54 protein-coding genes and 1 riboswitch (1 of these 55 cut by a window edge) are annotated in these 55,320 nt (G+C 68.2%); of the genes, 17 read left to right on the plus strand and 37 right to left on the minus strand.

Going from position 1 to position 55,320, the window contains the following annotated elements:
- The 3 genes from M2352_RS22785 to M2352_RS22795 all read right to left on the minus strand — a co-directional run.
- Window positions 1-792, minus strand: partial view of a TfuA-like protein gene (locus tag M2352_RS22785; protein ID WP_264666823.1) — the 5' portion only. 9 nt of this gene lie to the left of the window's left edge; 792 of the gene's 801 nt are visible here — the first part of the coding sequence; its start codon is at window positions 790-792; its stop codon lies off the left edge, out of view.
- 112 nt (window positions 793-904) lie between these two features.
- A complete protein-coding gene (locus M2352_RS22790) occupies window positions 905-2,179 on the minus strand; it encodes a YcaO-like family protein (RefSeq protein WP_264666824.1) in 1,275 nt (424 codons plus the stop codon).
- Window positions 2,180-2,319: 140 nt separating this feature from the next.
- A complete protein-coding gene (locus M2352_RS22795; protein WP_264666825.1) occupies window positions 2,320-2,517 on the minus strand; it encodes a hypothetical protein in 198 nt (65 codons plus the stop codon).
- Window positions 2,518-2,749: 232 nt separating this feature from the next.
- Between M2352_RS22795 and M2352_RS22800 the strand changes: the two genes are divergently transcribed.
- On the plus strand, window positions 2,750-3,052 hold the full coding sequence (locus M2352_RS22800; RefSeq protein ID WP_264666826.1) for a ribbon-helix-helix domain-containing protein: 303 nt from the start codon (window positions 2,750-2,752) through the stop codon (window positions 3,050-3,052).
- Between the two features lie 24 nt (window positions 3,053-3,076).
- Here M2352_RS22800 and M2352_RS22805 read toward each other — a convergent pair whose 3' ends face one another.
- The 7 genes from M2352_RS22805 to ilvD form a co-directional block, all read right to left on the minus strand.
- The gene (locus M2352_RS22805; RefSeq protein WP_264666827.1) at window positions 3,077-4,195 is read right to left on the minus strand and encodes a THUMP domain-containing class I SAM-dependent RNA methyltransferase; all 1,119 of its coding nucleotides are present in this window, start codon (window positions 4,193-4,195) and stop codon (window positions 3,077-3,079) included.
- A 9-nt stretch (window positions 4,196-4,204) separates the two neighbouring features.
- The gene (locus M2352_RS22810) at window positions 4,205-5,164 is read right to left on the minus strand and encodes a DMT family transporter (protein ID WP_264666828.1); all 960 of its coding nucleotides are present in this window, start codon (window positions 5,162-5,164) and stop codon (window positions 4,205-4,207) included.
- 31 nt (window positions 5,165-5,195) lie between these two features.
- Window positions 5,196-6,851, minus strand: a complete 1,656-nt coding sequence (locus tag M2352_RS22815; RefSeq protein ID WP_264666829.1) for a P-loop NTPase — start codon at window positions 6,849-6,851, stop codon at window positions 5,196-5,198.
- A 92-nt stretch (window positions 6,852-6,943) separates the two neighbouring features.
- Window positions 6,944-7,174, minus strand: a complete 231-nt coding sequence (locus M2352_RS22820) for a hypothetical protein (protein WP_264666830.1) — start codon at window positions 7,172-7,174, stop codon at window positions 6,944-6,946.
- Between the two features lie 35 nt (window positions 7,175-7,209).
- Entirely contained in the window at window positions 7,210-7,452 is a 243-nt protein-coding gene (locus M2352_RS22825) for a metallophosphoesterase family protein (RefSeq protein ID WP_264666831.1), read from the minus strand.
- Between the two features lie 96 nt (window positions 7,453-7,548).
- On the minus strand, window positions 7,549-10,626 hold the full coding sequence (locus M2352_RS22830; RefSeq protein WP_264666832.1) for an adenylate/guanylate cyclase domain-containing protein: 3,078 nt from the start codon (window positions 10,624-10,626) through the stop codon (window positions 7,549-7,551).
- A 239-nt stretch (window positions 10,627-10,865) separates the two neighbouring features.
- The gene (gene ilvD, locus M2352_RS22835; RefSeq protein ID WP_264666833.1) at window positions 10,866-12,731 is read right to left on the minus strand and encodes a dihydroxy-acid dehydratase; all 1,866 of its coding nucleotides are present in this window, start codon (window positions 12,729-12,731) and stop codon (window positions 10,866-10,868) included.
- 487 nt (window positions 12,732-13,218) lie between these two features.
- Here ilvD and M2352_RS22840 point away from each other — a divergent pair, with 487 nt between their 5' ends.
- Complete coding sequence (locus tag M2352_RS22840; protein ID WP_264666834.1) at window positions 13,219-13,635, plus strand: hypothetical protein; 417 nt, start codon at window positions 13,219-13,221, stop codon at window positions 13,633-13,635.
- Between the two features lie 188 nt (window positions 13,636-13,823).
- Here the strand turns inward: M2352_RS22840 and M2352_RS22845 are convergent, their stop codons facing one another.
- The 3 genes from M2352_RS22845 to apbC all read right to left on the minus strand — a co-directional run bounded on the left by M2352_RS22845 (window position 13,824) and on the right by apbC (window position 16,197).
- Window positions 13,824-13,997 carry a hypothetical protein gene (locus tag M2352_RS22845; RefSeq protein WP_264666835.1) on the minus strand — a complete coding sequence of 58 codons (174 nt, stop codon included), beginning with the start codon at window positions 13,995-13,997 and terminating at the stop codon, window positions 13,824-13,826.
- A gap of 184 nt (window positions 13,998-14,181) precedes the next feature.
- Entirely contained in the window at window positions 14,182-15,048 is an 867-nt protein-coding gene (gene folK / locus M2352_RS22850; protein WP_264667351.1) for a 2-amino-4-hydroxy-6-hydroxymethyldihydropteridine diphosphokinase, read from the minus strand.
- 12 nt (window positions 15,049-15,060) lie between these two features.
- Entirely contained in the window at window positions 15,061-16,197 is a 1,137-nt protein-coding gene (apbC, locus tag M2352_RS22855; protein WP_264666836.1) for an iron-sulfur cluster carrier protein ApbC, read from the minus strand.
- A gap of 184 nt (window positions 16,198-16,381) precedes the next feature.
- Here apbC and hflK point away from each other — a divergent pair, with 184 nt between their 5' ends.
- The 4 genes from hflK to M2352_RS22875 all read left to right on the plus strand — a co-directional run bounded on the left by hflK (window position 16,382) and on the right by M2352_RS22875 (window position 20,435).
- Window positions 16,382-17,527: an FtsH protease activity modulator HflK gene (hflK, locus tag M2352_RS22860; protein WP_264666837.1), complete on the plus strand. Its 1,146-nt coding sequence runs from the start codon at window positions 16,382-16,384 to the stop codon at window positions 17,525-17,527.
- Window positions 17,528-17,542: 15 nt separating this feature from the next.
- Window positions 17,543-18,454: a protease modulator HflC gene (gene hflC / locus M2352_RS22865; protein ID WP_264666838.1), complete on the plus strand. Its 912-nt coding sequence runs from the start codon at window positions 17,543-17,545 to the stop codon at window positions 18,452-18,454.
- A 66-nt stretch (window positions 18,455-18,520) separates the two neighbouring features.
- Window positions 18,521-18,706, plus strand: coding sequence for a DUF2065 domain-containing protein (locus M2352_RS22870; protein WP_264666839.1), 186 nt, complete (start codon window positions 18,521-18,523; stop codon window positions 18,704-18,706).
- 226 nt (window positions 18,707-18,932) lie between these two features.
- The gene (locus tag M2352_RS22875) at window positions 18,933-20,435 is read left to right on the plus strand and encodes a DegQ family serine endoprotease (protein ID WP_264666840.1); all 1,503 of its coding nucleotides are present in this window, start codon (window positions 18,933-18,935) and stop codon (window positions 20,433-20,435) included.
- Between the two features lie 13 nt (window positions 20,436-20,448).
- On the opposite strand, the gene M2352_RS22880 is transcribed toward M2352_RS22875, so the two are convergent.
- A complete protein-coding gene (locus M2352_RS22880) occupies window positions 20,449-21,855 on the minus strand; it encodes a hypothetical protein (protein WP_264666841.1) in 1,407 nt (468 codons plus the stop codon).
- A 298-nt stretch (window positions 21,856-22,153) separates the two neighbouring features.
- Between M2352_RS22880 and M2352_RS22885 the strand changes: the two genes are divergently transcribed.
- The 5 genes from M2352_RS22885 to M2352_RS22905 all read left to right on the plus strand — a co-directional run bounded on the left by M2352_RS22885 (window position 22,154) and on the right by M2352_RS22905 (window position 26,430).
- Window positions 22,154-23,032, plus strand: coding sequence for an NAD(+)--dinitrogen-reductase ADP-D-ribosyltransferase (locus M2352_RS22885; protein WP_264666842.1), 879 nt, complete (start codon window positions 22,154-22,156; stop codon window positions 23,030-23,032).
- Between the two features lie 34 nt (window positions 23,033-23,066).
- A complete protein-coding gene (draG, locus tag M2352_RS22890) occupies window positions 23,067-23,957 on the plus strand; it encodes an ADP-ribosyl-[dinitrogen reductase] hydrolase (protein ID WP_264667352.1) in 891 nt (296 codons plus the stop codon).
- 15 nt (window positions 23,958-23,972) lie between these two features.
- Window positions 23,973-24,407: an ArsC/Spx/MgsR family protein gene (locus tag M2352_RS22895; protein WP_264666843.1), complete on the plus strand. Its 435-nt coding sequence runs from the start codon at window positions 23,973-23,975 to the stop codon at window positions 24,405-24,407.
- A 131-nt stretch (window positions 24,408-24,538) separates the two neighbouring features.
- Window positions 24,539-25,015 carry a MarR family winged helix-turn-helix transcriptional regulator gene (locus M2352_RS22900; RefSeq protein WP_264666844.1) on the plus strand — a complete coding sequence of 159 codons (477 nt, stop codon included), beginning with the start codon at window positions 24,539-24,541 and terminating at the stop codon, window positions 25,013-25,015.
- Window positions 25,012-26,430, plus strand: coding sequence for a DHA2 family efflux MFS transporter permease subunit (locus M2352_RS22905; RefSeq protein WP_264666845.1), 1,419 nt, complete (start codon window positions 25,012-25,014; stop codon window positions 26,428-26,430). The genes M2352_RS22900 and M2352_RS22905 overlap by 4 nt, the downstream gene beginning before the upstream one ends.
- Before the next feature lie 120 nt (window positions 26,431-26,550).
- Here M2352_RS22905 and M2352_RS22910 read toward each other — a convergent pair whose 3' ends face one another.
- The 4 genes from M2352_RS22910 to M2352_RS22925 form a co-directional block, all read right to left on the minus strand.
- The gene (locus M2352_RS22910) at window positions 26,551-27,630 is read right to left on the minus strand and encodes a ribonucleotide-diphosphate reductase subunit beta (RefSeq protein WP_264666846.1); all 1,080 of its coding nucleotides are present in this window, start codon (window positions 27,628-27,630) and stop codon (window positions 26,551-26,553) included.
- Window positions 27,631-27,653: 23 nt separating this feature from the next.
- Window positions 27,654-29,582 carry a ribonucleoside-diphosphate reductase subunit alpha gene (locus tag M2352_RS22915; protein ID WP_264666847.1) on the minus strand — a complete coding sequence of 643 codons (1,929 nt, stop codon included), beginning with the start codon at window positions 29,580-29,582 and terminating at the stop codon, window positions 27,654-27,656.
- A gap of 113 nt (window positions 29,583-29,695) precedes the next feature.
- A riboswitch (cobalamin riboswitch) is annotated at window positions 29,696-29,918 on the minus strand.
- A 99-nt stretch (window positions 29,919-30,017) separates the two neighbouring features.
- Window positions 30,018-30,842 (minus strand): aldo/keto reductase, encoded by an 825-nt coding sequence (locus M2352_RS22920; protein WP_264666848.1) that lies wholly within the window; start codon window positions 30,840-30,842, stop codon window positions 30,018-30,020.
- A 28-nt stretch (window positions 30,843-30,870) separates the two neighbouring features.
- Window positions 30,871-32,055, minus strand: a complete 1,185-nt coding sequence (locus M2352_RS22925) for an MFS transporter (RefSeq protein ID WP_264666849.1) — start codon at window positions 32,053-32,055, stop codon at window positions 30,871-30,873.
- A gap of 152 nt (window positions 32,056-32,207) precedes the next feature.
- Here M2352_RS22925 and M2352_RS22930 point away from each other — a divergent pair, with 152 nt between their 5' ends.
- Window positions 32,208-33,155 carry a LysR family transcriptional regulator gene (locus tag M2352_RS22930; protein WP_264666850.1) on the plus strand — a complete coding sequence of 316 codons (948 nt, stop codon included), beginning with the start codon at window positions 32,208-32,210 and terminating at the stop codon, window positions 33,153-33,155.
- Window positions 33,156-33,195: 40 nt separating this feature from the next.
- Window positions 33,196-33,732 (plus strand): GNAT family N-acetyltransferase, encoded by a 537-nt coding sequence (locus M2352_RS22935; protein ID WP_406567308.1) that lies wholly within the window; start codon window positions 33,196-33,198, stop codon window positions 33,730-33,732.
- Here M2352_RS22935 and M2352_RS22940 read toward each other — a convergent pair.
- From M2352_RS22940 to M2352_RS22950, 3 genes are read right to left on the minus strand one after another with little or no spacing between them, the layout of a single operon-like run.
- Window positions 33,729-34,556 carry a metallophosphoesterase family protein gene (locus M2352_RS22940; RefSeq protein WP_264666851.1) on the minus strand — a complete coding sequence of 276 codons (828 nt, stop codon included), beginning with the start codon at window positions 34,554-34,556 and terminating at the stop codon, window positions 33,729-33,731. The two genes, M2352_RS22935 and M2352_RS22940, sit on opposite strands and share 4 nt — an antisense overlap.
- Before the next feature lie 5 nt (window positions 34,557-34,561).
- Complete coding sequence (locus M2352_RS22945; RefSeq protein WP_264666852.1) at window positions 34,562-35,737, minus strand: carboxylate--amine ligase; 1,176 nt, start codon at window positions 35,735-35,737, stop codon at window positions 34,562-34,564.
- Window positions 35,734-36,948: a GNAT family N-acetyltransferase gene (locus M2352_RS22950; protein WP_264666853.1), complete on the minus strand. Its 1,215-nt coding sequence runs from the start codon at window positions 36,946-36,948 to the stop codon at window positions 35,734-35,736. The genes M2352_RS22945 and M2352_RS22950 overlap by 4 nt, the downstream gene beginning before the upstream one ends.
- Before the next feature lie 223 nt (window positions 36,949-37,171).
- On the opposite strand from M2352_RS22950, the gene M2352_RS22955 reads away from it, so the two are divergent.
- A complete protein-coding gene (locus M2352_RS22955; protein ID WP_264666854.1) occupies window positions 37,172-37,504 on the plus strand; it encodes a hypothetical protein in 333 nt (110 codons plus the stop codon).
- A 111-nt stretch (window positions 37,505-37,615) separates the two neighbouring features.
- The gene (locus M2352_RS22960) at window positions 37,616-39,016 is read left to right on the plus strand and encodes an FAD-binding oxidoreductase (protein WP_264666855.1); all 1,401 of its coding nucleotides are present in this window, start codon (window positions 37,616-37,618) and stop codon (window positions 39,014-39,016) included.
- A gap of 52 nt (window positions 39,017-39,068) precedes the next feature.
- Here M2352_RS22960 and M2352_RS22965 read toward each other — a convergent pair whose 3' ends face one another.
- A complete protein-coding gene (locus M2352_RS22965; protein ID WP_264666856.1) occupies window positions 39,069-39,668 on the minus strand; it encodes a LysE/ArgO family amino acid transporter in 600 nt (199 codons plus the stop codon).
- A 115-nt stretch (window positions 39,669-39,783) separates the two neighbouring features.
- On the opposite strand from M2352_RS22965, the gene M2352_RS22970 reads away from it, so the two are divergent.
- On the plus strand, window positions 39,784-40,692 hold the full coding sequence (locus M2352_RS22970; RefSeq protein ID WP_264666857.1) for a LysR family transcriptional regulator ArgP: 909 nt from the start codon (window positions 39,784-39,786) through the stop codon (window positions 40,690-40,692).
- A gap of 136 nt (window positions 40,693-40,828) precedes the next feature.
- Here M2352_RS22970 and M2352_RS22975 read toward each other — a convergent pair whose 3' ends face one another.
- The 4 genes from M2352_RS22975 to M2352_RS22990 form a co-directional block, all read right to left on the minus strand.
- Complete coding sequence (locus tag M2352_RS22975; protein ID WP_264666858.1) at window positions 40,829-41,191, minus strand: hypothetical protein; 363 nt, start codon at window positions 41,189-41,191, stop codon at window positions 40,829-40,831.
- Window positions 41,192-41,593: 402 nt separating this feature from the next.
- Complete coding sequence (gene cysE / locus M2352_RS22980) at window positions 41,594-42,451, minus strand: serine O-acetyltransferase (RefSeq protein ID WP_264666859.1); 858 nt, start codon at window positions 42,449-42,451, stop codon at window positions 41,594-41,596.
- Between the two features lie 17 nt (window positions 42,452-42,468).
- The gene (locus M2352_RS22985; RefSeq protein WP_264666860.1) at window positions 42,469-44,397 is read right to left on the minus strand and encodes a family 2A encapsulin nanocompartment cargo protein cysteine desulfurase; all 1,929 of its coding nucleotides are present in this window, start codon (window positions 44,395-44,397) and stop codon (window positions 42,469-42,471) included.
- Entirely contained in the window at window positions 44,390-45,319 is a 930-nt protein-coding gene (locus tag M2352_RS22990; protein WP_264666861.1) for a family 2A encapsulin nanocompartment shell protein, read from the minus strand. Before M2352_RS22990 ends, M2352_RS22985 begins: the two co-directional genes overlap by 8 nt.
- A 574-nt stretch (window positions 45,320-45,893) precedes the next feature.
- Here M2352_RS22990 and M2352_RS22995 point away from each other — a divergent pair.
- Window positions 45,894-46,508, plus strand: a complete 615-nt coding sequence (locus M2352_RS22995) for a helix-turn-helix domain-containing protein (protein ID WP_264666862.1) — start codon at window positions 45,894-45,896, stop codon at window positions 46,506-46,508.
- Window positions 46,509-46,534: 26 nt separating this feature from the next.
- On the opposite strand, the gene M2352_RS23000 is transcribed toward M2352_RS22995, so the two are convergent.
- From M2352_RS23000 to M2352_RS23050, 11 genes are all read right to left on the minus strand, one after another.
- Entirely contained in the window at window positions 46,535-46,873 is a 339-nt protein-coding gene (locus M2352_RS23000) for a type II toxin-antitoxin system HicB family antitoxin (RefSeq protein ID WP_264666863.1), read from the minus strand.
- A gap of 129 nt (window positions 46,874-47,002) precedes the next feature.
- Window positions 47,003-47,770 (minus strand): class II glutamine amidotransferase, encoded by a 768-nt coding sequence (locus M2352_RS23005; protein ID WP_264666864.1) that lies wholly within the window; start codon window positions 47,768-47,770, stop codon window positions 47,003-47,005.
- An 89-nt stretch (window positions 47,771-47,859) separates the two neighbouring features.
- Window positions 47,860-48,588 carry a GntR family transcriptional regulator gene (locus M2352_RS23010; RefSeq protein ID WP_264666865.1) on the minus strand — a complete coding sequence of 243 codons (729 nt, stop codon included), beginning with the start codon at window positions 48,586-48,588 and terminating at the stop codon, window positions 47,860-47,862.
- 185 nt (window positions 48,589-48,773) lie between these two features.
- A complete protein-coding gene (locus M2352_RS23015; protein WP_264666866.1) occupies window positions 48,774-48,953 on the minus strand; it encodes a 2-hydroxymuconate tautomerase in 180 nt (59 codons plus the stop codon).
- Between the two features lie 4 nt (window positions 48,954-48,957).
- Complete coding sequence (locus M2352_RS23020) at window positions 48,958-49,737, minus strand: 2-keto-4-pentenoate hydratase (protein ID WP_264666867.1); 780 nt, start codon at window positions 49,735-49,737, stop codon at window positions 48,958-48,960.
- Window positions 49,734-50,762 (minus strand): 4-hydroxy-2-oxovalerate aldolase, encoded by a 1,029-nt coding sequence (dmpG, locus tag M2352_RS23025; protein ID WP_264666868.1) that lies wholly within the window; start codon window positions 50,760-50,762, stop codon window positions 49,734-49,736. The genes M2352_RS23020 and dmpG overlap by 4 nt, the downstream gene beginning before the upstream one ends.
- A gap of 17 nt (window positions 50,763-50,779) precedes the next feature.
- Window positions 50,780-51,712, minus strand: coding sequence for an acetaldehyde dehydrogenase (acetylating) (locus M2352_RS23030; protein ID WP_264666869.1), 933 nt, complete (start codon window positions 51,710-51,712; stop codon window positions 50,780-50,782).
- A gap of 5 nt (window positions 51,713-51,717) precedes the next feature.
- Complete coding sequence (locus M2352_RS23035; RefSeq protein ID WP_264666870.1) at window positions 51,718-52,509, minus strand: 2-keto-4-pentenoate hydratase; 792 nt, start codon at window positions 52,507-52,509, stop codon at window positions 51,718-51,720.
- Window positions 52,510-52,520: 11 nt separating this feature from the next.
- Window positions 52,521-53,984 carry a 2-hydroxymuconic semialdehyde dehydrogenase gene (locus tag M2352_RS23040; protein ID WP_264666871.1) on the minus strand — a complete coding sequence of 488 codons (1,464 nt, stop codon included), beginning with the start codon at window positions 53,982-53,984 and terminating at the stop codon, window positions 52,521-52,523.
- Complete coding sequence (locus tag M2352_RS23045; protein ID WP_264666872.1) at window positions 53,981-54,439, minus strand: GlcG/HbpS family heme-binding protein; 459 nt, start codon at window positions 54,437-54,439, stop codon at window positions 53,981-53,983. Before M2352_RS23045 ends, M2352_RS23040 begins: the two co-directional genes overlap by 4 nt.
- Window positions 54,436-55,278 (minus strand): alpha/beta fold hydrolase, encoded by an 843-nt coding sequence (locus tag M2352_RS23050; RefSeq protein WP_264666873.1) that lies wholly within the window; start codon window positions 55,276-55,278, stop codon window positions 54,436-54,438. Before M2352_RS23050 ends, M2352_RS23045 begins: the two co-directional genes overlap by 4 nt.
- Window positions 55,279-55,320: the final 42 nt, after the last annotated feature.

The raw sequence follows: 55,320 nt of genomic DNA on the forward strand, positions 1-55,320 counted from the left end.
TTGCGACACCCGGTCCCATAGGGTGGTATGCTCGAAATGGAAACGGATATCGCCGGCCCGGTTTTCCTGGTTCAGCCAGCGGCGGATGGTCCGCAGCATCAGGCGGGCGTCCTCTTCCTTCTGGTCGTGCCGTCCGGTGGGAAGCCAGGATTTGAAGCGGGCCAGTTCCGCCGGATCCTCGCCCACCTCGGCGGCGATGGCCAGCAGCCGGCCATAGGTGCGTTCCCGGTACGGCAGTTCCTTGGCCAGGGCTTCCAGACGGATGGAGGTGCCGGGGCTGATGCAGCGGTCGGCGGCGGCGTCGGCGATGGTGCGGCGCATGTTGACCATGGCCTCCGACAGCACGGGATAGCCCAGTTCCGCCGGGCCGTGGGTGACGGCCACCTCATCGTCGTCTTCCAGCCGGCCGTCGCGGTAGGCTTCGAACACGGCGCCGACGCCGGTCATACCGAATGGGTGCAGCTCGGCGGCGCGCAGGGCGCCCATGCTGGCGGCCCCGAACACGGCCACTCCCTGGCTCAGCGCGTGCAGGATCTCCTTGTGCCAGACCGCGGGTACGCATTCGAAATAGCCGTCGATGATGCCGATGGCCCGCGGGCGCAGGGCAAGCGCGCGGGTCACGTCCCCCTGGGCCACGGGCGGCCGGTAGATGGCGTCCAATTCCCGTTCGGCTTTTGACCGCGCCAGCGAGGGACCGAGGAAGATCACGGCTTCGGTGCCGGCTGCGGCGTCCAGGCCGGCGGGGAGCGCGGCGGGGGTGGGGACGGCGTGGAACAGGGATGGCATGATCATCGGGGCGGTTCCTGAGCGCGTGACCGGTTCGTTGGGGTGTGATCGGTTCACACGGAATTGTTTGAAGCGTGAATCACACGGAAAACCAAAACCTCAAAAGCCTTCAGGCGCTTCAATAAGCACCCGAAGGATTCGGGAGGACGGCGGCGTCCGTGACGACGGCACGGGCGCGGGCGCCCAGCAGGTAGTCGGGGGAATGGTCCACCCCTTCCAGCCCCGGTACGATGACCCGCACCACGGGAATGCCGAATTCCGGTTTGGTGAGATCGACGGCCACCGCTTCAGCGATGCCCACGGCCTGCAGACGGGCGATCTGGTGGTTCAGGTCGGCGTCCAGGGTATCGGCGGGAGCGCTGGGGACGTGGGCGAAATCCAGCGTCCCAGGTGCCGCCGCCTCCCGCCGCCAGCGCTCACGCAGGTCCGGGGACAGGTGGGCTGCGTATTCGTCGCGCGCCATGTCGTCCCGCGCGCCGGAAATGAAGGTCAGCCGGCTCTGTGCCGCTTCGGTCAGGGCGCGGGACAGGGCCACCTCGCGCGCCGTGTGGGTGCCTGAGCCTGTGGCCGGGCGGATGGTGTTGGCCAGCCCCGCATCTCCCTCGACCACCCGCACCAGAAAGGTGGGCAGGCCGGTGTCGGTGGTCAGATCCCACGCCGCCACCTCCACGCCAGCGGCTTCGAAGCGCAGGAGCAGCCCACGGCACAGGGGATCGGTGACGGTGGACAGATCCAGCCGGCGGGCGGACCGCGCCTCGGGACCACGCTGATGCCACAGGGTCAGGGCATCGCGCTCCACCACCTCGTTCAGGGCGTGGGTGATGGCTTCCAGCCGGTGATTGCCCGAAGCAAGGCCGTTGGAACTGGCGATGAAGGCGCCGCTGCCGGGGGGAAGCGGCAGGGTATAGTTCATCGACACCATTTCATAGGGGACCAGCGCCGGCTCACCGCTCATCAGATCGGTGCCCTCGATCCACAGCATGGGTGTGTGGGGAGAAAAGCGGCTGCCGGCCAGCCGGGGCAGGCGGGTGACGTCCACCACCCGGTGGCTCCACCGCAGATCCTCGTAGCTGGCGAATTTGACGGGCAGGGTGATCCGTTCGGCGTGGTAGGATTCCACCGATTCCATCACACCCGACGCCTTGGCCGCTTCCAGCGTGGCGCCTTTTCCCTGGGACACGGCCACCGAACGGGCGTTGGGCCGTGTGACCATCACCACCGGAATCCCCACCTTGTCCAGCCCGGTCACGTTGGCGACCCGTGTGATCCCCATCACCGGAAACAGCGGTGCCACGCGGGCCAGCGTAGCATCGGGGCTGGTGGTGCGGTGGGTGCCGCTGACATGGATTTTGGGCGCACGGACGTCGGGTGCGGACAGATGGTCGAAAGGCATTCCGGCTCACTCCGGTATGGGCAGGTCCGTCATGGGGAATCCGAAAGGGAGGTCCAAAAGCATGCAGGGCCACGGGTGGGTGGGGTGGGGTAGGGGGGTATGCAGCCCGCCCGCAGCCCTGCATCCGGTGCGGCCGCCCGTCACGCCCCCGGCGTGATGAACGAACGGCTGGCAGCGTGATCGGCGGTGTCGAAGGTGCCGCGGTCGCCGGCACGCATGATGGCCGGCGTCCCGCCCGAGGCCGACTCCGGCACCTCCACCACACCTTGGGTGGTGACCGCGAACAGGCGGCCATCGGCGCCACGGATCAGGGAGGCATGGGAAATCATCGTGGTCATCGGTACACCTTTGTTTTCAAACGTAAGGGGCAGGGTTTTCAAACGTAAGGGGCAGGGCGGGGAGCGTTGAGACGGGGCGGCCCGTTTCTGGTGGGGCGCTTCATGGCTACATACCCTGGCATGAATGTTCCGGTCGCGCAGTGAAGTTCTTCACTGCCCTGTACGGCTGAAAAAGGGCGTAATGGCACCAAGACGGCGCGACGGGCGCGTCCATTCCGGGAGGTTTTCAGCGATGCCCATCCAGCAGAGAATAAAGCCGGCCACCGACGTGCCGCCGGATTCTCCGCAGCCGGAATCCGCGGTCATCATCCCCTGGCCCATGGTGATTTCCCGCACGGTCCGTTGCGGCAGCCGGCGCCTGCGGGTGACGCTGGAAACCGCGGTGTGGGAAGGGCTGGCCGATATCGCCCGCCGCGAACGGATGACGGTGGAGGAACTGTGCGCCGAGGTGGACGGCCGCCGGGGTTCGGCGTCGCTGGCCGGTGCCCTGCGCGTCCTGGTGCTGCACTATTTCAAGGCGGCGGACGGGAAATAATCCGCCGCCCTTTTCCGCCATTCCTCACCCCGGAAGCGGGCCGGTCTGGAACAGCGTCACGCGCAGCCCCCCGTGGGACACCGGCGCGGACGGCGGTGCAAAGGGCAAGCCCGTGGCCTTGGCCAGCGGGGCTTCGTTGGTGATCAACCCGGCGCGCCATCCGGCGAACCGGGCCGACAGCGTTTGGCCCAGGGCATGGTACAGCGGGAACAGGCTCTTCTTGTCCCCGATGCGGTCGCCATAGGGCGGGTTGACGATGACCAGACCCGGCGGCCCGTCGGGCGGGGTCAGATCGCTGACCGCGTGCTGCTGGAAATCGGTCAGATCGGCGATGCCGGCCCGCACGGCGTTGGCCCGGCTCATGGCCACGGCCCCGGCATCGCGGTCGCTGCCGTAAAAACGCACGGCGGGCCGGGGGCCGGGCTCCACCCCGCGCAGGGCCGCCCACGCCGCCGGGTCGAAGGTGGCGAGCGTTTCAAAGGCAAAGGCACGGGTGCGGCCCGGATGGAGGCCGGCGGCCATCTCCGCCGCTTCGATGACGAAGGTTCCCGACCCGCACATGGGATCGACCACCGGCTCGCGCCCGTCGTACCCGCACTGGCGCAGGAACAGGGCGGCCATGGTCTCGCGCATGGGGGCCTTGTTCACCCCCTCCTTGTGGCCGCGCTTGTGCAGGGATTCGCCCGAGGTATCGACGCTGAGGGTGCACAGGTCGTCGTCGATGCGGGCCTTGACCACGATGCTGGCCTCGGCGCTGATGGGGGCGCCCAGCTCCTCGGCGATGGCCCGCTCGATGCGCTGCGCCGCCGCCCCGGCGTGATAGATGCGCGAGCCCTTGCACGCCGCCTCCACCTTCACCGGCACGTCCGGGCGCAGCACCTCGCCCCACGCCACCTTGCGCGCCCGCTTGTCGAGCTGGGCCAGATGGAAGGCGCGGAAGGCGCCGATGCGGGCCAGCACCCGCACAGCACCGCGCAGCTCCAGATTGGCCCGCCACACCTCCGGCCAGCCGCCGGTGACGGTCACGCCGCCCTTGCCGGCGGTGGGGTTGGCGAAGCCGCGGGCGGCGGCCTCCGCGCACAGCACGGATTCCAAACCGGGGGCGGTGACGAGATAGATGTCGAAGGCGCTGTCGGTGTCCATGGGCCTTACTTAACGCGAAGCGTGGCCCTCAGCGACATCTTTCTGCCCAGCACCCCTTGATCCCGCCGTGGCGCGGCGGGCCAGGGTGATGCCGGCCAGCGCCAGCCCGCCGCCCAACCATTGCACCGCGCCCAGCGCTTCCCCCAGCAGCAGCCACGCCAGCGCCGCCGCCCCCACCGGCTGCACCAGCAGCCCAATGGACGAAAAGGTCACCGGCAGATGGGCCAGGGCCGAGGTGATCAGGCTCTGCCCCACCACATGGCACACGATGCCCAACGCCAGCACCACGCCCCAGCCGTGCAGCCCGGCGGGCACCAGCGGGCCGCCCTCCACCGCCGCCGCCCCCAGCAGCAGCACGGCGGCGGCGGCGGTGGTGCCGGCCATGATGCGGGTGGTGGACAGGGATTGGCGCAGCCGGGTCAGCACCATCAGATAGACGGCGTAGAACGCCCCGGTGCTGATGGCCAGGGCATCGCCGCGCCAATCTCCCGCCGCCCCCGCCGCCCCGTCCTGCACCGCGTTGCCGCCGATCAGCAGCCCCATGCCGGCCAGCGCCACCGCCAGCGCGGCCACCAGCCCGCCGCTCACCCGTTCGCGGAACAGCAGCCAGCCGAACAGGGCGACGAACACCGGGGCGCAATTGTTGAACAGCGTGGCGTTGGCGACCGAGGTCATGGTGATGGACAGGTGCCACAGCGCCAGATCCCCGGCCAGCATGGCGCCGGCCAGCACCATCAGCGCCACCTCCCGCCCGGTGACCGGCGGTGCCCCCGCCCGCCGTTCGGCGTGCAGCCCGGCCCAGAAGAAGGGCAGGGCGATGATCAGCCGGTAAAAGGCGGTTGCCACCGGGTGCAGGTCGCTGAGCCTGACCAGGATCGGCCCCAGCGCAATGGCCAGCGCCCCGGCCACGAGACAGGCCAGCGCGGCACCATCCCGCGGGCGCGGGGCGGCGGTGGGGGAGGGGGGCATGGGGAAAAAAGGCTCCGCTGGGTGGTGACGCTCAGCGCCGTGGGCGGGACGGCGGTGCCGGCCCGGTGAGCGCCCTGGTCAGCCCAGTGTACGACAGCTTCCACGCATCGCCCAAGCGATCCGACAACTCTTCGGCGATGGGATCGTCACAGAGGTCGTGCGCCTTCGCCACCGCCTTTTTGATGGCGGCCACCGCCAGCGCCGGCGTCATGTCCTTCACATCGGCGGCGGCGGATTCGGTGCGGTGCTTTTGGAAATAGCCATTCGTGCGGTCATCGGCGTGCAACAGCAGCCCCATTTGCCCGCAGGCCCCACGGGCGGTGAGAAAATCCCGATCCTGCGTGTCTGCGTACACCGCCTGACAAGCCACCCCAAGCCCGGCCAGAGCCAGAATGGCATCTTTGTTGGTCGGCGGTGGCAGGGCAGACCGATCGGCCAGCGACAGGCCGGCAAGCCAGACGTCCAGGGCGTGATCACCGGCAGACCCCGCGGCGGCGCTCCATTCGTACAGATAGCCGCGGAAATCCCTGTGGTTGGTGAAGTCTTCCCGCCGACGGGCCAGAAACGCCGCCCCGTCCCCGGCCCGCTCGGCATGCCGCAGGGTTTGGGCGAGGTTGGTAACGGACTGCATGTTCCCCGGTTCGGCCTCCGCCACGGCCTGCGCGACACGCACGGCAAGGGCGGGGGCGTGGGGCAGAAGTGTCTTTGCCATGCCGAACGTCCAAGCCTGGATATCAGGGACGGTAAAACGCCTGTCTTTGAACGCCCGTATTGCCGTCGCCGCCAGCCGGGGGAAGATGCCGTCGGGGTCGTCGATCCACCGTTCCTCACGCAGAATTGCCATGGCCGTCTCGGCGATGGCGCGGTGGCGGGTGAAGACGTAACGGCCCCCCTGGTCGGCCATGGCTTCCATGACCAGCGGGCGGATGACCTCCCGGTCCAAGGTCTGCTCGTCACAGCCCAGCGTTGCCGCCAGCACGGGTTTGGACAGGAACAGCAGGTTTTCCGCGTGCATCCCGGCAATGCAGGCATAGGCATCGAGCAGGGTGCCCCCCGGTGCCGGGCGGTTGCGCAGCGGCAGCATCAAACGGCGGACGTATTCCTTCAACCCTTCACCGAAACGCACCCGCAGCATGGCGCCGAGAAAGGCACCGTTGCGCGGATCTCTGGCTTCCCGCACCGCCTCGTTCACCAGCCTTCTCGCCGCCGTATCGTCGTCCAGCCCGGCCAGCGCGGCACCAAGCCCATCTTCCCCGAACGCCCGCCATGTCCGCACGATATCGGTGGCATCGGCGGGGGTCAGCCCGTTCATCACCTCCCTGCGGAATTCGGTGACGGTCCGCCACGGGGTATCATTGGGGAAATACGCCGACCAGTCGGTGGCCCGTGCCGCCAGCAGGAAATGCACGTCCGTGCGCTGCGCCTCGTACAGCGCCTTGGCGGCGGCGAGGAATGTTTCCGCCCGTATGTCGGCATCGTCCACCGCAATCAGCCAGGGGCGTCCCTCCTCGCGGGGCAGGGCAAGCGCCTGTTCCGGCGTGATGCCCGCCGCCTCGGCTTGCCGCCACAGCACCCGCCACCCGCGCTCCCGCACAAGCCGTTCGATGACCTGGAAAAAGACCGTGCTTTTCCCTTCACCCCCAGCCCCCTGCAGCAGCACCGCATAGGGCTTCGGCGCCGTATCCACCGCCCCAGATGCTGAACGATGCCGCCCACCACCTTGCGCCGGGCCACGTGGGGAGAAAGAGCCGTCGAGAAGACGGGCATCGTACCGTTGAATTAATTCAGCACGGTATCCCGTGAAGACTCGCCGGCCTGGGCATCGAGGAACGCCGTGTCGATGATTTTATAACCATCCGGGACCGTCGGAGTGGGCGGAATGTTACGACCCTTTTCCAGCCAGGACGGCACTTGGCTTGGCTTCTTTGCCGTCTCCCGGCCCGGCAGGGGGAACCAGAACCAATCGCTGGCAGCAACGCGCGCCGATTGATGGAGGTGGTCCGGCTGCATTTCCTCGTTATCGGGGGACCATTTGTACGGTGACGTCAGGTGAGCGTCCCGCCCAATGCCTCGTCCAGCGGAGCCAACAACTCCGCCTTGGCTTGCTCGTACTGGTCGGCCTGTCCGCTGTAGGCGATATCGCCGGTCAGGAAAACCAGATCCGGTTCCCACCCGGTTGTTTCCCGCCGCTGCCGCACGAAGGCGGCGGTTTCCTTGAAAAGTTTATGTGCGCCGTACTCTTGCGACCCCACATGGCAATCGGACAGATGCAGCCAACGGATGGGCACGGTGCCGGCTCCTGAACAAGACGAAAAGCCCGACATGATACACGCGATGATTTTCCGCCCAAAGGGATACGCGTCTTTTTGTCCGCGTGGCCTTTTTCAGCGCCGCGCGCCCACCCGCACGGCCTTCGGCTCCCCGCTCTCCGCCGGCTGTTCGGCGGCACGGGCGATGGTGGTGTCGCACAAGGCGGACAGCAGGGTCATGCCGCACGAATCCGCCATGGTCCGCGCCCGGCGGGCGTGGCGGCGGGTGGTGCCGGGGTCGCGGGTCAGGGCCAGGGAGGATTCGGCCACCAGCCACGTCGCCCACGCCTCGTACCCCCGCTGGCGGGTGTCGCGGGCGTCGGCCAGGGCGGTGCGGGCCTCCGACAGGGCGGTGGCCGGCTGACCGGCCAGCAGCAGGGCGCGGGCCTGCCACAATTGCACCTGACGGGTGTACAGCCGCAGCCCGTTGCTGCGGTAGATCTCCAGGCTGCGCTTCAGCAGCGGCAGGCCGGTGTCGGTATCGCCCAGCAGGGCGTGGGCATAGCCGGAACTGCCCAGCAGCTTGGGAACGTGCAGGGGCGAGCGGATGGCGGCACAGATGCCCAGCGTGTCTTCCAGAATCGGCAAGGCCGGGCGCGGCTGGCCCAGAATCAGCAGGGTCCAGCCGAAATAGACCCCGGCGATCACCTTGGAGAACACATGCCGGCTGTCCTCGGCGATGGCATAGGCCTGCTCGGCGGTGCGCAGCGCCCCGGCCTCGTCCCCCAGTTCGGCCAGCACACGGCCCAGCAGCGCCTTCGCCCCCACCGATCCGGCGATGGCCATGCCGAAATGATCGTACAGCCGTTCGGGGGGGATCATGGAGTCCGCCGCCATCAGCGCGTCGCGCGCCTCGCGGAATTCGCCCTGGTCGGTCAGGAATCCGGCCATGCGGATCAGAAGCTGGATGCGCGTCTCCGCGCAATCCCGCGTCCCCAGCGCCGCCAGCCCGGAGCGGCTGAGGCGCACCGCCTCGTCGAGGTCGCCGTGGGACCACAGATAGGACGCGTGGACCGACGCCGCCCGCGCCACCCGCACCGGGTCGCCGGCCTGGGCCGCCAGTTCGCCGGCCTGGCGCAGATGCTCCTCTCCCTGGCGGATACCGCGGGGCAGCATGGCGCGGGTCAGGGCGATGGACAGGTCGATGCGGCGCAGCAGCACCCGCCGCGACGGCTCCAGGTGCTCCAGGGCGGCCAGGGCATCGGTGTAGAACCGGCTGGCGGCGTCGGGTTTCGAGCGCCGCTCGGCCCGCCGCCCGGCTCTCAGCCCATAGGCATAGGCCATCGGCCAGTTGCCGGCCTGGAACGCATGGTGGGCCAGCAGGTCGAGCCGTCCCGGCAGGTCGTGGTCGCGCCGCCGCCGCAGCGCCTGGACGATGCGGCTGTGCCAGTCCCGCCGCTGCTCGCGGGTCAATTGGCTGTACGCCACCTCCTGCACCAGCGCGTGGCGGAAGCCGTACTCCAGGTTGGGAATCAGGCGGGTGCGGTGGACGAAACCCGCCTCCTCAAGATCCGTCAGGGCGGTGGTGACCGCATCGGCGGGGATGTCCGCCAGATCGCGCAGAAGATCCACATCGACGGTCGGGCCGATGGCCGCCGCCTTCAGCAGCAGGTGCTGAAGCGCGCCGGGCAATGCCTCGATCCGGCTGGACAGCAGGCCGCGGACCGACGGCGGCAGCTCGATGCGCTCCACCCGCCCCGACCGGCGGTAACGCCCGCTGTGCCCTTCGATGGCGCCGCTGTCCACCAGCACGCGCAGGGATTCGATCAGATAGAGCGGAATGCCCTGGCCGCGGCTGGCGACCATGGCCTTCAATTCCGCCAGCGACGGGTCGGTGCCCAGCGTCCGGTCGAGATAGGTCTGAACCGCCGTTTCCCCCAGCGTGTCCAGCCGGATGCGGCGGGTTTCCGGGGCCGGACGCCACGGCCCCGGTTCCGGGCGGGAGGTGACGGTCACATGGATGGGCGCCCGTCCGGTCACCGGCGTCAGCGCGTCCAGCAGACGGGCAATGCCGGTGCCGGCCCAATGCACGTCCTCGACCAGAATCAGCAAGGGCCGCGTCTCGGCCAGCGCCTCCAGCGTTCCCACCAGCCCATCGACGGCCAGCGACAGCCGTTCCGCCGGGGGCAGGCCGGACCACACCGGGTCGGCGGCCGCCATCCCCAGCAAATCCTGAACCGCCACACCCGCCAGATCCCCGGCCCGCCGGGCGGCGGCGGCGGCCAGCCACACCCGCCCGGCCTCTTCCGTCCGGCCGTCGGTCAGGGCGATCAGGCCACGGGCCACCCGCTCCAGATCATCGGGTTCCCCCATGGAGCGGATGGGTTGCTGGGGCCAATGCAGCACATGGCGGCGCGCCATGTCGCCGGTGCGCAGCATCTCGCTGACCAGCCGGGATTTGCCGATGCCGGCTTCCCCCTCGATCAGGGTGACGGCGCCGCGGCCCTGCTCGGCGGATGCCAGACCCGCGATCAGGCTGTTCAGCTCCCGCTGCCGCCCCACGAAGGGGCCGGGGCGCGACCACAGCAGGTCCATGGCCGTCCGCCGCCCGGCCTGCACCGCCTGCAGGGCATAGACCGGCTGGGGCCGTGCCGCGCCGGCCAGCGCGAACCGCCCCGCCGGCACCACCCGCAGACCGACGGGCACCAGATCCACCACGTCGCGGCTCAGCAGGATCTGGCCGGGAATCGCCCGCTGCTGAAGCTTGGCGGCCAAGTGAACGGTTTCGCCGACGGTGCGGTAATCGGTCCACATGCCGGTTTCCACCACCTGGGCAACCACCTCGCCCGACGCCACGCCGACTCGCATGGAGAACCGTAACGCAGGCCCGCCGCCCGGCGTGATGAGGCTGTTGGCGGCGATGTCCTGGGCGGCCAGACAGGCGCGCAGCGCGTGATCCTCCAGCGCCACCGGGGCGCCGAACACGGCCATAACCCCGTCGCCCAGCATCTGGGCCACGGTGCCGCCGTAACGGTGAATCGAATCGACGACTGGGGCCAGGATGGCGCGAAGGGTCTGATCGGCGTCTTCGGGGTCGCGGCCCGACACCAGACGGGTGGATTCAACGATGTCGGCGAACAGCACCGTCAGCAGCTTGCGGCTGGCCGTCTGCTTGTGGATCGCTCCGTTTGGTCCTGCCCCTGCCAGTGTCATCGGACACTCCATACCCGCCCGCCCGAAGCGGTCTCAATGCATATTAGGGCATGTAATGGATTTTTTATAGCGTTCGAGACATCGGACCGGTGCATTGCCGGTAGAAAGTCGCGGAATCGCATGCGAAAGTATGAAGGGTGCAGCCTTACTTTTTGCCCGGCCCCAGACACGGCAACGTCCGGCGGTGAGAACCGCCGGACGCCGTGTGCACCGATTCTGCCGTTATTGCGCCGGAAGGCTCAACGGCGGAGCGCCAGATTTTCCACCTGCGACACGTCGCGCACCGCGCCGCGGTCGGCGCTGGTGGTCAGTGCGGCATAAGCGCGCAGGGCCGGGGACACCACCCGGTTGCGGCCCGCAGGCTTCCACGCATCCGCCCCCCTGGCGTTCATGGCATCGCGGCGGCGCTGCAGCTCCTCGTCGCCGACGGCGACGCGGATGACGCGGTTGGGGATGTCGATCTCGATGCGGTCCCCCTCCTCGACCAGCCCGATGGCCCCGCCGTCCGCCGCTTCCGGCGAGGCGTGCCCGATGGACAGGCCCGCCGTGCCGCCCGAAAAGCGCCCGTCGGTGATCAGCGCGCACTGCTTGCCCAGCCCCTTGGACTTCAAATAGCTGGTGGGGTAGAGCATTTCCTGCATGCCCGGCCCGCCGCGCGGCCCTTCGTAGCGGATGACCACCACGTCGCCGGCCTGAACCTTGTCGCCCAGAATGGCGGCCACCGCTGCGTCCTGGCTTTCGAACACGCGGGCCGGTCCGGCGAAGGTGAGGATGGAGGCATCGACGCCCGCCGTCTTCACGATGCAGCCGTTTTCCGCCAGATTGCCGAACAGCACCGCCAGACCGCCGTCCTTGCTGAAGGCGTTCTCCACACGGCGGATCACGCCCTTTTCACGGTCGAGATCCAGATCGTCCCACCGCATGCCCTGGGAGAAGGGCTCGATGGTCGGCACGCCGCCGGGGGCGGCCTTGTACAGGGTGTGGACGCTCTCGTCCGCGGTGCGGGTCACGTCCCAGCGGTCGAGCGCATCGCCCAGGGTGGGGGCGTGGACGGTGGGCACGGTGCGGTTCAGCAGCCCGGCGCGGTCCAGTTCGCCCAGGATGCCGAAGATGCCGCCGGCCCGGTGCACGTCCTCGATGTGCACGTCGGAGACGGCGGGGGCCACCTTGCACACGTTGGGCACGCGGCGCGACAGCCGGTCGATGTCCTTCATGGTGAAGTCCACCCCGCCTTCCTGGGCGGCGGCCAGCAGGTGCAGCACGGTGTTGGTGGACCCGCCCATGGCGATGTCCAGGGTCATGGCGTTCTCGAACGCCTCGAACGTGGCGATGCCGCGGGGCAGGGCGGTGGCGTCCTCCTGCTCGTACCAGCGGCGGCAGAGGTCCACCGCCACGCGGCCCGCGGCCAGGAACAGCTCCTTGCGGTCGGCGTGGGTGGCGACGATGGTGCCGTTCCCCGGCAGCGACAGGCCCAAAGCCTCGGTCAGGCAGTTCATGGAATTGGCGGTGAACATGCCCGAGCACGAGCCGCAGGTGGGGCAGGCGCTGCGCTCCATCCGCGCCGTCTCTTCATCGCTGACCGTGGGGTCGGCGGCGGCGACCATGGCGTCGATCAGATCCACCGCACGGGTCTTGCCGCGCCAGTCCACCTTGCCGGCTTCCATCGGGCCGCCGGACACGAACACGGTGGGGATGTTGAGGCGCAGGGCGGCCATCAGCATGCCGGGGGTGATCTTGTCGCAGTTGGAGATGCACACCAGCGCGTCGGCGCAGTGGGCATTGACCATGTATTCCACCGCGTCGGCGATCAGTTCGCGCGACGGCAGGCTGTAGAGCATGCCGTCATGGCCCATGGCGATGCCGTCGTCGATGGCGATGGTGTTGAATTCCTTGGCGACACCGCCGGCCTTCTCGATCTCGCGGGCGACGAGCTGGCCCAGATCCTTCAGGTGGACGTGGCCGGGGACGAACTGCGTGAAGGAATTGGCGACGGCGATGATCGGCTTGCCGAAATCGCCGTCCTTCATGCCCGTTGCGCGCCACAGGCCGCGGGCGCCCGCCATGTTGCGGCCGTGCGTGGAAGTGCGGGAACGGTAATGCGGCATGGGTCTACCTCAAAAGACGAAGGATCGGACTGACACGGGGGCCAAAGGGTAACGATATGACCGTTTGCCCGGCAACGGCGGCAAGGTTAGCAATCCCGCCGTGCGGATTCCAGCACCGATGCGGTGGGGGCGCTATGCGTTCTGGTATGTGGAAAGCAGGGAGTCTTAAGGAAAGCCGATGAGGATGTGCTGCCTGCATAACACAGATCAATACGCGCAAATGTATGCAAGTTGGCGATGCCCGTATCCTCAATAAATTCTCATAACCAACCATGCTGAAAGGATATTTATAGCAATATTGCTTGAAAGAAGTTTTCCATAATTATTCCTTTAGAAAAAGGCCGCAATCATGATATGATCAGGAAATAGAGTATTTTCTTGCAAACGTTGAATTTTTCTATCTTCGATTGAATTTTGTTAATTAAAATGCAATATCACTCAAAATTGCTTGTTTATTTCTTTGCAATGTAATGAGAAAGGGAAAAAAATGCTTAGATTGAAATTTTTTGCATCGTTAATTTTTGCTTTTGCCAGCGTGGCATCAACAGCCCATGCGGCTCCAAATGAGAACAGCCTCAAGCAATTTGTTAGTTATACTGGCGATAAATTGCTGACCATTGGGTGCCCATTGTCGGACTATAAAGATATGGAAATTGAAAAATTTTCTCCTGAAAGTCAAGGCTGGGTGGCAACCATTAAGCTGGGCGGAACAAGAAAAATTATTGGAACAAAAGTATGGGTGAGGGAGTTTATTCATTTCAATAAATCTTTTATTCCAACATCGGTCAACATAGACAGAGCAGACAAAGGGTGCTCCTTCGTTCCTCCAGAGAAAGTGGAGAAGAAATTCAATGAATATATTCATTACTTTGTAGATGCCGCAAAAGCCACCCTGGCAAAGTGATAAATTAAGATCAGCGTGGCTGGCCCATGGTGCGTCTCCGCAGCCATGCCCCAGACAAGAAGGGAATGCTGGAGCAAAAAAGAGCGGAAAAGGCCGGCGCCTTATCCGCTCTTCCCTGTACCTGTTGGAGTTGTCATGCCTGCATGTGCCGTTTCCGGCACCGCTCCCTTGAATTTGCGCCATGTCCTTCAGGCGGCGATCGCCTCGGCCTCCGGCTTTTGCTGCTGCAGAGTCATGTTATGGCGCACCTCACGGAAAAGCTGCAGAACGCCATCGGGGTCATAGCCGTCACGGTGCATCACGATCATGACCATCGGGTCGCTCAGCAATTCGGCCAACGTCGGTTCAAACCTGTGTTCCATCGTACCCTCCCGGCGTTGTGAGGTGTGTCAGTATCGGCGGTTTTTGATGCCAGTCCTCGTATGCGGTGTGATGGGGGCAATGTAAATCAAAGACAGATGCCGTGTCACTTATCCTTTCGTGGGTAAATCATCGGCTATAACCTCTGGCAGGAAGCTGAAAAGTGACCATGATGTGAACAAGGAATTACGTGCTGCGCTGCCGCATAAACACGATGTCACTTCCACCGTTCTTCTCCGCGCCCTCGGGCGTCAGCCGGGCCTGGACCTGCACCCGGCGCACACGCGGGTAATCGCAGCACAGATCCAGCGTGCGGTCGGCCAGCAGCCGCCCGGCGTCGGCGGCCGCCGCCGGGAAGGGCAGGCCGGCGCACAGACGGCGCAGCCCGACCACGATGTCCTCGTACGACATGACCGCGCCGATGTCGTCGGCGAAGCCCGGGCCCGGATGCAGCACGTCCAGCGTCAGGCTGATCCGGGCGCTTCCCGGCACCTCGCCCAGCCGGATGGGGGCGGTGAAATCCTTGATGATGATGGTGTAGGTCTCGGCCGCACAGGCCGGGAGCCGGGGATTGTACAGCGCCACCCCGCCGCCGTCGGGCAGGTGCCCCAACAGTTCCTCCACCGTCAGGCCCAATCCCGGGTGAACCTTCTTGCCCGCCCCCATGTCGGCCAGCGGGCGCAGGACGAAGGCGCGCTCGGTCAGCCGCGGGTGGGGGATCTCCAGATCGGGGGTGTGAAGGCACAGGTTGCCGTAGAACAGGATGTCCACGTCGATGGGCCGCGGCCCGAACCGCGGCCCGCCGTCCCGCCGTCCCAGGTCCGCCTCCACCCGCTTGGCCAGTTCCAGCAGGGCGGGGGGCGGCAGGGCCGTTTCCCCCTTGATGACCATGTTGAGGAAGGCGGGCTGGTCCGTGACGTACATGGGCGCCGTCTCGTACACCGGGGACAGGGTGGCGATGCGCACGCCGGGCTGCAGCCGCTCGATGGCGGCGCGCAGGTAAGCGGCCCGGTCACCCATGTTGCTGCCCAGAGCCAGATAGACGACGCTCATGTCCACGGGGGGTCACTCCACCACGATGCGGGGGGCGGCGGGGGTGCTGCGGGCCGGGCCGACCTTTTCCCAGACCTTTTCGGCGATGGCGCGGTACTGGCGGGCGTGCTCGGAGTCCGGCTGCGACACCACGATGGGCTGGCCTTCGTCGGAGGTGGTGCGGATGGCGATGTCCAGCGGGATTTCACCCAGGAAATCGGCGCCGAACGCCTCCGCCTCCTTCCGCGCCCCGCCGTGGCTGAAGATGTCGGTGCGGTGGCCACAGTTGGGACAGCAGAAATAGCTCATGTTCTCGATGACGCCCAGAACCGGCACGTCCACCTTGCGGAACATGTTGATGCCCTTGCGGGCGTCCAGCAACGCGATGTCCTGGGGGGTGGAGACGATGACGGCTCCGGCCAGCGGCACCTGCTGCGCCATGGTGAGCTGGGCATCGCCGGTGCCCGGCGGCATGTCCACCACCAGCACGTCCAGCTCGCCCCAGTTCACCTCGCCCAGCATCTGCTGGAGCGCGCCCATGACCATCGGCCCGCGCCAGATCATCGGCGTGGCCTCGTCCACCATGAAGCCCATGGACATGACCTTGACGCCGTAGTTCTCCATCGGCTCCAGGGTGCGGCCGTCGCGGCTGGTGGGGCGGCCCTGGATGCCCAGCATGCGCGGCATGGACGGGCCGTAGATGTCGGCGTCCAGCAGCCCGACGGTGCGGCCATTGGCCGCCAGCGCCAGCGCCAGGTTGGCCGCGGTGGTGGATTTGCCCACCCCGCCCTTGCCCGAGGCGACGGCGACGATGGCCTTCACCCCCGGCACCAGCGCCTTCTGCGGCTGGCCGTGGCCATGCCCATGGCCGTGATGATGGCCGTGGCCCGGCTGCGGGGCGGGCTGTTGCGGCGGGGCGGTCCGGTGGGCGGTCAGCACCGCGGTGACCGAGGTGACGCCGGGAACGGCGTCCACCGCCTTTTCCGCGGCATGGCGGATGGGTTCGGCCTGGGCGCCGCGGCGGGGGTCCACCTCGATGGCGAAGGCGACGTTGCCTTCGCGCACCACCAGCCCCGACAGCATGTTCAGGCTGATGATGTCCGCTCCGCGTTCCGGGTCCACAACGGTCTTCAGGGCCTCGATAACTTGAGCTTCAGTGACCTTCGCCATGGTTGAAAACTCCGCTCCCTTCCCGATATTGGCGGATAGCTGCCGGTATGGTGCCTCGCCGTGGGGATATGCACTATAGGGCGGACGACGGTGTTGGCAAACATATCCGGCACCGGCGTGACCATCCGTCCGGGTGGGTAAAGCACTGATCTGTTGGGTTCTAAGAGTAAGGGGGACAAGCGGAATGCCGTGGACGAATCAAGGTGGCGGTGGCGGGGGCGGCCCATGGGGACCGCCGCCGGGCGGCGGTGGCGGCGGCCAGAATCCCTGGGGCCGGCCATCGGGCGGCGGCGGCGGCGGGGGCGGCCCGCAGCCCCCCGACCTTGAAGAGCTTCTGCGCCGCAGCCAGAACCGGCTGAAACGAGTCATGCCCGGCGGCTTCGGCAGCGGGCGGGGGATCGGGCTGGTGGTGCTGGTGATCGGCCTGATCTGGCTGGCCAGCGGCATCTACCGCGTGGGTGCGGACGAACAGGGCGTGGTGCTGCGCTTCGGCCAGTGGGTCCGCACGGAAGAACCCGGCCTGCGCTATCACCTGCCCGCGCCGATCGAGGCGGTGTACCTGCCCAAGGTCACCAACGTGAACCGCATCGAGATCGGGTACCGCTCGGCGGGCGAAGGGCGGCGCGGCGACCGCGACGTCGCCGACGAATCGCTGATGCTGACCGGCGACGAGAACATCATCGACATCGATTTCACGGTGTTCTGGCAGATCAAGGACGCGGGCGAGTTCCTGTTCAAGATCCGCGACCCCGAAGCGACCGTGAAGAAGGCCGCCGAAAGCGCCATGCGCGAGGTCATCGGCCGCACCGAGCTGCAGCCCGCCCTGACCGAGGCCCGCCAGCAGACCGAGCAGGCCACCAAGCAGTTGCTGCAGGCCATGCTGGACGAATACCAGTCGGGCGTGCTGATCACCCAGGTGCAGTTGCAAAAGGCCGACCCGCCGTCGCCGGTCATCGACGCCTTCAACGACGTGCAGCGCGCCCGCTCCGACCGCGAACGCCTGCGCAACGAGGCCGAAGCCTACCGCAACGACATCATTCCCCGCGCCCGCGGCGAGGCGGAACGGCTGATCCAGGAAGCCTCGGCCTACCGCGAGCAGGTGGTGAGCCTGGCCCAGGGCGACGCCGACCGCTACACCAAGATCCACGAAGCCTATAACCTGTCCAAGGACGTCACCAGCCAGCGCATGTATCTGGAAACCATGGAAAGCGTTCTGGAAGGGGCGCGCAAGATCATCATCGACGGCAAGGCCGCCGCCGGGCAGGGCGTGGTGCCCTATCTGCCGCTGAACCAGCTGGCGCCGCCGGCGTCCGCTCCGGCGGCCAAGTAAGGGAGGGAACCTGACATGAGCCGCTCCCTTTTCGCCGCCGGCATCGGGCTGATCGCCGTGGCCGTGCTGGCCTCCGCCTCCCTCTTCACCGTGAACGAGACCCAGCAGGCGCTGGTGCTGCAGTTCGGCGAGCCGCGCCGGGTCATCAAGGAACCGGGGCTGAAGGCCAAGATCCCCTTCATCCAGAACGTGGTGATCCTGGACCGCCGGGTGCTGGACCTGGACCCGCCGGTGGAACAGGTCATCCTGGCCGACCAGAAGCGTCTGGACGTGGACGCCTTCGCCCGCTACCGCATCCACAACCCGTTGCGCTTCTACCAGACGGTCAGCAACGAGGTGCGGGCGGAAAACCGCATGAACAGCATTGTCAACTCGGCGCTCCGCCGGGTGCTGGGCAGCGTGACGCTGCTGGCCGTGCTGTCGGAGGAACGCGCCCGCGTGATGAACGACATCCGCGCCCAGGTGAACGCCGAGGCGCAGGATCTGGGTATCGAGATCGTGGACGTGCGCATCCGCCGCGCCGACCTGCCGGAAGAGACCAGCCAGTCGATCTTCGCCCGCATGCGCTCCGAACGCGAACGCGAAGCCGCCGAGGCCCGCGCCCAGGGCCAGGAACAGTCGCAGCAGATCCGCTCGCGCGCCGAGCGCGAACGCACCGTGCTGCTGGCCGAGGCCCAGCGCGACGCCCAGAAGCTGCGCGGCGAGGGCGACAACCAGGCGCTGCGCATCATCGCCGATGCCACGGCCTCCGACACGCAGTTCTACACCTACTACCGTTCGCTGGAAGCGTACCGGAAGACCATGGGCAAGGGCGACACCACCTATGTCCTGTCGCCCGACAGCCCGTTCTTCCGCTTCTTCCGCGATTCACCCGTGCCCACGGGCGGGGCGGCTCCCGCCGCGCCGGCCCCGGCTCCGGCCCCCTGACGTGACGAAACGATGCCGCCGCCGTGGGAAACCACGGCGGCGGTGCCGTTATGAGACCGGATTGCCATGGAAGATCTTATGACCGGGCTGGCGCTGGTCCTGGTGGTCGAGGGTGTGCTCTACGCCCTGTTCCCCGGACCGATGCAACGCATGATCGTGCAGGCGCTGACCATGACCGAATCACAATTGCGGGCTGCCGGGCTGGCCGCTGCGGTCCTGGGGGTGGCGGCGGTGTGGCTGGTGCGCGGATAGGGCGTATGGCGGGCCGCCTTCGGCCCATATGCCATCTTTGCACCACACTCGTTTCCGCATAATGTTCCGATCACGTTCCGGCCCCAGACCCGCGGGGCCGGGGCTTTCCTCCGAAGACAGGGCGGGACCGGCGGCGCCGGATAAGAGCGTGAACAGGGAGACAGCCTCAGTGAATCGCCTCAATCCCAATGAGATTCGTCGGTGCCTCGGCGCCGGGCGCCGCACGGTGTCGCTCCTGGCCGCGTCCGTCACCACAGCCTTGGTGCTGACCGTCGCCCCCGCCGGGCTGGTCCCCGCCGCGGCCCAGGCCCGCACCGCCCCCGCCAGCTTCGCCGACCTGTCGGAAAAGCTGCTGCCGGCGGTGGTCAACATCTCCAGCACCCAGGCGGCCCCCCAGCGCCAGCAGGGCCAGCGCCCGGAACTGCCGCAGTTCCCGCCCGGCTCGCCGTTCGAGGAGTTTTTCAAGGACTTCTTCGACCGCCACGGCGGGGGGGGCGGTGGCCAGCCGCAGGACCAGCAGCAGCAGCGCAAGTCCACCTCGCTGGGGTCGGGCTTCATCATCGACGCCGTGAACGGCTATGTGGTCACCAACAACCACGTGATCCAGGACGCCGACGAGATCACGGTGATCCTGCATGACGACACCAACATCAAGGCCGAGCTGGTCGGGCGCGACAACAAGACCGATCTGGCGCTGCTGAAGATCAAGACCAGCCACCCGCTGACCGCCGTCGGCTTCGGCGACAGCGACGCCATGCGCGTGGGCGACTGGGTTCTGGCCATCGGCAACCCGTTCGGGCTGGGCGGCACGGTGACCGCGGGCATCATTTCCGCCCGCGCCCGCGACATCAACGCCGGCCCCTATGACGACTTCCTCCAGACCGACGCCGCCATCAACCGCGGCAATTCCGGCGGCCCCATGTTCAACATGAACGGGGAAGTCATCGGCATCAACACCGCCATCTTCTCGCCCTCCGGCGGGTCGGTGGGCATCGGCTTCGCCATCCCGGCCAACATCGCCCGCACGGTGGTGGCCCAGCTCAAGGAATTCGGCCACACCCGCCGAGGCTGGCTGGGTGTGCGCATCCAGAGCGTGACCCCGGAAATCGCCGAGAGCCTGGGGCTGGAAGGCAACAAGGGCGCGCTGGTCGCCTCCGTCACCCCCGGCGGGCCGGCGGCGGAATCGGGCATCCTGGCCGGCGACGTGGTGCTGAAGTTCGACGGCAAGGAGATCGGCGAGATGCGCCGCCTGCCGCGCGTGGTGGCCGAAACCCCCATCGGCAAGGCCGCCCCCGTCGAGGTGTGGCGCAAGGGCAAGCTCCAGACCGTGCAGGTCAAGGTGGGCGAGCTGGAAGCGGCGGAGGAATCCGGCCTGCTGACCAACCAGCCCGACGACAAGAAGCAGACCCCGGCCCAGCCGCCCAAGACCACCGACCTGCTGGGTCTGAAGCTGACCGGCATCACCCCCGACCTGCGCCAGCAGTACGAGCTGAAGCCGGAGCAGAAGGGCGTGCTGGTGACCGACGTGCAGAGCGGCACGCCCGCGGCGGAAAAGGGCATCCGCCCCGGCGACGTCATCATCGAGCTGAGCCAGGAAGAGGTGAAGGCCCCCGCCGACGTGGCCGCCAAGGTCCAGAAGGCCCGTGAGCAGAACCGCAAGTCGGTGCTGCTGCTGATCGAGCGCCAGGGCGACCTGCGCTTCGTCGCCCTGCCGCTGAACCAGGGCTGAGAACCGGGGCTGATTACGGACCCGCCTTCCCCCCGTCCGGTACGGGGGGAAGCGACCGGGCCAGGGTCGATTCCAGGGTTTCCCGCGCCGCCTGCAGCCGCACCAGCAGCGCATCGCGCACGTGGGTGCGGTTCATGTCGGGCAGCAGGTCGGCGATCTCCGCCGCCCGTTCCACCAGCAGCGCCGCCTGCACCCGGTCGGGCGGGTGGCGCAGCAGGGAATCCGCCAGCGAATCCCCCACGCGCCGGGCCAGCATGGCGCTTTGCAGCACCAGGAAATCGGCCAGCTCGTCCAGGGCCGGCGGGCGGCGGGCGTGGCCCAGCCGGGTGCAGAACCGGTGCAGCCACTTGATCTTGCGCACCAGCGCCGCAAACAGCAGCGTGTCAAAATCGGCGGAGGTCAGGGTTTCGCGCACCAGAACCACCAGCGCCTGGGCCAGCCGGGTGGCCGCATCCAGGTAATCGTCCAGCACCGCTTCGTCGGAGACCTTGACGAAGGGGGTCGGCTCCTCCTCCCGGTCCTGCAGGGCATCGAGGATGCGCAGGGCCAGAACCAGCAGATTGTCGATGGCCGCCAGCACCGTCAGGCTGTCGCGCAGCCGGATCAGGTCGCGGTTGTCCACATAGGCGTTGATGGTCTCGGCGGCATGGCGCAACGCCCGCCGCGCCACCCGGCGGGATTCGTACGCCACCCCGTTCAGCACCGACGGCTTGGCCCCCATGGTTTCCAGCACCAGCCGCAGCGCCTCCAGCCGCATCAGCGCCTGGGACAGCACCGTGACGTAATGGGTGGGGCCGGGGTTCGATTCCACATCGTGCAGGGCATTGGCCACCAGCGTGCGGCTTTCCAGTTCCACCGCGTTCGCCACCGCCAGCAGATGCGGGCGCCCGGCCCCGCGCAAGCACCGGGCGATGGTGCGCATGGCGTCCACCACATCCATCACGCTGGCCAGGCTGGCGTCGTCCGCTGGCACCTCCACGGCGCCGACGCTGGCCAGGCGGTCGATCACGTGGTCGCGGCAGGCCGGCAGGAACACGTCCAGCAGCACCGGGGCCGCCTGCCGCAGAGTGATGTCGTAGAGCCGGGCCGGCGACTGCCCGGCCAGACCCTGGCGCGGGTCGCCGGCCGCCGGCAGCAGCACCCGGCGGCGGTAGGGGTGCAGCAGCACCAGCAGGTCGCCCGCCCGCTCAGGGTTGAGCGTGCCGCGCAGCAGCCGGGCCGCCCGCACGGCATCCCCCGCTTCCATGATGCCGCGCAGCCGGCGGGGCCCGGTGCCGTGGGCCTTTGCCGCGGGCTGGAACGCCGTCCCGGCCCTGGCCGCCGCATCCGCCGCCGCGGGGACGGCGGGGGGAGGGGGCTGGGCCACCATGTCGCGCAGAACCTGCCACATGCTGTCGTGCCCTGCCTTGGGGGTGATCATTTGTTGGCCGCCCTGACGATCCTGCCTTCGCGGCTCTTATCACTATGTAACCTGGGAAAGCAGCGATGCAATATGAGGAAATCTATAGTCGCCACGAGCCATCCCCGTCTTCCCCTGTGACATCCGTTGTCACAGAAGAATTCCCCTGCTTTTTTCAATGTTTTTCCCGGAGCGCACACCCTTTTGAATTTGGCGCGGTTTTGAGCAGGTGCTGCCGTTTTTTGCATTTGCAGCAAACACTTGGCGTGAACCCGTATTTTCGTTATGGGTATCGGCAGGACGGCAGGGGTTCCCGGTGATGGCCGACGGCGGTGAGATCAGGGATGTGCATGGGCGCGTGGTGGACCCGGATTCACCGCTGGCCCTGCGCGGACACCGCACCAACCGGGTCGGCATCCCGGCCCAGATCCTGTGCACCACCGATTTCAACGACCAGCCGCGCACGCTGCGCATCCACGGCACCCGCTTCACCCACGCCTCCCTGTTCGACGGGCTGGACGCGGTGCCCGACGCCGATTTCGCCGCCGATCTCTTCATGAGCTACATGGAAGAGACGTTCGATCTGCACGCCGATTTCTCAGGCTCGCAAGGAGCCGACGGCAAGCGGCGGTTCCGCGCCAGCTACCTGCGCCTGCTCAAAGGGTGGATGTTCGATTCCAACGCGGCCGAGGGGGCGGTGCTGAAAGGCTGGGTGGAAAGCCGTTTCGGCCTGTTGCCCACCTATCACGGCGAACTGATCCGCCGCTTCGCGTCGGAAGCGTGGCAGCACTATGCGGAGCAGAAGCACTCCACCCGCTTCCACAACAACCACATCCACCTGCAGCTCGACCTGCTCTACGAATATTGCCAGTGGTGGATCCGGCGGGGGTGGCCGTGCGCGCCCATGCCGGCGCGGGCCCAGACCATCCGCCTTTACCGCGGCGTCAACAATTTCGAGGAACACCACATCGTCGCGCGCCCCGACAAGCGCACGGCGGTGCTGCGCCTGAACAACCTCAGCTCCTTTTCCATCGACCGCGACATAGCCGGCCAGTTCGGGGACTACATCCTTGAAGCGCAGGTTCCCGTTGTGAAAATAGTCTTCTTCCGCGACATCATCCCCCGCTACCCCTTCCAGGGGGAAGGGGAGTATCTGGTGGTCGGCGGCGATTACCGTGTGACGGTATCGCTGCTGTGACCGCGCTTATGGAAAGTCAGAGCCCGTGACCACGATCGACCCCGCCATCCGTTCCCGTGCGCTCGGCGCCTATCTCGGTCTTGCCTGCGGCGATGCCCTGGGCGCCACGGTGGAATTCCTGACCAAGGGCGAGATCGCGCACCAGCACGGCGTTCACAAGCACATCAAGGGCGGCGGCTGGCTGCGGCTGGCGGCGGGGCAGGTGACCGACGACACCGAGATGTCCATCCACCTGGGCCGCGCCATCCTCAAGGCCCCGGCGTGGGACGTGCGCAACGCCGCTGACGAATTCGCCATATGGTTGAAAGGTGTGCCGGTGGACGTGGGCGACACCACCCGCCGCGGCATCCGCCGCTACATCATGAACGGCACGCTGGAGGAGCCGCCGGGCGAGCATCTGGGCGGCAACGGGGCGGCTATGCGCAACCTGCCCGTGGTGTTGGCAACACTGGGCGACGAGGCGGCATGCCGGTCCTGGAGCATCGAGCAGGGTCACATCACCCACAACAACCCGCTGGCCGACGCCGCTCTGCTGGCGCTGGCGGCCATGGTGCAGCGGCTGATCCTGGGCGGCGGCGTGCGCGACGTGCGCGAGGAGGTCAATGCGCTGGTCGCCAAACATCGGGCGTTCAAGTTCGAACCCTACCGCGGCCTGTCCACCGCCTTCATCGTCGATACCATGCAGACGGTGATGCATTATTACTTCCAGACCGATTCGGTGGAAAGCTGCGTGGTGGAGACGGTGAACCAGGGCGGCGACGCTGACACCACCGGGGCGCTGGCCGGCATGCTGGCCGGGGCCACCTATGGCCTGGAGAGCATCCCCACCCGCTGGCTGAAGAAGCTGGACCCCAAGGTGAAGGCGGAAATCACCCAGCAGACCGACGATCTTCTGGCCCGCGCGCCGCTCTTTTCATCACCGTAACCCGAGGATGCTTTCATGGCCGACGTGATCTTCTATGAAAAGCCCGGCTGCGCCGGCAACGCCCGCCAGCGCCGCCTGTTGGAAGACGCCGGGCACCGGCTGGAGGTGCGCGATCTGCTGACCGCACCGTGGACGGCGGACAGCCTGCGTCCCTTCTTCGGCACCGCCCCGGTGGCCGACTGGTTCAACCGCGCCGCCCCGGCGGTAAAGGCGGGAGAGGTGGTGCCGGAAACCCTGGACGCCGATGCCGCACTGGCCATCCTGACCGAACGCCCGCTGCTGATCCGCCGCCCGCTGATGCAGGTGGGGGAGGAGCGCCGCTGCGGCTTCGACGCCGATGCGGTCAACGCCTGGATCGGGCTGGCCCCCGGTTCCGCCTCCGGCAATCTGGAGGGCTGCGCGCGGTCCGGCATGCCGCCGTGCCCGGCCCCGGCCAAGGCCGAGGCGTAACCGAACCGGAACCATGCCGCACGGCGCGTCAATCCGCGCGCCGTGCCGGACGCAAAGGCGCACGCCTTGCCTGTTCCGGCCGATATTGATAGCGTGCTATTCAATAGGAAGCTTTCAATATCGGACACACCATGAGCGGCGATTTACGGGCACGACGGGTCGGGACCATCGGCATCCTGCTTCAGGACACCGCGCGGGCGTGGCGGCTGGCGCTCGACCGCCGGCTGCATCCGCTGGGTCTGAGCCAGGCGAAATGGCGCGCTCTGGTGCTGGTGAAGCGGCTGGGTGAGGGCATCGCGCAAAAGGAACTGGCCGAGCATCTGGGGGTGGAGGGGCCGACGCTCGTCCGCCTGCTCGACCGGCTGGAGGCGGACGGGTGGGTGGAGCGGCGGCTGTGCCCCGACGACCGCCGGGGCCGCCGCATCCACCTGCTTCCCCGCGCACACGCCGTGCTGGCGCGGATCGAAGCCATCGCCATGGGCCTGCGTCACGAACTGCTGGCCGACGTCACCGACACGGATCTGGAGGCCATGGAACGGGCGCTGCTGTCCATCCGCCGCCGGGTGGACCATGCCGCGCACGGCCAGACCGGGGAGGGTCAGCCGTGAGCGCCGCCAACGAACACGCCACCCGCCAGCACCCGGATTGGAAGGCCACCGCCGCCGCCATCGTCGGCACCGCGTCGGTGGTGATGGCGGCCACCATCCTGAACGTGGCGCTGGCGCCGCTGATGGGGGTGTTCGCGGTGGACCAGCCGACCATCCAATGGCTGGTCACCGGATTCCTGGCCGCCATGACCACCGCCATGCTGGTCAGCGCCTGGAGCGTGGAGCGGTTCGGCATCCGCGCCACCTACATCGCCGCCATGGCGGTGTTCGTCGTGGGATCGGTGATAGGGGCTGTGGCGCCGGGCATGGGCTGGCTGATCGCCGCGCGGGTGCTGCAGGGGGCGGCGGCGGGGATCGTGCAGCCGCTGGGCATGCTGGTGGTGTTCCACGCCTTTCCGCCGGGGCAGCAGGGGCGGGGCTTCGGCCTCTATGGGCTGGGGGTGATCCTGTCGCCCGCCGCCGCCCCGGTGCTGGGGGGATTGCTGGTGGATCTGGTGTCGTGGCGGGCCACGTTCCTGGCCGCGGTGCCGTTCTGCCTGATGGGCATGGCGCTGGCCCGGGCCCATCTGCCGGGGCGGCACCCGTCGGAAACCCCGCCCCGCCCGCTGGACGTGGCGGGGCTGGTGCTGCTGGCCGGCACGCTGGCGGTGCTGCTGTGGGCGCTGTCCCGCGGCCTGCAGATCGGCTGGACCATCCCGGCGGTGCAGGGCGGGCTGGTGACCGGGGCCGTGGGGCTGGCCGCCTTCCTGGGGTGGGAGATGCGGTGCAAGGCGCCGCTGCTGAAACTGGCGGTGTTCCGCTCCGCCCCCTTCGTCGGCGGCTTTCTGCTGACGGTGGCGGTGGGGGGCGGGCTGTACGCCTCCACCTACCTCATCCCGCTCTATCTGCAGCAGGTGCTGGGGATGACGCCCAGCGGGGCGGGGCTGGTGCTGATGCCGGCGGGGCTGGCCATGGCCGCCACCTTCCCCTTTGCCGGGCGCATGGCCGACCGCCTGCCGCCGGCGGTGCCGGTGGTGCTGGGGGCGGCGCTGTTCGCCCTGTCCTGCGGGCTGCTGGCCATGGCCGGCGCCGGGCCGGCGGTGCCGTGGCTGGTGGTGTGGATTCTGCTGGGCCGGGTGGGGCTGGGCCTCATCATGCCTTCGGCCACCGCCGGATCGCTGGCCCGGCTGGACCGCGCCGACGTGCCACAGGCGTCGGGGGCGATGAATTTCGGGCGGCAGTTGGGCGGGTCGCTGTGCGTCAGCCTGATTTCCATCGTCTTCACCGCCGCCGCCGGCACCCACGCCGACGGCTTCGCCCTGCTGGACGCCGCCGGCCAGCGGCTGGCGCTGGCTCACGGGTATCAGGTGGCGTTCGCGGTGCTGGCCGTGGTGCAGGTGGTGGCGTTGGCGGCGCTGGGGCTGACGCGGCGGTAAAGCGGTGCTGCCGCCCCGGCCCCGCTTGGAGGCTGACGCCTCCAAACCTCCCCCTTTTTTATTGATAAAAAGAAAGGGGGTTTGGGGGACACCCCCAAACAGGTTTGGGCGGTAGCCCAATCACCCCCCGCGCCGCTTGTCGAAAGAGGCCCACACCCCGTCCGGACCGTCCCACTGGCCGCGGCTGGCGCCCTTGGAATATTCGGTGGCGCGCTGTTCGAAGAAGTTGGCGTGCTCCACCCCGTTCAGGATCTCCACCAGCCAGGGCAGGGGATGGGGCTTCACCGCCTCGTACCCGCCGTCCACCGGCTTGAAATAGCCGTAGAGTGTGGGCAGGCGAAGCTGGGTCAGGCGCCAGTCGGCGATGTAGTGGACGTACGCGCGGATATCCTCCGCCCGCATCCCCGCCACGGGGCCGAGCGCGAAGGCCAGCTCGATGAAGCGTTCCTCCAGCCCCACCATGGTGCGGCAAACGTCCAGGATGTCGTCGCGCACCGCGGGCGTCAGGGCGCCGGTTTCGCGGTTCCATTCGTGAAACAGGCGGATGATGCCCTCGCAATGCAGGCTCTCGTCGCGCACCGACCACGTGACGATCTGGCCCATCCCCTTCATCTTGTTGTGGCGGGGGAAGTTCAGCAGCATGGCGAAGCTGGCGAACAGGGCCATGCCCTCGGTGAAGGCGCCGAACATGGCCAGCGTGCGCGACACGTCGGCCACCGTGCCGGTGCCGAAACTGTGCATGTAATCGGCCTTGGCCCGCATCTCGGCATAGTCGCGGAAGGCGGCGAATTCCGTCTGCGGCATGCCCAGCGTGGTCAGCAGCAGGGCATAGGCGTCGATGTGCACCGTCTCCATGTTGGTGAAGGCGGCCATCATCATCTGCACTTCCAGCGGCTGGAAGATCGGCATGTAGCGTTTCAGGTAATTGTCGCTCACTTCCACGTCGCTCTGGGTGAAGAAGCGGAAGATCTGCGTCAGCAGGTTCCGTTCCCCGTCGCTGACGCGGGCGGAGGCCCAGTCCTTGATGTCCTCGCCCAGCGGCACTTCCTCGCCCATCCAATGGACCTGCTGCTGCTTTTTCCAATAGGCATAAGCCCACGGGTAGCGGTCCACATTGTAGGCGCCGGAGGCGTCGAGAAGCCCGACACGGCCCGTGCCGATCAGGGCGCGCGGATCCATGTGCGCAAGGGATGCGGTCATGATGGGGTGTCCGTTGCCGGTGCTCACTGGCAGGCCAGGCATTCTTCGTAATCGGTGCGGGCGGGGGCGGCATCGGCGCCGCGGTCCCGGTTGCCGCCGGCAAAGGCCGCGCGCTGCACCGATTTGGACCGGCAGTAATACAGGCTTTTCAGCCCCCGCTCCCACGCGGTCCAATGCAGCATGTGCAGATCCCATTTGTCGATGTCGCCCGGCAGGTAGAGGTTGATCGACTGGCTCTGGCAGACAAAGGGGGTGCGGTCGGCGGCGAAATCCACGATCCACCGCTGGTCGATTTCGAACGCGGTGCGGAACACCGCCTTTTCATCGTCGCTCAGCACGTCCAGATGCTGCACCGATCCTTCGTGCTCGATGATCGACTGCCACACCGCGGGCGTGTCGGCGCCGCGCCCGGCCAGCAGCCGTTCCAGATGCGGGTTGCGCACCGAGATCGACCCTGACAGGGTTTTGTGGGTGTAGATGTTGGCCGGGATCGGTTCGATGCAGGCGCTGGTGCCGCCGCAGATGATGCTGATGGACGCGGTGGGGGCGATGGCCAGCTTGTGGCTGAAGCGGGCGCGGATGTTGCGGTCGGCGGCGTCGGGGCAGGGGCCGCGCTCGTCGGCCAGCCGCACCGACGCGGCGTCGGCGGCCCGCCGGATGGTGCGGAAGAAGCGCAGGTTCCACGATTTCGCCAAAGCGCTTTCAAAGGGAATGCCGCGCGCCTGCAGGAACGAATGGAACCCCATCACCCCCAGCCCGACCGAGCGTTCACGCATGGCCGAGTAAACCGCACTCTCCATCCCCTCCGGTGCGTCTTCGATGAAGCGGGTCAGCACGTTGTCGAGGAAGCGCAGCACATCCTCCACCAGCGCGCCGTCGCCGCTCCACTGATCCCAGGTTTCCAGATTGAGGGAGGCGAGGCAGCACACCGCCGTGCGCTCGTTGCCCAGATGGTCGGTGCCGGTGGGCAGGGTGATTTCGCTGCACAGGTTGCTGGTGGTGACGCGCAGCCCCAGATCCCGCTGGTGCCGGGGCAGCGCCCGGTTCACCGTGTCGCCGAACAGCAGATAGGGTTCGCCGGTCTGCAGCCGGGTTTCCAGGATCTTCTGCCACAGTTGGCGGGCGCTCAGCGATTTCAGCACCTCCCCCGTCTTGGGGCTTTTCAGGAGGAAGGGGGTGTCGCCGCGCACCGCCTCCATGAACGCATCGGTGATGACCACGGCGTGGTGCAGGTTCAGGCTCTTGCGGTTGAAATCGCCCGAGGACTTGCGGATCTCCAGAAACTCCTCGATTTCCGGGTGGTGGATGTCGAGATAGACCGCCGCCGACCCGCGGCGCAGCGACCCCTGGCTGATGGCCAGCGTCAGGCTGTCCATCACCCGGATGAACGGGATGATGCCCGAGGTGGTGCCGCAGCCCTTCACCGGCTCGCCGATGGACCGCACCCCGCCCCAATAGGTGCCGATGCCGCCGCCGTTGGACGCCAGCCGCACGTTCTCGTTCCACACGCCGACGATGCCGTCCAGCGAATCCGGCACCGCGTTGAGGAAGCATGAAATGGGCAGGCCGCGGGAGGTGCCGCCGTTGCTGAGAACCGGTGTCGCCGGCATGAACCACAGCCGCGACATGGCGTCATAGATCCGCTGGGCGTGGGCGGCATCGTCGGCATAGGCCGCGGCCACGCGGGCGAACAGATCCTGATAGCTTTCACCGGGGAGCAGATAGCGGTCGTCCAGCGTCGCCTTGCCGAACGCGGTCAGGAGCGCGTCGCGGCTGCGGTCGATGCCCACCACCGTGGGGGACGGCGGCGTCCAGCGTTCCAGCGGCGCGCGGGTGACCGCCCGGTCCAGCGGGCGCGGGGGCAGGGCCACCAGATTGCCGTGATCGTCGAAATCCCGGCCAAAGCTGTACGGGGTGGCCGTCTGGGCGGTGGGCAAGGCAAGCGCCGGCATCGGTGGTCATCCTGTCGTGGGGTTGGACGGGACGCACGGCAAGCACGGCTGCGGATGTGGGCCACGGGGATGGCGCACAGGCGCAAGCGCACCACCGGGACACCCCGCCCGTGGACGTTCGTTCGGTTACGGCAGGTCTCCTGGCTTGCGGGTCACAGCACGTCCGTCCGGCCTTCCCAGCGCCCGAGGGGCGCCAGTGACACGAAAACGGCGGACACGCTCTCCGCTTACAGTTGCGGGGGCAGCGCCGGCATCGTTCCCGGACGGGGACTCACCGGCTTCCCTCTTAGCCCTGTATCTTGTTGGATGCAGGGAACCATAACGCTAAATATGGTATGTCATGGAAACGGGGGCGTCAAGATCTTCTCTTGAGCGCCCCCGTTTCACACCGCGTGTGTTGCCTCAATGGCGGCGGAATGTCAATTCCGCGTCATCTCAATCCCACACCGGCGCCAGCCCGGCGGGGCTGACCAGCCGCCCGTCCGGCGTGGCAAGGGCGTGGATGGCGGCCATATCCTCCGGCGGCAGGGTAAAATCGAAAATGGCGGCGTTTTCCGCCGCGCGCGCAGCACTCACCGTCTTGGACAGGGCGACGACGCCGGGCTGCTGCACCAGCCAGCGCAGCACCACCTGGGCCACCGTCCGGCCGTGGCGGGCGGCGACGGCCCGAAGCCGTTCGTCGGCCAGGACTTTGCCGTCGGCCATGGCGTAATAGGCGGTGACGGCCATGCCCGCCGCGCGCGCCGCGCCGATCACCGCCGTCTGGTCGAGATAGGGGTGGTATTCGATCTGGTTGGTCACCAGCGGGGCGGCGGACAGGCGCCCGGCCTCGGCCATCAGGGCGGTGGAGAAGTTGGACACGCCGATGTGGCGCACCTTGCCCGCCTGCCGCACGGCGTTCAGCGCGCCGATCTGCTCGGCCAGCGGCACATCCGCGTTGGGCCAGTGGAGCAGCAGCAGGTCCACGTAATCGGTGCCCAGCTTGCGCAGGCTCTCATCGACCGAGGCGTGGAAGGCGCTGTCCCGGTAATTCTTCACCCACACCTTGGTGGTCAGGAAGATGTCGCCGCGGGGAACGCCGGACGCCGCGATGCCGGCGCCCACCGCATCCTCGTTGCCGTAGATCTGGGCGGTGTCGATGTGGCGGTAGCCGAGAGCGAGGACGGCGGGCACCATGCGGGCGGTGTCGGGCCCCGGCATGCGGAAGGTGCCGAAGCCCAGGGCCGGAATGGCGGCGCCGTTGGCGGTGACGGTGTGCATGGACGAAATTCCTTCTTCGCGTCTTTGATCAGGCGGTACGGAGAATGGGCCGGGCCGCCCGGCTGTCGAGGGCACCGCTCCACAGGGTCAGCACCAGCGCACCGGCCACCATGATCCCGCCGACCCACGGTGTGGACCCCAGCCCCAGGGGGGATGCGGCCACCAGACCGCCGATCCACGCCCCCAGCGCGATGCCCAGGTTGAAGGCGGCGATGTTGAGGGCGGACGCCGTGTCCACCGCACCGGGGCGGTGCCGCTGGGCCAGTTGCACCACATAGAGCTGCAGCCCCGGCACGTTGGCGAACGACAGGAAGCCCAGGGCCGTCAGCGTGACAAGCGCCGGCACCGCCGACACCTGCGTCACCGTGAACAGCACCAGCACGGCGGCCTGCGCCAGGAACAGCCCGGCCAGCGCCTTCACCGGGTTGCGGTCGGCGATGCGCCCGCCCAGCAGGTTGCCCGCGGCGATGGCCGCGCCATAGAGGATGAGGATCAGGCTGACGTGGGACGCGGCGAAGCCGGTGATCGTCTCCAGGGTCGTCGCCAGATAGGTGAAGGTGACGAAGGTGCCGCCGTAGCCCAGCGCCGTCATGCCGAACACCAGCAGGAGCCGCCCCGACCCCAGCACCCGAACCTGATCGAGGAGGGAGGCCGGCGGCGCCTTGCGCAGCCCGGCGGGCAGCAGCACGGCGATGCCGGCGAAGGCGATCAGGCCCAGACCGGCCACCGCCCAGAAGGTGGCCCGCCACCCCAGCGTCTGGCCGATGAAGGTGCCGAGCGGCACGCCGGTGACGATGGCCACCGTCAGCCCCATGAACATCAGCGCGATGGCCGACGCGCGGCGGTCCGCCGGCACCAGCCCGGCGGCGATGGTGGCCCCGACGGAGAAAAACACCCCGTGGGCAAAGGCCGACAGCACGCGGGCCACCAGCAGCGTCTCGTACGATGCGCTGAGGGCCGCCAGGCTGTTGCCGGCGATGAACAGCAGCATCAGACCCAGCAGCAGCGGCTTGCGCTCCACCCGGCCGGTCAATGCGGTGAGCACCGGCGCGCCGACGGTGACGCCCAGGGCATAGACCGACACGATCAGCCCGGCCAGCGGCAGGGTGATGGCAAGATCCGCTGCCACGGACGGCAGCAGGCCGACCACGACGAATTCCGTCGTTCCGATCGCATAGGCCGCGATGGTCAAGGCATAGAGTGCGAGAGGCATGAGAGACATCCTTGCGGGACTGAGGGTGCCCCTCAAGATGCCCTCCACCCCACCGCGGCAGTAGCCGGGCCGGATTCACAAGACCTGTGAATTGAATTCTGCAATCCGGCAGCTATAGTGGAATACAGTTTTCATCACCAGGGGCGGCCCCCATGGATACCCGCAGCGGCGAGATGGGCGTGTTCATCGCCGTGGCCGAAGCCGGCAGCTTTTCCGCCGCCGGGCGCAAGGTGGGGCTGACCCCCTCGGCGGTGGGCAAGCTGGTGGGGCGGATCGAGGACCGGCTGGGGGCCGCACTGTTCGTGCGCTCCACCCGCACCCTGCACCTGACGGCGGAAGGGGCGCTGTATCTGGAGCGGGCGCGCCGCATCCTGGCCGACATGGACGACACGGAACGGCTGATCGCCACCGGCGCGGGGGCACAGCCGCGCGGGCGGCTGCGGGTCAGCGCGTCGGTGGGGTTCGGCGAATGCTGCCTGCTGCCGCGGGTGCCGGATTTCCTGGCGCTTTATCCCCAGGTCGAGCTGGATGTGTCGCTGACCGACGCGGTGATTGATCTGGTGGACGGCACCACCGACGTGGCGCTGCGCTCCGGCCCCTTGCGGGATTCGGCGCTGAAGGCGCGCAAGCTGCTGGAATCCCGGCGGGTGATCGTGGCCGCCCCCGATTACCTGCAGCGCCGCGGCGTGCCGGTCCACCCGCCGGATCTGCGGCATCACAACTGCCTGCGCTTCAACTTCCGCCGCAGCCTGGACGAATGGCCGTTCCGCGATCCCGGCAGCGGCGAGCCGTACACCCTGGCCGTCACCGGCAACGCCCACGGCAGCAACGGCGTGATCCTGCGCCATCTGGCGCTGCGCGGGCTGGGTCTGGTGCGGCTGGGCGCCTTTCACGTGGCGGCGGACGTGGCCGCCGGGCGGCTGATACCGGTGCTGGAGGACCACAACGCCGGAGACATCGAGATGGTCCATGCCGTCTATGTGGGCCACGACCATCTGGCCGTGCGCATCCGCGCCTTCGTCGATTTCCTGGCCGGCGCCATTGGACGGGAGCGGGCGGACAGGAGCGGGCTTGAGTCCCCCCGCGCCACTGGGTCATGATCGGAGACCTTCCGCCGATTCCGCAAGGACAGCCCGCCCGATGACCGCTTCCCCCGCCGTGCGCGTCCGCCCGTCCCATGACGGCGACGTGGCCGCCATCACCGCCATCTACGCCCATCACGTGCTGAACGGCACCGCCTCGTTCGAAGAGGTGGCCCCCGACGCCGCCGAGATCGCCCGCCGCCGGGCGGGGATGCTGGCACAGGGCTTCCCCTATCTGGTGGCCGAGATCGGGGGGGAGGTGGTGGGCTATGCCTACGCCGGCCTGTACCGCACCCGCAGCGCCTACCGCTTCACGGCGGAGGATTCCATCTACATCCACCCGGACCGGGCGCGGCAGGGGATCGGACGGGCGCTGCTGCCGGAGTTGCTGGACCGCTGCACAGCACTGGGATACCGGCAGATGGTGGCGGTGATCGGCGGCACCGACAATCTGGGGTCCATCGGCCTGCACGCCGCCTTCGGCTTCACCCATGCGGGGCGCCTGCCGGCGGTGGGGTTCAAGTTCGGGCGCTGGATCGATTCCGTGCTGATGCAGCGGCCTTTGGGGGATGGGGACGGCACGCCGGCCGCCTAATCCGGGCGCGCATACAGGCACCGGCGCACCGCATCGGTCAGACCCAGCGCCGTCACTCCCTGCACCAGCGCCGCCCGCACCCCCGGCGGCAGGCCGGACAGGCGGGGGCCGAGGCCGGCGCGCCGGGTCAGATCCTGCGTCGCGTCACGGTCATAGGCCACGCGGTGGACGGTGGCCGCGCGGGCGCCGGTGTCCAGGATCATGAAACTGGCCCGCGCATCGCCCCCCCGCGGTTCGCCCACGCTGCCGGGGTTCAGCAGACACAGACTCTCCCCGTCCAGCGGCACCCGCCCGCCGTTCCCTTCGCTCAGGGTGCCGTCGCGGGACCGCTGGAACACCCCGGCGCGGTGGGTGTGGCCGAAGGCGGCCATGCGCACCCCCGAGGGGTGGGCGGCCAGGGCGTCGAAGCTGAGCGCCCGCCGCTCCGGCGTGTCCAGCCGCACCAGTTCGCACCCCGCGTCCGGGTGCAGGGCGCCGTGGACCATCGCCACCTGATCCGCCGCCACCCGCTTGACCGGCAGGGCGGCCAGCAGTGCCTTGGACTCCGCGTCCAGGGTACGGCGGGTCCATTCCACCGCCCGTGCCGCGATGGGGCTGAAGCCGCGGGTGGTGATCTGGCCGGTCACGGCGCGGTCGTGGTTGCCGGCCACGCACACGGCATCGGCCTGCCGCAGCAGGGCGATGCAGGCCGCCGGCTCGGCGTTGTAGCCCACGATGTCGCCCAGACACAGGATGCGCTCGGCCCCCTGCCGCCGGGCGGTGTCGAGCACCGCGCGCAGGGCGGCGGCGTTGGCGTGGATGTCGGACAAAATGGCAAGGCGCATGGGCGTCATCCCTTGGCCGGAACGGGAGCGGGGCGGCGGGACAGGCGCGCCAGCGCCCGCCCGCCGAAGGACTGGAGGAAGGGCAGGGGGTCGTGCAGGGCGGCGGCCTTGGCGTCGCACGCCGCCACCCAGGCCAGCCACGCGGCCAGCGGCACGCTGGACTCCCGCGCCGCCAGCCGGTCCTTGGTCACATGGCACCATGTGGCCCCGGCCCGCGCCCGGCCTGCCGCCGGGCGCCGCCGCCCGGTCAGGTCGGCCCAGATCAGCGCCGGCAGGTTCACCCCCGCCCTGGCCCCCAGATGGTGCCACAGGGTGAAGCGCGGGTTGACCTCCAGCAGATGCAGCCGCCCGTCGGGGCCGCGCTTGAAATCGAACTTGGCGGTGCCGGTCAGGCCCAGCGTCTCCACCAGCCGCCGGCCCAGCCCCAGCACGTCGGGGGCGTCGGTGATGGTCAGCGCCGTGCTGTGGCCGTAGTCGAGCGGGTAGGTGCGGATCTTCGCCCCGGTGAAATCCCCGGCGATGCCGCCCCGGCCGTCCACATAGACGTGATAGCTCTCGATGGCCGATTCCGGGCCGGGGATCATCTCCTGAGCCAGCACGGGGATGCCCAGAGCCTGCAGGCGGGGCCACAGGGCGTCCAGCTCGTCCTGCGAGCGGACGGGGATGGCCTTGCCCACCCCCTCCACCGCGTCCCACGGCCCGGTGCGGGTCAGCGGCTTGACGATCACGGGATAGCGCAGGTCCAGCCGCGGCGGGGTTTCCTGCGTGGGATCGAGCCGGCGGGTGGGCGGCACCGGCAGCCCCAGCCGCTCGGCCAGGGCCTGGAACCGCGCCTTGTCCACCAGATCCTCCACCAGCTCCGCCCCGGCGATCACCATGCGGAAGGCCGGCTGCAGCGCCTCCCGGCGGCGGGAGACCAGCAGCAACTGCGCGTCGTCCTGATAGAACAGCACCGGCGGCGCCGGCTGGCTGCGGGCGAAATCCAGCAGCCGGGCCAGCAGGGCGGCGGGGGCCGTGTCCGCCACCTCCTCGCCGATCACGGCGTGGGTGTAGCGGGAATGGCGGACGGGGGCGCCGGGGGGCGCCACCACGGCGCAGCGGACACCGGCCAGCCCCAGCGGGCGGACCAGATCCAGATCGCCCAGCACACAGGCCATGGGGGCGGTCGTCACGGTGGTCATGAGGCGTCTCCCGAAAGGGCCAGACGGGGGCGGGGCGGACGGCGGAGCAGGGCTTTCAGGCGGGCGCGCAGTTGGCACAGCCGTTCCTCAACCCGCCGGCCCAGCCGGTCGGGGCCGGCGGCCAGCCAGTTCATGGGCTGGCCGCCGTTGGCCAGCAGCGGCTTGTGCCCCGCCGGGGTGGACATGAAGTCGTAAACGCCCTCGCCGCGGGCCAGGGTGTCCTCGATGGCCAGGACGTGGCTGACCAGACCGGGCTTCAGCCGGTTGTCGGCCTCATAGGCGAAACCGCCCTGGTAGTTCATCACCCGCCCGCGCCAGACGAAATTGTACAGGAACCCGATGGCCCGGTCCCCGGCCTCCACGCGGCACAGGCGCACCAGCCCCGCCGGCACGCCCGCGGCGATGAGATCCCGGTGGAAGGGGCGGAAGGCCGGGTTGGCGAAGGCCCCCGCCTGACCGCGCGCCACCCAGCTTGCCTGATGCAGGGGTTCCAGGGCGGCGAAATCCGCCAGCGCCTCCGCGGCCGTGGCAGCGGCGCGGAAGGTCACCGGCCCCCGTTCCCCGTAAAGCCGCAGAGCGCGCTTCAAAGCCGCGCGGGTGTTCTTTCCCAGCGTGGCGCGGTAATCCCCGCCGCCGCGCAAGCCCGCCAGATCCACCCATTGGGCGGCGTCGGCATGGTGCAGGCGCACGGCCAGCCCGGCATCGCCCGCCGCCCGCCGGGCTGCGGCCTCGGCGGCGGCGTCCAGCCCGGCCAGCAGCATGTCGTCGAACCCCGGCAGATGGCGGCTGAGCCAGCCGAAGCACGCCGCCAGCACGGCATCGGCGCACCGCCGGTCGGCCAGGATGCCGTTGTATTCCACGAACAGCCGGTCGAACACCGGGTCGCCGCTCTCGTGCAGCAGCCAGCAGCGGGTGCGCAGCAGGGCAAAGCGCCACAGGGTGCGCCGGCACAGGACGGCCAGCCCCACCACCTGCTCCCCCCGCCGGGCCACCAGCAGATGGGGGGCCGAACCGGGGGGAAGATGGTGCAGCCACGTGCCCACCCACAGCCACGACAGGAAGAAGGAGCCGTCGGCCCGCCCCTCCAGATCCCGCCACATCGGCTCAACCGCCGCGGGACGGTCGAGAGGCCGCAGGGTGACGGTGACCGGCTGCGTATGATCCGCAATCGGGGGCGGGTCTGGGTCGGCGGCGGGAAGCGGGCAGGGCATGGCCGCGGATCTCCGGTGGACGGGGATCTCGCATCAACGCACATTCCCGGCCCCGGTTGCGGACGCAGACGGCGGTGCCGCCTTCGCGCCACCGGCACCAAGCGGTATCCCGCCATCGCTCCGTCCCGCTTGCCCCCTTTGACCCGTTGCCGTCGGGGAAAACGGCGGGCGGGGCGGTTTGTCGCGTTGATTGTTTCGCAGACACGTCCGATCTTTTCGCACCATGAGCACCGACGATCCCAAGAAGACCGACCCGGCCATGGATGAACTCCTGGGCAACCTGCGGTCCCTGTTCGAAACCGAACGCGAACGGATGGAGGAAGGGCGGGCCATCGACGCCAAGCTCAACCGCTCCGTCGCCCTGCACGAGGCGGGGCAGGGGGAACTGCGCGCCCATCTGCTGCGGCTGGAATCCCTGCTGGAACATGTGCTGGACGGCCAGACCCGGCTGAACCGCCGCCTGGACGCGCTGGAGTCCCAACGCAGCGATGCCCTGCGGATGGAGGATCTGCTGCTGCGGTTGCTGGGCGCGCCGTCGGGGGGGCGGCTGAACTGACGGGGCCGCCTTTTTCGGGGCAGCCTTGAACCACGGACAGGTTGCGCAAAGCGCCCTGCCGCCCTAGCTTGCTGGTCCTACCAAGAAGCCAGCCCTGGGGAGGGGTTTTCCATGTCCGCCGTCATCGCCGCACCGCGCGCCGTCGTTCCCGAAGAGGCCCTGGCCGAGCTGCGCGCGCTGCTGGGCAACCGGCTGTCCACCGCCGCCGCCGTCCGTGAGCACCATGGCAAGGATGAATCCTACCACCCCATCCTGCCCCCCGATGCCGTCGCCTTCGCGGAATCGACCGAAGAGGTCAGCGCGGTCGTGAAGGTCTGCGCCAAGCACCGCATTCCCATCATCCCGTTCGGCACCGGCACCTCGCTGGAAGGCGGGGTGGGCGCCCTGCGCGGCGGCGTGTGCATCGACGTGTCGGGCATGCGCGAGATCCTGCGCGTGTCCACCGACGATCTGGACGTGACGGTCCAGGCCGGCGTGACCCGCAAGCAGTTGAACGAGCATCTGCGCGACACCGGCCTGTTCTTCCCCATCGACCCCGGCGCCGACGCCAGCATCGGCGGCATGACCGCCACGCGGGCCAGCGGCACCAACGCCGTGCGCTATGGCACCATGCGCGAAAACGTGCTGGGGTTGACGGTGGTGCTGGCCGACGGGCGCATCATCAAGACCGGCGGGCGGGCGCGCAAATCCGCCGCCGGCTACGACCTGACCCGGCTGTTCGTCGGCTCCGAAGGGACGCTGGGCATCATCACCGAGGTCACGCTGCGCCTCTACGGCATCCCGGAAGCGGTGTCGGCGGCGGTCTGCGGCTTCAAGGACATCCGCGGGGCGGTGGACACGGTGATCCTGACCATCCAGTCCGGCGTTCCGGTCGCCCGCATCGAGCTGCTGGACGAGGTGCAGATGGGGGCGGTCAACGCCTATTCCAAGCTGGATTACCCAGTGGCCCCGACCCTGTTCTTCGAATTCCACGGCACCGGACGCGGCGTGCAGGAACAGGCGGAAATGGTCGCCGCCATCGCCAAGGACAACGGCGGCATGGAGTTCCAATGGGCCACCCGGCCCGAGGACCGCTCGCGCCTGTGGCAGGCGCGGCACGACGGCTATTACGCCGCTCTGGCCCTGCGCCCCGGTTCCAAGGGCTGGCCCACCGACGTGTGCGTGCCCATCTCGCGGCTGGCCGACTGCATCCTGGAAACCAAGAAGGACATCGCCGAATCCGGCATGCTGGCCCCGCTGGTGGGCCATGTGGGCGACGGCAATTTCCATCTGGTCTACGTCATCGACCCCGATCGGCCCGAAGAACTGGCCAAGGCCCAGGAACTGGCCGACCGCATGGTGGACCGGGCGCTGGCCATGGGCGGCACCTGCACCGGCGAGCACGGCATCGGCTATGGCAAGATCGACTTTCTGGAAAAGGAGGCCGGCGACGCCTTTGCCGTGATGGGCACGGTGAAGACGGCGCTGGACCCCCTCAACATCCTGAACCCCGGCAAGGTGGTGCGGGTGTAAGGACGAAAAAGCGCCCTTTCCGGTCCTTCGCAGGCCGGGGAGGGCGCTTTGGTCACGCCACCAGCGTGACGGCGATGGCCACCATGACGGCGCCGATGCCCCCGTCCAGCACCCGCCACGCGCCGGGCCGGGCGAACACGGGCCGCAGCAGCCGTGCCCCATAGCCCAGCGAAAAGAAGAAGGTAAACGACGCCGCCATGGCCCCCAGGGCAAAGGCGCCCTTGTTCCCGGTGAATTGGATCGAAACCGACCCGACCAGCACCACCGTGTCCAGATAGACGTGCGGGTTCAGCCACGTCAGCGCCAGGCAGGTGGCGAGAGTCGCCCCCAGCCCCGCCGGCACCGCCTCCGCCGGCATCAGGGCGCCATCCGCCCGCACCGCCGCGCGGAAGCTGCGCAGCCCATAGACCAGCAGGAACGCCGCCCCGCCATAGCGCAGCACCGGTTCCAGCCACGGCACCCACGCCCCCGCCTGCGCAAACCCGCCGACCCCCGCCAGGATCAGCACCGCATCCGACAGGGCGCAGACCAGACAGACGGCCAGGACATGCTCGCCCCGCAGCCCCTGGCGCAGCACGAAGGCGTTCTGCGCCCCGATGGCGACGATCAGGCTGAGGCCGAGAAGAAGGCCGGGGAGAAAAGCGGACAGCATGGCGGACCCATCCCATGTCGGTGTGCCGTGGCGGCGTGGATGAGGGTTCACTAGCACGGGCCGCAGGATTAGAATGCTTAAACATCCTTATTCCAATTAAGGAACGCTTATCTTCATGCTGGATTACGCCCTGCTGTCGGCCCTGGCCGCGGTGATCCGCACCGGCAGTTTCGAACGCGCCGCCCAACAGCTTCACATCACCCCCTCGGCGGTGTCGCAACGGGTGAAGCTGCTGGAAGAACGGGTGGGCACGGTTCTGGTGGTGCGCGGCAGTCCCTGCACCGGCACGCCGGGAGGATTGCGCCTGTGCCAGCATGTGGAGCAGGTGGCGCTGCTGGAAAGCGACCTGCGCCAGGATCTCCCAGCCATGGAGCAGGGAGACGGGGAGGGCGCCCCGGTCACCGTGCGCATCGCGGTAAACGCCGACAGCCTCGCCACGTGGTTCATCGCCGCCATGGCCGGGGCTGAGGGCTGTCTGTTCGACCTCGTTCTCGACGACCAGGACCACAGCGCCGACTGGCTGCGTCGGGGCGAGGTGCTGGCCGCCGTAACCTCCAGCCCCCACCCGGTCCAGGGCTGCGACAGCACCCCGCTGGGGTCGCTGCGCTACATTGCCACCGCCAGCCCGGCTTTCATGGCCCGTCATTTCGCCGATGGCGTGACGCCGGACAGCTTGGCCCGCGCGCCGCGTCTGACCTTCAATCCGAAGGACCGGCTGCAAAGCCAATGGATACGGCAGGTTTTCGGCGCCGAGATCCCATCTCCCACCCATTGGCTGCCGTCGTCGCAGGCCTTCGTCGATGGCGCTCTGGCCGGACTGGGCTGGGGCATGAACCCGGAAACGCTGGCGGCCGGCGCTTTACGCGACAACCGGCTGCTGGCCTTGGTTCCGGGCCGGCCGCTCGACGTGCCGCTGTTCTGGCAACGCAGCCGCATCGCCAGCCGCCGGCTGGACAGCCTGACGCGGGCGGTGGTGCGGAGCGCAGGACAGGCCCTTTGTCTTTCATACGAAACAGAGGCCTGAGGGAAACAGAGGTCTGAGCAACAGCGGAACAGATACGATGCACCAATCTTATTTTCCATAATGTAAATTATGTGATCTTGCTGACTCTTGGGGCAGGTTCTATTCTGAAGTGCGACTTTTGTTTTATAACAAGGGGTTAGGCTTCAGGGGCGGCTATGTTCGTGGTTCCTCGGGCATTTTCCATATCTTCCAGTTCCTTGATCAATGACCACAGTATCCGGTGGCATTCATTGTAGCACTCGATGCGGTCGCCAAGAGTGGCAAAGAGGTAACGGACTTTTACGGCCGCCCCTTGCGGTGTCCGGGCCGGAAGCGCAGCCAACCGTTGGCGCGTCTGAAAGACCATCTCCCAACAGCGTTCCTGTTGGTCTTCCGGCAGGTCATCGGAAAGAGCCTCGGCCATGACGCTGGCGTGCTTCCATTCCTCGAACGTCGCAAGGAGCTTGGCGTCGGGGTGGCGGCTCGGGCGGAAGCCGCGGGGTTTGTCGGTTTGGCTCATGAACCCGGCCTCGTGGTTGGTCATCAATCATGGGCAGGAGTGCCCGCGGCGCCTTGACTCATACGGATGACCTCCAAAAAACACTTTTTGCCTATAACTATTCCATGATCCCTCTTCGGACAGAAAGATGCTTGCCATCTGCTGCCGGGCACCCTGGCCGGGTCTCCATAGCGCTTATTTTAACATTAAAAAAATGCTGTTGATAATTTTAATGTATATTTCAATTGTAGATATTTGTTGACAGAAGCACCGGGAATCCGTGAAATAGCCGTGCTGATGCAGGGACACAGCTGTTCCGTCCGCTTTGCGGACCACATTGTCTCCCGTTGTCCGGTACCGTCGAACTGAAACGGGGAGCGTGTTTCCACGCTCCCCGTCTTTTCGTTGACCCGGACGCCCCCGTCAGATGGCGTATTCCGGTTCCGGCAGGCTCATGTCCATCTCGATGGCCGGTGCCTTGTCGGAGGTGGCCCAGCCCACCACGCGGGCCGGCACGCCGGCCACGGTGGCGCCCGGCGGCACCGGCTTCAGCACCACGCTGCCGGCCCCCACCTTGGCGAAGCGCCCGATCTCGATGTTGCCCAGAACCTTCGATCCGGCGGCAAGCAGCACGCCGTCGCGCACCTTGGGGTGACGGTCGCCGTGCTCCTTGCCGGTGCCGCCCAGGGTGACGTGCTGAAGGATCGAGACGTCGTTGCCGATCACCGCCGTCTCGCCGATCACCACGCCGGTGCCGTGGTCGATGAACACCCCCCGGCCGATGGGCACCGCCGGATGGATGTCCACCGCGAACACCTCCGACACCCGGCTTTGCAGGAAATGGGCAAGCTCGCCCCGCCCCTGCGTCCACAGCCAGTGCCCCACCCGGTGCCATTGCAGCGCCAGGAAGCCCTTGAAATAGAGAAAGGGGGTCAGGTGGCTGTCCGCCGCCGGATCGCGGGCGACGATGGCGTTCAGGTCCACCACCGCCGACGCGATGATGCCGGAATCGGCGGCATAGGCCGCCAGCGCCAGATCGGTCAGCCGTTCCGGCGCGATGTACCAGTCGCCCAGCTTGCGCGACAGATGTGCCGCCAGGGCCGCGGGGAAATCCGTCTGCGACAGCACCGCCATATGGATGAAGCTGCGCAGCAGGGGGTCTTTCCCCGCCACCCGTTCGGCCTCCGCCCGCAGGATATCCCAGAGCTGGGCCGCCGGTTCCTCCGCCTGATCGCTGAGGGGGGCCACGCCGAACCGGGTTCCCTTCACCACCTCTCCCATGATGATCCCCTCCCCTTTCAGCCGCGGCGGTTGAGCGTGTGGCGGATGCGGTGCAGGCTCGCCACCAGCGCGTCGATGTCCTCGCAGGTGTTGTAAAAGGCCAGCGAGGGGCGCACCGTGCTTTCCAGCCCGAACCGCCGCAGGATCGGCTGGGCGCAGTGGTGGCCCGAGCGCACGGCGATGCCGTCGCGGTCCAGCGCCTTTCCCACGTCCTCGGTCCTGCAGCCGTCGAGCACGAAGGACAGCACGCCGGCCTTTTCCGCCGCGGTGCCGATCAGCCGCAGCCCCGGCACGGTCAGCAGCCCCGCCGTGGCATAGACCAGCAGTTGGTGCTCGTACTGGGCGATCACCGGCATGCCGATGCCGTTCAGGTAATCGATGGCCGCCCCCAGCCCCACCGCGTCGGCGATGTTGCCGGTGCCCGCCTCGAACCGCATCGGTGCTGGCTGGTAGACCGTCTTTTCGAACGTCACGTCGGCGATCATGTTGCCGCCGCCCTGCCACGGCTGCATGCGCTCCAGCACGTCCAGCCGCCCGAACAGCACGCCGATGCCGGTGGGAGCGAACATCTTGTGCCCCGACAGCACGAAGAAATCGCAGCCCAGGGCCTGGACGTTCACCGGCATGTGCGATACCGCCTGCGCCCCGTCCACCAGGGTGACGGCTCCGGCGGCGCGGGCCATGGCAACCATCTCCGCCGCCGGGGTGACGGTGCCGAGCGCGTTGGACACCAGCGTCAGCGACACCAGTTTCGTCCGCGGCCCCAGCAGGCGGGCGTATTCCTCCAGGATCACCTGCCCGTCGTCGTCCACCGGCACCACCCGCAGCCGCGCCCCCGTGGCCGCACACAGCTGCTGCCAGGGAACGATGTTGGCGTGGTGCTCCAGCCAGGTGACGATGATCTCGTCGCCCTCGCGGATGTGCTGCGCACCCCAGGCCTTGGCCACCAGATTGATGGCCTCGGTCGCGCCGCGGACGAAGACGATCTCGCGGGTGTCGGTGGCACCGACGAAATCCCGCGCCTTTTCCCGTGCCGCCTCATAGGCGTCGGTGGCACGGGCGGCCAGGGCGTGGGCGGCGCGGTGGATGTTGGAATTCTCCTCCGCGTAGAATTTCGCCAGCCGGTCGATGACCGCCTGCGGCTTCTGCGTGGTGGCGGCGTTGTCCAGCCAGATCAGCGGCTTGCCGTGAACCGTCTGGTTCAGGATGGGGAAATCCCGCTTGGCCGCCCGCGGGTCGAAGGCCGGGGCCGGCTGGGGCAGGTCCGGCACCTGTTCGGGCCGCAGTTCCAGCCACAGCGCCCTGACGTCCACCAGATGGCCGGGGGCCTGCGGCACCGCCGGAACGGTGGCCGCCGGAGAGGCTCCAGGGGATGCCGCCGGAGCGGTGGGCACCGACGCCGTGGGAACGGTGGCGGCGGACGGCCCGCCCGACCGGGCCTCGTCCACGAAATAGAAGGCACCCGCCGGAACCGCCGCCAGGGAGGTGCCGGGCGACGACGGGGCGGCTGCCGGCAGCGGCGGCACCAGGGACAGCGTGCCCCCCAGCGAATGCACGATGCTGCCCAGCCCGCCGTCACCCAAGGCCCCGAACGGCAACGGGTTGGGCGGTGCTGCGGCGGTGGCGAGGGCCGGGTTGCCCGACGGCCCCACCGGCGGCGGGGCGGTCGGCACCGACGGGACGGCGGGGGTTGCCACCGGCGCGTGGGCCGCCGGAACCGCCCCCGGCACCGGCGGGGCGGCGCTGAGGTGCGGAGCGGTGGGCACGGGCGGCGCGCCCTGCCCCGGCAGCGCCTGCCCCGGCAGCGCCTGGAAGAACTGGTTTGCCAGACGCGCGATCAGGCCCACGTCGGGAAGACCGGAGCCATCGGAACCGGGGGCCGCCCCCTGCCCCGCCGCCGGGTCCGGCGGCAGGGTCGGGGCGGCGGGGGTACCGTGGTCAGGCATACTCGTGGTAATTGCCGACATAAACGTCCTCCAGCACGCCGAGCGCATCTTCGGTCAGGATGGCCGCGGAGCAGTAAAGCGAGATCAGGTAGGACGCGATGGCCTTCCGGTTGATGCCCATGAAGCGCACCGACAGGCTGGGCGCCACCTCGCCGGGGACACCGGGCTGGAACAGGCCGACCACGCCCTGCTTGGCCTCGCCCGTGCGCAGCAGCAGGATGTTGGTCCGCCCTTCGGCGTTGACGTACAGCTTGTCGCTGGGGATCAGCGGGATGCCGCGCCACGTCAGGAACGGCGAGCCGTGCAGGGTCACCGTGGGGGGCGGCACGCCGCGGCGGGTGCATTCGCGGCCAAAGGCGGCGATGGCCCGCGGGTGGGCCAGGAAGAACGCCGGCTCCTTCCACACCTTCGCGATCAATTCGTCCAGATCGTCGGGCGTGGGCGGACCCTTGCGGGTCTTGATCTTCTGCGACGGGGCGGCATTGGTCAGCAGGCCGTATTCGGCGTTGTTGATCAGCTCGCTTTCCTGCCGTTCCTTCACCTTTTCGATCAGCAGGCGAAGCTGTTCCTGGATCTGGTCGATGGGGTGGCTGTACAGGTCCGACACGCGGGTCTGCACGTCCAGCACGGTGGTGACGGCGTTCAGCGAATATTCCCGCGGGGTTTCGTCATAGGGGACGAAGGTTTCCGGCAGGTCGGCGTCGTTGCGGGGGCTGCATTCCACCTCCGTCCGCACCTCCCCCTTGGGATCGACGACGCGGTTCAGGCGGTAGATGCCGGCTTCCACCGGCGTCCAGGGCAGGAAGCTCACCAGCCAGCGCGGCGTGATGCCCGACCATTGCGCCCGCGTCTTGGTGGCGTTGGCAAGCTGGCGGGCCGCCTGCTCGTTCAATGTTCGGCGCACCTCGGTGTCCTCAGACATGACATCGGCTCCTTGGAAGAGGATCGGCCGGCCTTTGCAAAGGCCGGGCAACGGCACGCCCACACGGGCGGACCCGTGGTGGGCCAGCCGTCGGTCATGCCGGAAAAGGAAAAAACAAGAAGGGGTGTTGCTGGCGGAACAGGATGGAAGCCGGACTGTGCCGTGCATCGCTGTGGTTGAAATCATGCCGGCTTCGCTCTTCGGCCTCAAGACCTATGCCGATCGCCGAAGTCATTTTGCTCCGCTATAACGGACAACCATCCGTTTGAGTGTGCGGGCGCGAAATAAACCTTTCATGCTGAAAACAAAGGACACCGGAGCGCTCACATTGCCTTTTCAGAGAATAGGTTTTACGGAAAAAATTATCCGGTCATTCCTCCATCGCCTGTAGAAATTCACAGGATTTTCTCTTTTATTCCTTGGGCGCCGTTAAACAAAAATAACACATTTTATATATGTATTATTTTCAATTCAACGTTTGAAACCGCAAAAATCTATTGTGATAATAGGCTTAAGCGGATAAAATCCTCCAATATTATAGACAATCGTGCCTCAGCGGCGGACAGGGGGGGCTATGACCAACAGCATGGCACGGGACGGCGACGGCTTCACTCCCATCGGCGAAGAGGCAATCCCGCTGCTGCTGGGCCGCAATCTGCGGCGCCTGCGCGTCCGCCAAGGGCTGTCGCTGGAACGGCTGGCCCGCCTGTCGGGGGTCAGCCGGGCCATGCTGGGCCAGATCGAGCTGGGCCGCAGCGTGCCCACCGTCACTGTGCTGTGGAAGGTGGCGCGCGCGCTCGACGTGTCGTTCGCCACCCTGACCAGCTTCACCGGGCACGACGGCGTCGTGGTCATGCGCCACGATCCGTCACAGACGCTGCTGTCGGCGGACGGGGGCACGGCGGTGCGCACCCTGACCCCCAGCGACGGCGACCGCCGGGTGGAGTTCCGCGAACTGGTGCTGCGGGCCGGTGCCCTGGAAAACGGCGTGTGCCACCAGCCGGGCACCATGCAGAACATCGTGGTGGCGAACGGCCGGGTGGAGTTGTCGCTGGCGGGGCGCCGCATCGGGCTGGGCCCCCGGGACGCCATCCTGTTCGACGCCGATCTGCACCATGATTGGCGCAACGTGGGGGATGGCGATGCCACCCTTTATATGGTGGTGTTCCGCCAGGAAACCGCCGCCTGACGGGCGGGGGTTATGAGCCGTCGCGGCTATTTTACCGGCACCACCCCGGCGGCCTCGCTCAGGCGGTCGGCGATCCAGGCGGCCACGCTCTTGCCGTCCCGCTGGGCGCAGGTGGCGATGGCCCGGTGCAGCATGGGATTGACCCGGATGGCCAGCGTGCCGGAATAGGGGCCGGCGGCCGATGCCCCCATGTCGCTGGACAGCACCAGATAATCATCGACGGCGGTGCGGAACGCCTGGCGCAGCTCGTCCACCGACCGGCCGCGGAAGGTGATGCCGTCGCGCGTGTTGATGACCTCGCCGACGAAAATGCCGGCTTCGTCATCGAAGTCGATCTGGGCCTTGTAGCCCTTGTATTCCATCATCCCCGGCGTTTCCCTGCACCCTTGTGGAGCCAGAGAATAGCCGGGCCGCGGCGGCGGCGGTTTGACCTGCCTCAATTCCGGCACCCGCCGTGGGGGTAATTCCGACGGCGCCACCTCCGTTACCCGCAATCACCCCACCGGGCGCCCGTCGCGGAACACCACCATGTCGCCGGGGTTCATCACGATCCACGCCTCGTCACGGGTCAGCGGACGGGTGGCGATGACGGTCACCACGTCGTTGGGCGTGGTTTCCTTGGAAAAATCGACGTTCATGTCCTCGTCGATCAGGGTGGCGGCACCAAAGGGGGCGCAGCGGGTCAGCCACGCCAGATGGGTGGAGCAATGGCACCACAGGAAGCGTCCGTCCGACAGCAGCATGTTGAACACGCCCAAGCTGTTCAGCTCCGCCGCCAGTTCCGCCACCAGCGCCATCAGCGCCCCGTCGCGCCGCGGCGGCCGGGGGTAGCGGGCGCGGATGCGGTCCAGGATCCAGCAGAACGCATGCTCGCTGTCGGTGGTGCCCATGGGCTGATAGAAGTCCAGCGTCTTGCGCTTGATGCCCTTGAGCTGGCCGTTGTGGGCGAACACCCACGGGCGGCCCCACAGCTCGCGGCTGAACGGGTGGGTGTTTTCCAGCGCCACCCGCCCGCGGTTGGCGCGGCGGATGTGGGAAATGACCGTGCAGCTCTTGATCGGGTATTCCCGCACCAGCCGGGCGATTTCCGAATCGCAAGACGGCCGCGGGTCGTGGAACATGCGGCAGCCCTGATCCTCGTAAAAGGCGATGCCCCACCCGTCGCGGTGCGGGCCGGTGCGGCCGCCGCGGTTCATCAGCCCGGCAAAGCTGAAGCAGATGTCCGTGGGCACGTTGGCGCTCATGCCCAGGAGTTCGCACATGGGAAAACCTCGCAAGGGATACCGGAATGGGGTGCTACCCTACGACGGCGGCCCCCCTTCCGTCACCCCCTTGGATGGCCCGCCCGGCGCTACCCCCCGTACACCTGCCGTTTCAGCAGCCGGGCGGTGGTTTCGATGTGGGCGGTCAGCAGGCGGCGGGCGGTGTCGGCATCGCGGGAAACCGCCGCCTTCATCAACTCCTCGTGTTCCACATGGACGTTGCGGGACTGGGGCGCCACCCCCTCGTCGTGGCGGTGCATCAGCGACTGCATGCGGTAGCGTTCGTGCTGGCGGTAGAGGATTTCCACCAGCCCCAAGAGCCGCGCCGACGGGCAGGCGGAGGTCAGTTGGCGGTGGAAATCCTGGTTGCTTTCCTCCCATACCGCCAGATCGCCGGGGGGATGGCCGGCGGCGATGCGCTCCTCCGCCCGGCTCAGGCTGTGGAAGGCGGCGACCACCCTGCCCTCCCACGCCACGTCGCCGTGGCGGATGGAATCGGCCAGCGCCTCGGTCTCCAGCATCACGCGCAGGCGGGTGATGTCCATCAGGTCGTCGTACGACATGGGCGCCACGCGGAACCCGCGCTGCCCTTCCGCCGTCACCAGCCCCTCGGCGGCCAGCCGGGCCAGCGCCTCGCGCACCGTGCTGGCGGCCACGCCGAAGCTGCCGCGGATCGGCTCCACCCGCAGCTTGGCGCCGGGTGCGTGCTTGCCGGCGATGATGTCCCGGCGCAGATTGTCGTAGACGAAGGAAATCAGCGTCACCGCCCCCGCCGCCGACGCCTCCTCCCGGATGCTGCGCGCCTCCGCCTTGGGCATGTCCGTCACCTTTTCCGACACGGGATAAAAACGCTTTCCCTTCCTGATATCGCTTTTCGTGGCATCCCCGCCAGCACGAAAAGAACCGCGGCAGCCACCCCGGTTGCCGCGGCCAAGGGAGCGGGGGACCGGCTGGGACGCGCTCCAAGCCACCGGCCCCTCTTCACACAAGGGCGATAAGGGGATCAGCCCTTGGGTTCACCGCCGACGGCCCAGTGGGCCGCCGGAACTTCGCGGATGACCACGCGGATGGTCTGCAGCGGCGCGTCCAGGGTGCGGTGGGCCGCGTCGGTGACCTCCCGCATCATGGCGCGCTTGGCCTCGGGCGAGCGGCCTTCGAGCATGGTGACTTCGATCAGGGGCATGGGCTCAATCCTCCACCGTGAAGGCCACCCGGCCCATGCCGGCGAACACGCCGCGCACCGCCATGCCGGGGGCCAGATGATGGGCGGCGGTCGCCCCGCCGGCCAGGATGATCTGGCCGGGCTTGATCCCTTCGCCCGAGCGGGCGATCAGGCGGGCGGCGGCCACCAGCGAGCGGATCGGGTGGCCGAGGATGGCGGCGGACGATCCCACCTGCACCGGGCGCCCGTCGGCCTCCAGCACGATGCCGATGTTGCCGACGTCGAAATCGGGCTTGCGCCATTCGCCCACCACGAACCCCGACGACGACGAGTTGTCGGCGATCACGTCGGGCAGGGCGAATTTGAAATCGCGGTAGCGGCTGTCGATGATCTCCAGCGCCGGGGCCACGGCGTCCACCGCCGCCAGCGCCTCGGCGTTCGACACCGCCCCCGACAGCGGCCCCTTCATCAGAAAGGCGATTTCCGGCTCCACCCGCGGGTGGACGTAGCGGGCAAAGGACACCGCCCCGCCCTCCTCCACCCGCATGGCGTCGGTCAGGCGGCCCCAGATGACCTCGGACACGCCGACCTGCTGCATCTTGGCCCGGCTGGTCAGGCCCATCTTGTAGCCGACCAGCCGTTCCCCGCGGGCCAGCCGGCGCTGCACCGACAGGCTTTGCACCGCGTACGCCTCGTCCACGGTCAGGGGATGGGTGTCGGTGATCTGCGGGATCTCGCGGGCGGTGGCCGCGGCGGTATCGACGGTTTCGGCAAAGGTGACGATGGTGTTCCGGGTGGTGCTCATGCCGTGGCCCCCGCGTGTTCGGACGCCTTCGCCAGGTCAAGCGCCACATCGACGATCATGTCCTCCTGCCCGCCGACCATCTTGCGCCGGCCCAGTTCGATGAGGATCTCGCGGGCATCGACGCCATAGGTCTGCGACGCCCGCTCCGCATGGCGCAGGAAGCTGGAATAGACCCCGGCGTACCCCAGCGACAGGCTCTCGCGGTCCACCCGCACGGGCCGGTCCTGCAGCGGGCGCACCAGATCGTCCGCCGCGTCCATCAGCGCGAACAGGTCACAGCCGTGGTCCAGCCCCATGCGGTCGAGCACGGCGATCAGCGCCTCCAGGGGCGCGTTGCCGGCCCCGGCCCCCATGCCGGCCAGGGAGGCGTCGATGCGCACCGCCCCCGCCTCGATCCCCGCCACCGCGTTGGCCACGCCGAGGGTGAGGTTGTGGTGGGTGTGCACGCCGATCTGGGTTTCCGGCTTCAGCCCGTCGCGGTAGGCGTGGACCCGCTCCGCCACCTGATGGGGCAGCAGGGCACCGGCGGAATCCACCACATAGACGCATTCCGCGCCGTAGGATTCCATCAGCTTGGCCTGCTCCAGCAGCTTCCCCGGCGCCACCATGTGCGACATCATCAGGAAACCGATGGTGTCCATGCCCAGCTTGCGGGCGTACTCGATGTGCTGCCGCGACACGTCGGCTTCGGTGCAGTGGGTCGCCACCCGCACCGAGCGGGCGCCGGCATCATAGGCGGCGTGGAGATCCTCCTTGGTGCCGATGCCGGGAAGCTGGAGCACGGTGACTTTCGCGTGGGTCACCGCCTCGGCCACCGCGGCGATCCAGTCGAGATCGGTGTGGCTGCCGAAGCCGTAGTTGAAGGAGCCGCCGGCCAGCCCGTCACCGTGGGTGATCTCGATGGCGTCCACCTTGGCCGCGTCCAGCGCCTTGGCGATCGTGACGACCGTGGACAGGTCGTACTGGTGCCGCAGCGCGTGCATACCGTCGCGCAGGGTTACGTCCTGAATGTAGAGCTTGGTCATGGTGCCGTTTCCTTCGGTCAGGCGGCGAGCGTGCGCTCGACCCAGCGGTCGGCGGTGGCCATGGCGGCGGAGGTCATGATGTCCAGATTGCCGGAATAGGCCGGCAGGTAGTGGGCGGCCCCCTCCACCTCCAGGAAGATCGACGACTTGATGCCGGTGAACTCACCATAGCCGGGGATCTTCAGCGGCGCGTTGTTGCCGATGCGCTCGAACTGGACCTTCTGCTTCAGGCGGTAGCCGGGCACGTAGCTCTGCACCTCCTTCACCATGGCTTCCACCGAGGCTTCGATCTCCTCCGGTTCGGCCCCTTGGGACAGGGTGAACACGGTGTCGCGCATGATCAGCGGCGGTTCGGCGGGGTTGAGGATGATGATGGCCTTGCCGCGCGCCGCCCCGCCCACCTGTTCGATGGCCCCGCGGGTGGTCTGGGTGAATTCATCGATGTTGGCCCGCGTGCCGGGGCCGGCGGATTTGGACGAGATCGACGCCACGATCTCGGCATAGGGCACGGCCTTGGACACACGCTTGACGGCGTAGACCATGGGAATGGTCGCCTGCCCGCCGCAGGTGACCATGTTGACGTTGCGCTGGTCGAGGTTGGCGTCGAGATTGACCACCGGCACGGTGTAGGGGCCGATGGCGGCGGGCGTCAGGTCGATCACCTGTTTGCCGGCGGCAATCGCAATCTCGGAATTCCGCTTGTGGGCATAGGCCGAGGTGGCGTCGAACACCACCTTCACATCCTGCCATTCGGGCATGCGGGTCAGGCCGTCGATGCCCTCGTGGGTGGTGGCCACACCCAGGCGGCGGGCACGGGCCAGGCCGTCGGATTCGGGGTCCACCCCCACCATCACCCCCATGCCGAGATGCCTGGCGTTGCGCATCACCTTGATCATCAGATCGGTGCCGATGTTCCCCGACCCGAGGATGGCCACCTTTGCTTTGCTCATGCTCGTCATTCCTTTGAAAAGGCGGCGCGGACCGAGCCGAGGCCCTCCACCCGCGCTTCGAACACGTCGCCGGGCTTCACCGGCACCATCGGCCCCAGCGCCCCCGACAGCACGGTGTCGCCGGCCTTGAGCGGGCGGCCCACGCGGGCCATCACCTTCGCCAGCCACAGCGTCGCGTTGACGGGGTGGCCCAGGCACGCGGCCCCGGCCCCGGTGGACACCGGCTCGCCCCGGCATTCCAGCACCATGCCGCAATCGCGCAGGTTGAGATCCTTCAGCAGCCGCGGCTCGTTGCCCAGCACGTAGAGGCCGCTGGAGGCGTTGTCGGCCACGGTGTCGAGGATGCGGATGTCCCAGCCGGCCACCCGCGAATCCACGATCTCCAGCGCCGGCACGGCGAAGTCGATGGCGCGGATCACGTCGGCGGCGGTGAGCTGTTCGTCATCCAGATCGCGGCCCAGGACGAAGGCGATTTCCGCTTCCGCCTTGGGCTGGATCAGTTTGGTGATGGGGATATCGAGGGCGTCGGGCATCGCCATGTCGGCGAACAGCATGCCGTAATCGGGCTGATCGACGCCCAACTGCTTCTGCACCGCCACGCTGGTCAGGCCGATCTTGCGCCCGACCAGCCGGCCCCCGGCGGCCAGCCGGCGCTCGGTGTTGATGGACTGGGCGGCATAGGCGGCGTCCACCCCGCCCTCGGCCAGCAAATCACGCACGGGGCCGCAGGGTTGCCCGCCGGTGTGGGCGGCCCACAGCGCGTCGGCGGCCTGCTGGATTGCGTTTTGAAGAGACATCGGGCCGTTCCTCACAGCTTGACGCAGACGTTGCGCAGTTCGGTGTAGAATTCCAGGGAATGCACCCCGCCCTCGCGCCCGATGCCCGACTGCTTGGCGCCGCCGAAGGCGGTGCGCAGGTCGCGCAGGAACCAGGAATTGACCCAGGCGATGCCCACGTCGATCTTGCCCGCCACCCGGTGCGCGCGGCTCAGGTTCTGGGTCCACACGGTGGTGGCAAGGCCATAGTCGGTGTCGTTGGCCAGCCGGATCGCCTCCTCCTCGGTATCGAAGGGGCGGATGTGGCAGCAGGGGCCGAAGATCTCTTCGCGCACCACCGCGGCATCGTCGGACAGGCCGGTCCAGATGGTCGGCTGGATCCACGCCCCGCCGGCCAGGGCTTCGGGCATGTCGGGCACGCCGCCGCCGGTCACCACCGTCGCCCCCTCCTCCACCGCCTTGCGGTAGTAGGAGAGCACCTTGTCCCGGTGGGTGTGGCTGATCAGCGGGCCGAGGCCGGTGTCGGGATCGCTCGGGGCACCGATCTTCAGCGCTTCGGCCTTGGCCTTCAGGGCCGCCACGAATTTGTCGAAGATCGGGCGTTCCACATAGACCCGCTCGGTGCCCAGGCACACCTGACCGCAATTGACGAAGGCCGCGCGGGCGATGCCGGCCACCGCCTTGTCGAAATCGGCGTCGGCGAAGACGATGCCGGCGTTCTTGCCGCCCATCTCGAACGACACCGCGCGCACGCCGTCGGCCGCCGCCTTCATGATGGCGGTGCCGGTGGACGTCTCACCCGTAAAGGTGATACCGTCAACGCCCGGATGGCGGGTGAGGAATTCGCCGGCGCTGTCGGGGCCGAAACCGTGGACCACGTTGTAGACGCCGGGCGGCACGCCGCAGGCGTTCATCACCTCGCCCAGCAGGGCGGCGGTGGTCGGGGTTTCCTCCGACGGCTTCACCACCACGGTGTTGCCGCAGGCCAGCGCCGGCCCGACCTTCCACGTCATCAGCAAGAGCGGCAGGTTCCACGGCGACACCACCGCGATCACCCCCTTGGGCACGCGCACGCCGTAGTTCAGCACCCTGCCGCCGTCGCTGGGGTCGGTCATCTCGAACGCCTCGGTGGGGACGTTCTTGATCATGTCGGCGAAGATCTTGAAATTCGCCGCCCCGCGGGGGATGTCGATGTGGCTGGCCAGCGACACGGGCTTGCCGGTGTCGGCGACCTCGGCATCCAGGAAATCGTCGAAGCGCCGGTTGATCTCGTCGGCCACCCGGTGCAGCAGGGCCGCGCGCTCGGGCAGCGGCATCGACCCCCACGGGCCGTCCAGTGCTGCGCGCGCGGCCCGGACCGCCGCGTCCACCTCGGCCTTGCCGGCCTCGTGCACGAGGGAGATCACGTCACCGGTGACCGGCGAGCGGTTGGCGAACGTCTTTCCCGACGTGCCGGACACGTACCGGCCATCGATGAAATTCAGCACGTCCTTCATGGCTGTTCTTCCTTATCCAACCCGAATGTGTCCAGCCCCAGGGCGGCCAGGGCCGCGCGGGCGCAGAGGATGTCCTGTTCTTCGCTGGCCCCCGACACGCCCACGCCGCCCAGCCGCACGCCGTTCTCGCTCACGGGGAAGCCGCCGCCGATCATGGTCAGCCGCGGCACCTGCATCAGCCCCTGGCGCAGCGGCTCGTTGCCCGCCAGCGCCGCCGCCCATTGCCCGGTGGGAAAGCCGAAGCTGGCGGCGGTGTAGGCCTTGTCGGTGGCAATCCCGATGGAATGCAGGAACGCCCCCGGCATCCGCAGGAAGGCCGCGAGGTTGCCGCCCGCGTCCACCACCGCCACGTTGATCCGCACGCCCAGTTCCCGCGCCTTGGCCACCGCCGCGGCGCAGGCGGCGTGGGCGGCCTCGGCACCGATGACGGCGCCCGCTTCCCCCAGCCCGCTCATGCCCCATCCCCTTGATCCAGCAGGAAATCCGTAACCAGACGGTTGAACGCCCCGGTCTTTTCGATCTGCGTCCAGTGGCCGCAGTTGCCGAACACGTGCAGGTCCGACGCCGCCAGCAGGTGGTGCAGACGAACACTCGCCTCCAGCGGGATCACGCGGTCGTCGCGGCCATGGACGATCAGCGCCCGGTGCGGAAGCCGTGCAATCCGCTCCGGCGGGGTCAGCAGCGCGTTCAGGTGCCGCTGGCGCGGGGCCGGGAACATGGCGGCGTAGGATTCGTGGTAGCCGGGGCGGATGCTGGCCTGATAGCGCGAGCGCACGATCTCGGGCGTGATCAGCGTGCGGTCGTGGGCGAACCAGTCCATGATCGCCGCCATGTTCTCCTCCGACGGCTCGTACCCCCACACGGCGTCCAAGCCGGGCGTCATGGGGAAGTCCACCGCCGCCGATCCCATCAGCACCAGCCGGTCCACCCGGTCCGGGTGACGGTCGGCCAGCGCCACCGCCAGCGCACCCCCGAAGGAATTGCCGATCACATGGGTGCGCCCGATGCCGAGCGCGTCGAGAAAACCCGCGATGTGGTCCACCCACAGATCCAGACCATAGGCATCCCCCGGCAGGCGTTGGGTGTAGCCGAAACCGGCGGCGTCGGGCGCAATGGCGCGGAAATGCACGGCCAGCGCCGGCAGCGTCAGCCGCCAGTTGGCGTACGCGGTGACGCCGGGGCCGGACCCGTGCAGCAGCAGGACGGGCGCCCCCGCCCCGGCCTCCAGGTAATTGGTGGCGCGTCCGGCCACAGGGACGGACCGCCCGATTTCGGGATTGGCGGTTTCGCTCATGACGGGTTCCCCGCGCGTTTGAAAAACGGGACCGGGTGCCGC

The sequence above is a fragment of the Azospirillum fermentarium genome, assembly GCF_025961205.1.
Lineage (GTDB): Bacteria > Pseudomonadota > Alphaproteobacteria > Azospirillales > Azospirillaceae > Azospirillum > Azospirillum fermentarium.

Bases quoted from the DNA above. Each gene is read 5' to 3' on its own strand.
- M2352_RS22790 (WP_264666824.1), bottom strand. From the start codon at position 2,179: ATGCCTTTCGACCATCTGTCCGCACCCGACGTCCGTGCGCCCAAAATC.
- M2352_RS22795 (WP_264666825.1), bottom strand. From the start codon at position 2,517: ATGACCACGATGATTTCCCATGCCTCCCTGATCCGTGGCGCCGATGGC.
- M2352_RS22800 (WP_264666826.1), top strand. From the start codon at position 2,750: ATGCCCATCCAGCAGAGAATAAAGCCGGCCACCGACGTGCCGCCGGAT.
- M2352_RS22805 (WP_264666827.1), bottom strand. From the start codon at position 4,195: ATGGACACCGACAGCGCCTTCGACATCTATCTCGTCACCGCCCCCGGT.
- M2352_RS22810 (WP_264666828.1), bottom strand. From the start codon at position 5,164: ATGCCCCCCTCCCCCACCGCCGCCCCGCGCCCGCGGGATGGTGCCGCG.
- M2352_RS22820 (WP_264666830.1), bottom strand. From the start codon at position 7,174: ATGCAGCCGGACCACCTCCATCAATCGGCGCGCGTTGCTGCCAGCGAT.
- M2352_RS22830 (WP_264666832.1), bottom strand. From the start codon at position 10,626: ATGACACTGGCAGGGGCAGGACCAAACGGAGCGATCCACAAGCAGACG.
- ilvD (WP_264666833.1), bottom strand. From the start codon at position 12,731: ATGCCGCATTACCGTTCCCGCACTTCCACGCACGGCCGCAACATGGCG.
- M2352_RS22840 (WP_264666834.1), top strand. From the start codon at position 13,219: ATGCTTAGATTGAAATTTTTTGCATCGTTAATTTTTGCTTTTGCCAGC.
- M2352_RS22845 (WP_264666835.1), bottom strand. From the start codon at position 13,997: ATGGAACACAGGTTTGAACCGACGTTGGCCGAATTGCTGAGCGACCCG.
- folK (WP_264667351.1), bottom strand. From the start codon at position 15,048: ATGAGCGTCGTCTATCTGGCTCTGGGCAGCAACATGGGTGACCGGGCC.
- apbC (WP_264666836.1), bottom strand. From the start codon at position 16,197: ATGGCGAAGGTCACTGAAGCTCAAGTTATCGAGGCCCTGAAGACCGTT.
- hflK (WP_264666837.1), top strand. From the start codon at position 16,382: ATGCCGTGGACGAATCAAGGTGGCGGTGGCGGGGGCGGCCCATGGGGA.
- hflC (WP_264666838.1), top strand. From the start codon at position 17,543: ATGAGCCGCTCCCTTTTCGCCGCCGGCATCGGGCTGATCGCCGTGGCC.
- M2352_RS22870 (WP_264666839.1), top strand. From the start codon at position 18,521: ATGGAAGATCTTATGACCGGGCTGGCGCTGGTCCTGGTGGTCGAGGGT.
- M2352_RS22880 (WP_264666841.1), bottom strand. From the start codon at position 21,855: ATGATCACCCCCAAGGCAGGGCACGACAGCATGTGGCAGGTTCTGCGC.
- M2352_RS22885 (WP_264666842.1), top strand. From the start codon at position 22,154: ATGGCCGACGGCGGTGAGATCAGGGATGTGCATGGGCGCGTGGTGGAC.
- M2352_RS22895 (WP_264666843.1), top strand. From the start codon at position 23,973: ATGGCCGACGTGATCTTCTATGAAAAGCCCGGCTGCGCCGGCAACGCC.
- M2352_RS22900 (WP_264666844.1), top strand. From the start codon at position 24,539: ATGAGCGGCGATTTACGGGCACGACGGGTCGGGACCATCGGCATCCTG.
- M2352_RS22910 (WP_264666846.1), bottom strand. From the start codon at position 27,630: ATGACCGCATCCCTTGCGCACATGGATCCGCGCGCCCTGATCGGCACG.
- M2352_RS22915 (WP_264666847.1), bottom strand. From the start codon at position 29,582: ATGCCGGCGCTTGCCTTGCCCACCGCCCAGACGGCCACCCCGTACAGC.
- M2352_RS22920 (WP_264666848.1), bottom strand. From the start codon at position 30,842: ATGCACACCGTCACCGCCAACGGCGCCGCCATTCCGGCCCTGGGCTTC.
- M2352_RS22925 (WP_264666849.1), bottom strand. From the start codon at position 32,055: ATGCCTCTCGCACTCTATGCCTTGACCATCGCGGCCTATGCGATCGGA.
- M2352_RS22930 (WP_264666850.1), top strand. From the start codon at position 32,208: ATGGATACCCGCAGCGGCGAGATGGGCGTGTTCATCGCCGTGGCCGAA.
- M2352_RS22935 (WP_406567308.1), top strand. From the start codon at position 33,196: ATGACCGCTTCCCCCGCCGTGCGCGTCCGCCCGTCCCATGACGGCGAC.
- M2352_RS22940 (WP_264666851.1), bottom strand. From the start codon at position 34,556: ATGCGCCTTGCCATTTTGTCCGACATCCACGCCAACGCCGCCGCCCTG.
- M2352_RS22945 (WP_264666852.1), bottom strand. From the start codon at position 35,737: ATGACCACCGTGACGACCGCCCCCATGGCCTGTGTGCTGGGCGATCTG.
- M2352_RS22950 (WP_264666853.1), bottom strand. From the start codon at position 36,948: ATGCCCTGCCCGCTTCCCGCCGCCGACCCAGACCCGCCCCCGATTGCG.
- M2352_RS22955 (WP_264666854.1), top strand. From the start codon at position 37,172: ATGAGCACCGACGATCCCAAGAAGACCGACCCGGCCATGGATGAACTC.
- M2352_RS22960 (WP_264666855.1), top strand. From the start codon at position 37,616: ATGTCCGCCGTCATCGCCGCACCGCGCGCCGTCGTTCCCGAAGAGGCC.
- M2352_RS22965 (WP_264666856.1), bottom strand. From the start codon at position 39,668: ATGCTGTCCGCTTTTCTCCCCGGCCTTCTTCTCGGCCTCAGCCTGATC.
- M2352_RS22970 (WP_264666857.1), top strand. From the start codon at position 39,784: ATGCTGGATTACGCCCTGCTGTCGGCCCTGGCCGCGGTGATCCGCACC.
- M2352_RS22975 (WP_264666858.1), bottom strand. From the start codon at position 41,191: ATGAGCCAAACCGACAAACCCCGCGGCTTCCGCCCGAGCCGCCACCCC.
- cysE (WP_264666859.1), bottom strand. From the start codon at position 42,451: ATGGGAGAGGTGGTGAAGGGAACCCGGTTCGGCGTGGCCCCCCTCAGC.
- M2352_RS22985 (WP_264666860.1), bottom strand. From the start codon at position 44,397: ATGCCTGACCACGGTACCCCCGCCGCCCCGACCCTGCCGCCGGACCCG.
- M2352_RS22990 (WP_264666861.1), bottom strand. From the start codon at position 45,319: ATGTCTGAGGACACCGAGGTGCGCCGAACATTGAACGAGCAGGCGGCC.
- M2352_RS22995 (WP_264666862.1), top strand. From the start codon at position 45,894: ATGACCAACAGCATGGCACGGGACGGCGACGGCTTCACTCCCATCGGC.
- M2352_RS23000 (WP_264666863.1), bottom strand. From the start codon at position 46,873: ATGATGGAATACAAGGGCTACAAGGCCCAGATCGACTTCGATGACGAA.
- M2352_RS23005 (WP_264666864.1), bottom strand. From the start codon at position 47,770: ATGTGCGAACTCCTGGGCATGAGCGCCAACGTGCCCACGGACATCTGC.
- M2352_RS23010 (WP_264666865.1), bottom strand. From the start codon at position 48,588: ATGCCCAAGGCGGAGGCGCGCAGCATCCGGGAGGAGGCGTCGGCGGCG.
- M2352_RS23015 (WP_264666866.1), bottom strand. From the start codon at position 48,953: ATGCCCCTGATCGAAGTCACCATGCTCGAAGGCCGCTCGCCCGAGGCC.
- M2352_RS23020 (WP_264666867.1), bottom strand. From the start codon at position 49,737: ATGAGCACCACCCGGAACACCATCGTCACCTTTGCCGAAACCGTCGAT.
- dmpG (WP_264666868.1), bottom strand. From the start codon at position 50,762: ATGACCAAGCTCTACATTCAGGACGTAACCCTGCGCGACGGTATGCAC.
- M2352_RS23030 (WP_264666869.1), bottom strand. From the start codon at position 51,712: ATGAGCAAAGCAAAGGTGGCCATCCTCGGGTCGGGGAACATCGGCACC.
- M2352_RS23035 (WP_264666870.1), bottom strand. From the start codon at position 52,509: ATGTCTCTTCAAAACGCAATCCAGCAGGCCGCCGACGCGCTGTGGGCC.
- M2352_RS23040 (WP_264666871.1), bottom strand. From the start codon at position 53,984: ATGAAGGACGTGCTGAATTTCATCGATGGCCGGTACGTGTCCGGCACG.
- M2352_RS23045 (WP_264666872.1), bottom strand. From the start codon at position 54,439: ATGAGCGGGCTGGGGGAAGCGGGCGCCGTCATCGGTGCCGAGGCCGCC.
- M2352_RS23050 (WP_264666873.1), bottom strand. From the start codon at position 55,278: ATGAGCGAAACCGCCAATCCCGAAATCGGGCGGTCCGTCCCTGTGGCC.